The organism is Streptomyces longisporus, from assembly GCF_039532765.1.
GTDB classification, from domain to species: domain Bacteria; phylum Actinomycetota; class Actinomycetes; order Streptomycetales; family Streptomycetaceae; genus Streptomyces; species Streptomyces longisporus.
In genome coordinates this window covers 1-46217 of sequence record NZ_BAAASG010000026.1, presented here as the reverse complement: position 1 = coordinate 46217, position 46217 = coordinate 1, and the positions used below count along the sequence as shown (strand labels likewise).

The 46217-nt window shown below is 68.6% G+C and carries 39 protein-coding genes; 22 read left to right on the top strand and 17 right to left on the bottom strand.

Features of this window, described 5'->3' with window-relative positions; genetic code table 11:
• The 8 genes from ABD355_RS40415 to ABD355_RS40380 all read left to right on the top strand — a co-directional run.
• On the top strand, positions 1 to 3842 hold a 3842-nt coding region (locus ABD355_RS40415; RefSeq protein ID WP_344406184.1), incomplete at its 5' end, for a DUF6531 domain-containing protein.
• 307 nt (positions 3843 to 4149) lie between these two features.
• Entirely contained in the window at positions 4150 to 4674 is a 525-nt protein-coding gene (locus ABD355_RS40410) for a hypothetical protein (RefSeq protein ID WP_344406183.1), read from the top strand.
• Between the two features lie 489 nt (positions 4675 to 5163).
• Positions 5164 to 5595 (top strand): hypothetical protein, encoded by a 432-nt coding sequence (locus ABD355_RS40405; RefSeq protein ID WP_344406182.1) that lies wholly within the window; start codon positions 5164 to 5166, stop codon positions 5593 to 5595.
• A 384-nt stretch (positions 5596 to 5979) separates the two neighbouring features.
• Entirely contained in the window at positions 5980 to 6399 is a 420-nt protein-coding gene (locus ABD355_RS40400; RefSeq protein ID WP_344406181.1) for a WXG100 family type VII secretion target, read from the top strand.
• Positions 6400 to 6525: 126 nt separating this feature from the next.
• Positions 6526 to 8127, top strand: coding sequence for a peptidoglycan-binding protein (locus ABD355_RS40395; protein WP_344406180.1), 1602 nt, complete (start codon positions 6526 to 6528; stop codon positions 8125 to 8127).
• A 9-nt stretch (positions 8128 to 8136) separates the two neighbouring features.
• Positions 8137 to 8610, top strand: a complete 474-nt coding sequence (locus tag ABD355_RS40390) for a protease inhibitor I42 family protein (RefSeq protein ID WP_344406179.1) — start codon at positions 8137 to 8139, stop codon at positions 8608 to 8610.
• The gene (locus ABD355_RS40385; RefSeq protein ID WP_344406177.1) at positions 8607 to 9020 is read left to right on the top strand and encodes a hypothetical protein; all 414 of its coding nucleotides are present in this window, start codon (positions 8607 to 8609) and stop codon (positions 9018 to 9020) included. Before ABD355_RS40390 ends, ABD355_RS40385 begins: the two co-directional genes overlap by 4 nt.
• A gap of 225 nt (positions 9021 to 9245) precedes the next feature.
• Positions 9246 to 10010 carry a hypothetical protein gene (locus ABD355_RS40380; RefSeq protein WP_344406175.1) on the top strand — a complete coding sequence of 255 codons (765 nt, stop codon included), beginning with the start codon at positions 9246 to 9248 and terminating at the stop codon, positions 10008 to 10010.
• Between the two features lie 71 nt (positions 10011 to 10081).
• On the opposite strand, the gene ABD355_RS40375 is transcribed toward ABD355_RS40380, so the two are convergent.
• From ABD355_RS40375 to ABD355_RS40355, 5 genes are all read right to left on the bottom strand, one after another.
• Positions 10082 to 10342, bottom strand: a complete 261-nt coding sequence (locus ABD355_RS40375) for a hypothetical protein (protein ID WP_344406173.1) — start codon at positions 10340 to 10342, stop codon at positions 10082 to 10084.
• A complete protein-coding gene (locus ABD355_RS40370) occupies positions 10339 to 11466 on the bottom strand; it encodes a WXG100 family type VII secretion target (protein ID WP_344406172.1) in 1128 nt (375 codons plus the stop codon). Before ABD355_RS40370 ends, ABD355_RS40375 begins: the two co-directional genes overlap by 4 nt.
• Before the next feature lie 21 nt (positions 11467 to 11487).
• On the bottom strand, positions 11488 to 11964 hold the full coding sequence (locus tag ABD355_RS40365; protein ID WP_344406171.1) for a hypothetical protein: 477 nt from the start codon (positions 11962 to 11964) through the stop codon (positions 11488 to 11490).
• Positions 11965 to 12093: 129 nt separating this feature from the next.
• On the bottom strand, positions 12094 to 12681 hold the full coding sequence (locus tag ABD355_RS40360) for a hypothetical protein (protein WP_344406168.1): 588 nt from the start codon (positions 12679 to 12681) through the stop codon (positions 12094 to 12096).
• A 31-nt stretch (positions 12682 to 12712) separates the two neighbouring features.
• Entirely contained in the window at positions 12713 to 13294 is a 582-nt protein-coding gene (locus tag ABD355_RS40355) for a hypothetical protein (RefSeq protein WP_344406167.1), read from the bottom strand.
• Between the two features lie 124 nt (positions 13295 to 13418).
• Between ABD355_RS40355 and ABD355_RS40350 the strand changes: the two genes are divergently transcribed.
• The 3 genes from ABD355_RS40350 (at position 13419) to ABD355_RS40340 (ending at position 15372) form a co-directional block, all read left to right on the top strand.
• Complete coding sequence (locus tag ABD355_RS40350) at positions 13419 to 13745, top strand: hypothetical protein (protein WP_344406166.1); 327 nt, start codon at positions 13419 to 13421, stop codon at positions 13743 to 13745.
• A 20-nt stretch (positions 13746 to 13765) separates the two neighbouring features.
• On the top strand, positions 13766 to 14896 hold the full coding sequence (locus ABD355_RS40345; RefSeq protein WP_344406165.1) for a WXG100-like domain-containing protein: 1131 nt from the start codon (positions 13766 to 13768) through the stop codon (positions 14894 to 14896).
• 86 nt (positions 14897 to 14982) lie between these two features.
• Positions 14983 to 15372: a hypothetical protein gene (locus ABD355_RS40340; RefSeq protein WP_344406164.1), complete on the top strand. Its 390-nt coding sequence runs from the start codon at positions 14983 to 14985 to the stop codon at positions 15370 to 15372.
• A gap of 145 nt (positions 15373 to 15517) precedes the next feature.
• Here ABD355_RS40340 and ABD355_RS40335 read toward each other — a convergent pair whose 3' ends face one another.
• The 7 genes from ABD355_RS40335 to ABD355_RS40305 form a co-directional block, all read right to left on the bottom strand.
• Complete coding sequence (locus ABD355_RS40335) at positions 15518 to 15841, bottom strand: hypothetical protein (protein WP_344406163.1); 324 nt, start codon at positions 15839 to 15841, stop codon at positions 15518 to 15520.
• Positions 15842 to 15942: 101 nt separating this feature from the next.
• On the bottom strand, positions 15943 to 16515 hold the full coding sequence (locus ABD355_RS40330) for a hypothetical protein (RefSeq protein ID WP_344406161.1): 573 nt from the start codon (positions 16513 to 16515) through the stop codon (positions 15943 to 15945).
• 304 nt (positions 16516 to 16819) lie between these two features.
• A complete protein-coding gene (locus ABD355_RS40325; protein WP_344406160.1) occupies positions 16820 to 17575 on the bottom strand; it encodes an immunity 49 family protein in 756 nt (251 codons plus the stop codon).
• Positions 17576 to 17712: 137 nt separating this feature from the next.
• A complete protein-coding gene (locus tag ABD355_RS40320; RefSeq protein ID WP_344406159.1) occupies positions 17713 to 19611 on the bottom strand; it encodes an ATP-binding protein in 1899 nt (632 codons plus the stop codon).
• A gap of 40 nt (positions 19612 to 19651) precedes the next feature.
• On the bottom strand, positions 19652 to 19978 hold the full coding sequence (locus ABD355_RS40315) for a hypothetical protein (RefSeq protein WP_344406158.1): 327 nt from the start codon (positions 19976 to 19978) through the stop codon (positions 19652 to 19654).
• Between the two features lie 46 nt (positions 19979 to 20024).
• The gene (locus ABD355_RS40310; protein WP_344406157.1) at positions 20025 to 20843 is read right to left on the bottom strand and encodes an immunity 49 family protein; all 819 of its coding nucleotides are present in this window, start codon (positions 20841 to 20843) and stop codon (positions 20025 to 20027) included.
• 16 nt (positions 20844 to 20859) lie between these two features.
• On the bottom strand, positions 20860 to 26427 hold the full coding sequence (locus ABD355_RS40305; protein ID WP_344406156.1) for a toxin glutamine deamidase domain-containing protein: 5568 nt from the start codon (positions 26425 to 26427) through the stop codon (positions 20860 to 20862).
• Positions 26428 to 26667: 240 nt separating this feature from the next.
• Between ABD355_RS40305 and ABD355_RS40300 the strand changes: the two genes are divergently transcribed.
• Complete coding sequence (locus ABD355_RS40300) at positions 26668 to 27102, top strand: hypothetical protein (RefSeq protein ID WP_344406154.1); 435 nt, start codon at positions 26668 to 26670, stop codon at positions 27100 to 27102.
• Between the two features lie 88 nt (positions 27103 to 27190).
• Here ABD355_RS40300 and ABD355_RS40295 read toward each other — a convergent pair whose 3' ends face one another.
• From ABD355_RS40295 to eccCa, 3 genes are all read right to left on the bottom strand, one after another.
• Complete coding sequence (locus tag ABD355_RS40295; RefSeq protein WP_344406153.1) at positions 27191 to 27514, bottom strand: DUF397 domain-containing protein; 324 nt, start codon at positions 27512 to 27514, stop codon at positions 27191 to 27193.
• 97 nt (positions 27515 to 27611) lie between these two features.
• On the bottom strand, positions 27612 to 27998 hold the full coding sequence (locus ABD355_RS40290; RefSeq protein WP_344406151.1) for a hypothetical protein: 387 nt from the start codon (positions 27996 to 27998) through the stop codon (positions 27612 to 27614).
• 137 nt (positions 27999 to 28135) lie between these two features.
• Positions 28136 to 32080: a type VII secretion protein EccCa gene (eccCa, locus tag ABD355_RS40285; RefSeq protein WP_344406150.1), complete on the bottom strand. Its 3945-nt coding sequence runs from the start codon at positions 32078 to 32080 to the stop codon at positions 28136 to 28138.
• A 269-nt stretch (positions 32081 to 32349) separates the two neighbouring features.
• On the opposite strand from eccCa, the gene eccD reads away from it, so the two are divergent.
• The 7 genes from eccD (at position 32350) to ABD355_RS40250 (ending at position 41078) form a co-directional block, all read left to right on the top strand.
• A complete protein-coding gene (eccD, locus tag ABD355_RS40280; protein WP_344406149.1) occupies positions 32350 to 33813 on the top strand; it encodes a type VII secretion integral membrane protein EccD in 1464 nt (487 codons plus the stop codon).
• Positions 33814 to 33940: 127 nt separating this feature from the next.
• Positions 33941 to 35458: an outer membrane protein assembly factor BamB family protein gene (locus tag ABD355_RS40275; RefSeq protein ID WP_344406148.1), complete on the top strand. Its 1518-nt coding sequence runs from the start codon at positions 33941 to 33943 to the stop codon at positions 35456 to 35458.
• A 185-nt stretch (positions 35459 to 35643) separates the two neighbouring features.
• The gene (rpsO, locus tag ABD355_RS40270; protein ID WP_028802543.1) at positions 35644 to 35931 is read left to right on the top strand and encodes a 30S ribosomal protein S15; all 288 of its coding nucleotides are present in this window, start codon (positions 35644 to 35646) and stop codon (positions 35929 to 35931) included.
• 313 nt (positions 35932 to 36244) lie between these two features.
• Complete coding sequence (locus ABD355_RS40265; protein WP_344406147.1) at positions 36245 to 38464, top strand: polyribonucleotide nucleotidyltransferase; 2220 nt, start codon at positions 36245 to 36247, stop codon at positions 38462 to 38464.
• A complete protein-coding gene (locus tag ABD355_RS40260; RefSeq protein ID WP_344406146.1) occupies positions 38461 to 39840 on the top strand; it encodes a M16 family metallopeptidase in 1380 nt (459 codons plus the stop codon). The genes ABD355_RS40265 and ABD355_RS40260 overlap by 4 nt, the downstream gene beginning before the upstream one ends.
• A gap of 25 nt (positions 39841 to 39865) precedes the next feature.
• Positions 39866 to 40618, top strand: coding sequence for a 4-hydroxy-tetrahydrodipicolinate reductase (gene dapB / locus ABD355_RS40255; protein ID WP_344406144.1), 753 nt, complete (start codon positions 39866 to 39868; stop codon positions 40616 to 40618).
• A gap of 7 nt (positions 40619 to 40625) precedes the next feature.
• Positions 40626 to 41078, top strand: a complete 453-nt coding sequence (locus ABD355_RS40250; RefSeq protein WP_099931721.1) for a tetratricopeptide repeat protein — start codon at positions 40626 to 40628, stop codon at positions 41076 to 41078.
• A gap of 81 nt (positions 41079 to 41159) precedes the next feature.
• On the opposite strand, the gene ABD355_RS40245 is transcribed toward ABD355_RS40250, so the two are convergent.
• Together ABD355_RS40245 and ABD355_RS40240 are read right to left on the bottom strand one after the other, a co-directional pair.
• Positions 41160 to 41711: a PH domain-containing protein gene (locus ABD355_RS40245; protein WP_344406143.1), complete on the bottom strand. Its 552-nt coding sequence runs from the start codon at positions 41709 to 41711 to the stop codon at positions 41160 to 41162.
• Positions 41712 to 41801: 90 nt separating this feature from the next.
• A complete protein-coding gene (locus tag ABD355_RS40240; protein ID WP_266961358.1) occupies positions 41802 to 42038 on the bottom strand; it encodes a hypothetical protein in 237 nt (78 codons plus the stop codon).
• A gap of 202 nt (positions 42039 to 42240) precedes the next feature.
• On the opposite strand from ABD355_RS40240, the gene thyX reads away from it, so the two are divergent.
• From thyX to ABD355_RS40225, 3 genes are all read left to right on the top strand, one after another.
• Positions 42241 to 42981: an FAD-dependent thymidylate synthase gene (gene thyX / locus ABD355_RS40235; protein ID WP_030945118.1), complete on the top strand. Its 741-nt coding sequence runs from the start codon at positions 42241 to 42243 to the stop codon at positions 42979 to 42981.
• A 210-nt stretch (positions 42982 to 43191) separates the two neighbouring features.
• The gene (gene dapA, locus ABD355_RS40230) at positions 43192 to 44091 is read left to right on the top strand and encodes a 4-hydroxy-tetrahydrodipicolinate synthase (RefSeq protein WP_344406140.1); all 900 of its coding nucleotides are present in this window, start codon (positions 43192 to 43194) and stop codon (positions 44089 to 44091) included.
• 141 nt (positions 44092 to 44232) lie between these two features.
• Complete coding sequence (locus ABD355_RS40225; RefSeq protein WP_099931725.1) at positions 44233 to 45918, top strand: RNase J family beta-CASP ribonuclease; 1686 nt, start codon at positions 44233 to 44235, stop codon at positions 45916 to 45918.
• Positions 45919 to 46217 lie beyond the last annotated feature (299 nt).

Genomic DNA, 46217 nt, shown 5'->3' with positions numbered 1-46217 from the left:
TGGAACACGGTGCCGAGAAGCTGGGAAAGACCATCGGCGAGGACGCCGGCAAGGCGGTCAAGGGCCTCTACCACGACACCGGCACCCGGCTGAAGAAGGTCGCCGAGAACCACGTCGAGAACGACGCGAAACACGCCGCCGAACTGGAGAAGATCCTCAAGGGCGGCAAAGACGGGGAAGGGATGGGGCCTGGGTTCCCATCGAAAGGCCCGGGTGGCAACGGCGGCTCGGCCGGCAGCAAACCAGATCTGTTGAACAAGGCGCTTGACGACCCTCGCCACCACAGCGTGGAACCGAAGAACCGTGCGTGCAAGGAAGACCCGATCGACGTCGCCAGCGGCCAGATGCTGTTGGAACAGACCGACCTCACGCTGCCCGGCGTGCTGCCCCTCGTGCTCAAGCGCACGCATCTGTCGGACTACACCTTCGGCACCTGGTTCGGCCCGTCCTGGGCCTCGACCATGGACGAGCGGATCGAGGTGGACATCCGCAACAAGGCCGTCTGGGCTCGTGAAGACGGCACCCTGCTGGTCTACGACCAGTTGCCCACCCCGCAGCAGCCCGAGGTGCTGCCGCTGGAGGGCCCTCGGATACCACTGCGCCGCACCAGTGAGGTCGGTTCGGCGCACATGGAGTTCGCCACCACCGACCCGCGCACCGGCTGGACGAAGTACTTCGCGCGCCCAGGCAGCGAGGGCTGGCAACTGTGGCTGGCCACGATCGAGGACCGCAACGGCAACCAGATCGACATCCATCGCGACGGCACCGGCCTGCCGTTGTCGATCACCCACAGCGGCGGCTACGACGTTCACCTCACCGCCGACGGCGACCTGGGCCGCATCACCGGGCTGTCCCTGCGCACCGGCCCCGACGCCGACGACACCGTGCAGGTCATGGCCTACGGATACGACCGCGCCTCAGGAGATCTCACGGAGGTTGTCAATTCCTCGGGGCAACCGCTGCGCTTCGACTACGACGCCGAGAGGCGGATCACTTCCTGGACCAATCGCAATGGTTCCAGCTACCGGTACGTCCATGATCATTACGGACGGGTCATACAGACCATCGGTCCCGAGGGGTATCTCTCCGGCACGTTCGTCTACGACTCCGAGAATCGCACCACTCGCTGGACGGATGCGCTGGGTCACGTCACGCTCTACCAGCTCAATGAACGTGGCCAGATCATTGCGGAGACCGACCCACTCGGTCGTACGACCCGGCAGACAGTCAATGCCCATGGTCACGTGCTGACTCGCACGGATCCACTGGGCCGGACCACGGAGTACACCTGGGACGATCAGGGCAACATGCTCGCCGTGCGGCGCCCGGATAGCTCATGGACGGCCATGCGCTACAACGAACTCGGGCTCCTTGTGTCAGTACAGCGCGATGACGGTTCTCACGCTGTTCAGGAGTTCGACGACTTCGGCAATCGGATGTCTGTCACGAATGCCGCCGGTGCGACGACGCGCTTTGTCTACGACGACCGAGGCTATCTGACTGCAGTCATCGACCCTCTCGGCGCAACGACACGCGTGCGCTGCGACGAAGCCGGGTTGCCGGTGGAGACCATTGATCCGCAGGGTGCGGCCACCCTCTGCGAACGTGACGCATTTGGCCGCCAAACGGCGGTTACCGACCCGCTGGGCGCGACGGTGCGACTTGAGTGGACCATGGAAGGCAAACTTGCTCGTCGCACTGGCCCGGACGGCGCTGCCGAGTCCTGGACATTTGATGGCGACGGCAACTGCCTGACCCACACTGACGCGATGGGCGCCGTCTCCGGGTTCGAGTACACGCACTTCAATCTGCAGTCTGCGAGCATCTCGTCGGAAGGCACGCGGTACGAGTTCGAGTACGACGCGGAGCTGCGGCTGCGAAAGGTGATCAACCCCCAGGGCCTGAGCTGGACTTACCAGTACGACCCGGCAGGACAATTGGTCGAGGAGACGGACTTCGACGACCGGATCGTCAGCTACACCTATGACGCTGCCGGGCAACTGGTCACTCGCACCACGCCTTCCGGGGCAGTGATCAGCTTCGAACGCGACCTACTGGGCCGTACCGTGGCACGAGACGCAGCCGGCTTCGTCACCACCTATGCCTACGACGCGACCGGCGGTCTGATCGAGGCGAGGACCCCCGATGCTGTCCTGACGTTGGAGCGGGACGCAGTAGGGCGTCTGGTCGCCGAGACGGTGAACGGCCGCACACAGCGATACACCTACGACGGGCTGGGGCGACGCGTCAGCCGTACCACCCCGACTGGTGCTACCAGCACCTGGCAGTACGATGCCGCGGGTCGTCGCACCGAGCTGAACAGTTCTGGTCGTATCATCAAATTTGACCGCGATGCGGCAGGTCAGGAGCTGACGCGACGCATCGGGGACAGCCTCATCCTGACCCACACCTACGATCCCCACGGCCTGCTGCTGAGTCAGGATCTGACCGGCCCGGACTCCCGACGTCTGCAACATCGTGCCTACACCTACCGCGCAGACGGTCATGTGATCGCCATCGATGACCGCCTCAACGGCTCCCGTCGGTACGACCTTGACCCAGCAGGTCGAATCACGAGTGTGCGCTCGGCTGGGTGGACGGAGACCTACGCCTACGATCAGGCAGGCAACCAGACAGAAGCATCCTGGCCTGCATCGATGCCTGACCAGGAGGCGACCGGGGCGCGTACCTACACTGGTACGCGCATCCACTCCGCCGGCGGCGTTCGCTATGAATACGACGCTGCCGGGCGCGTAAGCCTCCGCCAGAAGGCTCGCCTGTCTTCCAAGCCCGACACGTGGCGTTACGACTGGGACGCCGAGGATCGCCTCACGTCCGTCACGACGCCTGATGGAACTCGCTGGCGCTACCACTACGACCCGCTTGGTCGACGCAGCGCCAAACAGCGGTTGGCGGCGGACGGCAGCACGGTCGTCGAACAGGTGGACTTCACCTGGGACGGCACCACATTGTGCGAGCAGACGACCCGCTTCACGGGCAATGACCGCGCGGTGAGCCTCACATGGGACCATTACGGCACTGCACCGCTCACTCAGCGGGAACGGATCCACGGCATCGACGCTCCTCAGGAGGAGATCGACGCTCGTTTCTTCGCAGTCGTCACCGACATCGTCGGGACTCCCACCGAACTGGTCGACGAACAAGGGACCATCGCTTGGCGCTCTCGGTCCACTTTGTGGGGCGGCACCGCCTGGAACCGTGACGCAACGGCGTACACCCCGCTGCGATTCCCCGGTCAGTACTACGACCCTGAAACGGGCCTTCACTACAATTACTTTCGGCACTACGACCCTGTCAGTGCCCGCTACCTCACTCCGGACCCCTTGGGTCTCACTCCCGCTCCGAACCCTGTCGCCTACGTCACCAATCCCCTTCACGGAATCGACCCCCTCGGCCTGGCCGAGCTCCCGCTGGGCGAAAAGGGAAACCCGTTCCCGGATCGCGCGAGCGCGGAGCGAGCAGCGTTCGACATGGCGGGAGTGAACTACGATAGAGTGCCGGACTTTGAGTGGGAAATCGGGGACGACGTCAGGCGAAAGGGGCAGGATTTCTATGTCTACGACCCGGAGCCCACGCACTGGGGCAATATGCGCCAGTTCGAGACGCCGCAGGGCTCGCGCGTGGTTGTCGAGCACACCCACGATCCGGCTGGCTCCCACTTTCACGTGGGGGAGCCAAAGCATGGCTCAGATCGCACAGGGGTGAACTTCGGCTGGGCCAGCAAGTATCCGTCCGACGAAAACTTCGAGCGGTACGGAAAAGTCAACAAGCCTGGTGGTGACCACCACCTGTTCTACAAAGGCGGAGAGGTCTGCCCCTGATATGAGCGAGCCAGCTTCCACTGAACTCCTTCGCCGATGTGGCCTGGAAATCCTTGACGAGTCCCCAGCCGATTCCCTGCCCGCGCCTCGGCGAGCAGTGGGCATCACCATCGGAGGGACGGCCCCGGCCGCGAAGGTTCCCCTCGTGGGATCTGAACTGAGTTCACGTGTCGACACGGCGTGGCTCCAACTCGCGCGTGAGCACCATGTTGTGGACGCGGAGGGCCGTTTCTTGATCACAACCTCGATGAACGGCCCGTGGGTACCAGTGCGCATCCACGGTAGAACACATATGGCGGAGCACTTGGTGGGACACAACGCGCCGCCTGGACACGCGGAATTTGTCACCATGGCTCTTGATGGCAGCGTCATGTGCGGCGTGACCACAGAAGAGTACGACGTATGGCTGGTGGTGGACCGTGAGAGGATCAAGACGCCGCCCCCACCGCCTCCGGATATCGAGGCGTTCCGTGCCGCCATGCGCAGGAAGCAAGAGCTCGAGAAGCGGTACGCGCCCGAACGCCTCGAACAACCACTCGGCGACGGGTGGGTTCTCCTCGCATTCCATCGTCACACCAAGAATCTCCGGCGTCTCCACGAGATCCCTGACGAATTGAGCCGAACTCTCTTCCCCGGGTTTCTTGGTGGCAGGCAGCCTCGAACGGATGCGCCTCCGCGGCAAATCACCGAAGGTCAGGCTCGGGAACTCGGAGAACGACTCGGAGTCCCTGTTGACACTCACAGTTTCGGATATTTCCTCGAGTTCCAGTCAGCTGAGACCAAAAGCCGGCAGTCGCAGGCGCGTGCGATCGCTCCCAATCTTCTTTCCTGAGGACGGAAAGTAGACCGCTCGGTGGTCCTCGAAGCGCTGATTCGTTGAAGTCTTGAACCATCGGCCTGTGACGGTTCTTGATCTGCGGTACGACGTTGGGCTGTGCAGGCCATCGGTACCGGTGCATCCGTGATCGATGACACGCCCAGCGCATCACAGCTGACCTCCGGCTGCTGCACACGGGCGTCTGCGCCAATCCGGACAGGTTGACGAACGCGATCAATGACAAGGTCGACCGTGAAGATCGATCACATCGACACCTTTGGCACTGGCGTCGACCTCGGCGCCTTCCTGGACGCCGCTATGTCTGATGAGGAAGAGGGTCCGCCGCATATGGCCGACAAAAGCGCAGCCGACCGCCTGCCGGCCAAGCGGCGTTCGCCGCGGGGAAATGTCCCGCTTCGCGCGGTCGCAGCGGTTTCCGTCGTCCTGCTCCTGGCGGGCGGTTGCGCGCCCCAGGACGATGCCCCGAACACCCCGTTGCCCAGGATGGCCAAGGACGATGCCTTGAAGTGGGCCAAGGACTCCACCGCCCACATGGCCGAGCTCACGGACGTCGAACTGCTCCCCGACACGGCCAAGGTGCACTTCGAGGCCTGCGTCGGGGCGAACGACGAGGTGGCCGAGGACGGCCGGTACAGCCTCTTCTACTACGTCTACTCACCTGCGCCCGCCACGGACCACACTCGTATCGTGCGGAAGCTTCGCAGTGAACTCTCCAAGCGGGGCTACGAGGTGACCTCGTACCGCGAGTTCAGGAGTGCCTACGCCTCGGCGGTGTTCCGGGCTCGCGGCAAGAAGACGAGCTACAGCGTGGAGGCTGAGACGGTCGGCTCCGGCAAGAGGAAGCCTCAGCGTTTCTCCTTCGCCGTACGTACGCCCTGCATGCTCCCGCCCGGCGTCAAGCAGCAGCAGTTCTGAACACCTGAGTGCACCAACCTGAGCAGAACCGACCCGACAACGACGCCCGCGCTCGACGGTCCGTACATTCGTATCCAGGCGGTGACAACCTCAAGTCGTCCATGGGCGGCCGTTCGTGGAACGACCGAGCGAGTGTCCCAGAACTTCGAGCGGACCGGCACGGACACCTCGGCCCACAGTAATTGGGTAACTCCAAAGTGCGGCCAGATGGTGGTAAGCCGGGCCTGAAACGCCCGGGTGTGACTCCGAAGCCCGTCCCGTCCAGCCTCGACAGCCGCACGCGAAGCCGCCTGCTCATGACACCGGATCAGATATCATCACTGGTCAGAAGGCCTGGACCGCCACGGGGGTGTCCGGCCGTTCAGATCAGAGGGGCGGGGGAGCATGTCCGGTGCGGGCTCGGACGGCTACAGGATCGACGCGAGCGGCATGGACGGTGAGGCCGGAAAGCTCGACCAGGCAGGCGACGATGTCGGCGCCATACGCAAGGCCGTGGAAGACCACATGTGCTACGCACCGGACGCTCTCGGCGGCTCCGACTCCGGCCCCGCGTACGACAACTTCGCCGCCGCCTGGCAGTCCGAGGCGAAGACCTTGGAAGCCGCGCTGCACGAGCTCGCGGACAAGGTCGGCATCTCCCAGCGCAACTATGAGAACGCCGACCACGAAACCATCCTCGCGCTGCACTCCGCGGGTGCGGGCGACGGCCTGACAACCATGCCCGCACCGGCCGCTGCCCACCCGGGGACGACCACTGGCCTTACCCCGGGCACGCCTCCGCTGAGCCTCGCTGACTTCGACTGACGGGCCGGCACACGCCACACAGTCGACACACCCGGCGGCCGCGCACCCGGCCGACGTGTGTGCTTCCACCTGACCTGTGACACCTGACATCTGACATCTGAGCAAGGACAACGGGGCTCTCACCACATGGCCGACGCAGGCGAATCCACCACCGACCGCAAGGAAAAGATCGACCGTTACACGGGAGACCTCGCGACGGCCGACAGCAAGAACGAGGTCCTGGAGGCCATCGGCAACCTCCTCGGCGTCTCTGCGCCGGTCGGTTCCCCGAGCACCCTGGCGGCCATCGCCCAGCGCTACAAGAGCCAGGCCGACGATGCCGCGGACGTACAGCAGCGGGTCGAGAAGGTCGCCGCGTCAGGGCTTCCGTCGGTGTGGGTGGGCAGTACCGGTGCCAAGGCGGCCGAGGTGGTGGCGGCAGCCGGCCGTTCCGCCGAGCAGATGGCCGAGGCGTTCCGTAAGGCGTCCAAAGCCCTCTACGACCTCTCTGACGCGCTCACCTCCGCCCAGTCCAAGGACGACAACGGCCGCGAGCAGCTGCAAAAGGCCCGCACGTTGCTCGGCGGCGAGGACGGCTTCTTCGACGACATGGTCGAGACGGACGACGAGGAAGCCGACCGCAAGCGGGCCCAGGACGTAGCCGGAACAGGGGCCAACCTGCTCTACGCAGCCGCGCAGGAGGCTGACGACGCGGCGCGGGCGGCGGCACGGGAGCTGAACAAGTACGCGGCCGAGGCCCGTGCCGGGCACATGCACACCGACGACATCTCCGCCGCCGACCGCCTCGTCCTCGCCGATGTCGGCGTGTTCGGGGGCCCGCAGGAGCAGAACGAACTCCTCACCGCCGACGACCTCGAACGTTCCGGCCGTTTCATGGAGAAGATGAACGCGCAGGACGAGGCCCGATTCGAGCGGATGCTCGCGGATGCCCAGACGCCGCAGGAGCGGGCGTATCTGGTCAAGGCGCTGGCTGCGGGCTACGACGTGGACCAGGTCGGCCAGTTCCGTGACAAGATCCACGGCAAGAACCCGTACTGGCTTCAGCAGCACCTCAGCCCGATCGTCACGGCCGGCGACAGCAAGGTGGACGAGGGGCTCAATCCTGACGGGTCGAACCGGAACACCGACTACCAGTGGTTCGGCGACGAGAAGTGGTCCCAGGAGGGCAACACCTGTGTGCCGTCGAGCACGGTGACCGCCCGCGCCATGGTCGATCCCCTCTACGCGCTGGAGTTGACCGGCGGACCGTCCGGGCAGGAGAACGACCCCGATGCGTTCCGCCACCGTCTCCACGACGAACAGCTGCGCCTGCACGAGGAAGGCGACGGCGACTACCTGCACTGGTGGTCCGACGTTCCGGATGGAATGGACAGCGACGGGCAGAACGCGATCGCCAACGACGAGATCAGCCCGCACACCGGCAGTAAGTACGAGTACCAGCAGGTCCGCGGTGCGGACGACCGCCGTGACGTGCTTCCGGACATCGAGAAGTCCGTTGCCGAGGGCAAACCCGTCCCCTTCGAAGTGGAGGGGCACGAGAAGGACGGCAGTCGGGTCGGACACCAGATGATGGTGATCGGCCAGGAGGGCGACATGCTGCAGATCTACAACCCCTGGGGCCAGACGACCTGGGTCAGTGAGGACGACTTCGTCAACGGCCATATGGACAAGGCCTCCGACTCCCGCATGCCCGACGCGTACGCCGTCCACCTGCCCGCCGACCGATAAGTGAGCGTCATGACCAGCGCCCCGCGCCGACTGGCCCTTCCCGCCCTGCTGATGACCGCGCTCGCGGGCTGCGGTACCACCGGGCCGGACACCTATGAACTGGGTGAGAAGCACATACAGGTGGATGCGGGGGAGGAGTTCAGGCTGTCCGTTCCCGTCGACACCGCGATGGGGGAGTGGTGGTACCTGACATCGCCGCAGCCTGACCGCGACGTCGTCCGGAGGACGGACAAGCGGGAGGAGGTCGAGGCCGATGACGGCGCCGTCGGCAGCGGGAACGGAACGGACTTCTTCGGCTTCAAGGCCGTCGGTCCGGGCACGACGAAGATCCGGTTGATCCAGTGCCCGCGTGGTGCCTGCGCCGGCGGCGGCGATGCCGGCGGCCCCGTCACGCCGTCTCCTGTCCGGAGCGGCAGCCCCACCCCCCAAGAGAAGTACCGGGCCACCATCCACACCTACACCGTCACCGTGAGGAAGCCATGACCTCCGAGCCGCGGACCTCGCGCCCGGGTCGGACCGACGACGAGTTGGCGCAGTCGGACATCCCGGCGATGCTGCGTTACGGCCTCTCCTTCGCCGGACCGCACCGCACCGCCCTCTTCGGAGACGGCGCCGTGGGTGCCGCCGTCCTGCTGGACCGGCTCGGCATCCAGGCGCGGGCGGTGGCCTTCCTCGCCAAGGTGGTACGGAGTGGGGGCGTCCGGTACGCGGCCGAGCTGCAGGAGCCGGTGCCGGGCGAGCAAGCGGTGTCGATGGTGCGTGCGTGGCTGGAGGCTGCGGCCACTGCCGCCGACGGGATCGACGGCGACGAGGAGGCCGCCCGCTGGCTGGAGGCCGTGGCCGAACTGCTCAGCCTCCGGCGCGTTCACCGCTCTCGGGCATCCGGGGAGTGAGCGGCAGATCTCCGGATCATGGGAGCACCCGGGCGAGTGCGTCGGGGTGGAGGAGTGCACCCGTGCAGCCGGCGCAGCACGCCCCCGAATGAGGTCAAGGCGTGAAGGCCCGGAGGGGATTCTGCCGACAAAACCGCCGATACAACGCTTGGTTCGAGTTCTCGGACGGGCCCTTGCTTAGATGATCAAGCACGTTTGCACGCAATCAATCATCACGGGGTATTCATGCACACGCGTGTCCTGACCGTCCGACGCGCCGCCACCGGGCTCGCCTGCGCCGCAGCGATGGTGTCGCTCGCGGCCTGCAACAACGGCGACACCGGCGCCGCGGGGTCCGCAGGTGGGTCCACGCCGTCGAAGAGCACGGAGGCCAGTCCCGCCGCCAAGCCGAACGGTGTCGAGAAGCTCTCCGCCAAGGAGATCTACGACTCGGGCCACAAGGCCAACGCCGCCGCCGGCTCCTTCCGGGAGCAGATGACGCGCGGGGGCACCAAGACCGACATGCTGCTGTCCGCCACGGAATGCGTCGGCACCGTCAAGATGTCGCAGGGCACCTTCCAGGTCATCCGCAAGGGCGACGACGTCTGGGCCAAGCCGGACTCGGCGATCGTCAAGGAGTTCAACTCCGAACTCGGCGCCAACACGCTCTCCGCCGACAAGTGGCTCCACGGCACGCCGAGCAACCCGCTGATGAAGGGCTTCGCCAGCTGGTGCCACCAGGAGCAGTTCACCGCACCGGACACGCTCGACGCCGGCAACAAGGTGACCAAGGGGAAGGTCACCACGGTGGGCGGACAGCAGGCGGTGCCGGTCGTCATGACGGCGAAGGGCGACTCGGTCACCTGGTACGTGGCGACCACGGGCAAGCCGTACTACTTCAAGCAGGCCAGCAGCCGTAAGGACATGCAGAACCTGGTGTACTCCGACTTCGGCAAGCCGGTGGGCGCGCAGGCGCCCTCCGGCCCGGTCGAAGAGGCACCGAAGAAGTAGTCCGGTAGCCCCTGGTCACGCGGTTGTCGGCCCGGCGGGCAGTTGCCCGTCGGGCCGCATCCTGTGCGGGCTCAGGGCCCGCAGGTCCCCGACTCGGCTGCGCACTGCCAACCCGAGAACCCGTCCCCGGGATGGTCGACGGCATGGTTGAACCGGATGAACCCGTAGACCACGACGACGGTGAACGCGACGGCGGCCAGCGCCGCCAGCCACAGTGCGATCCGTCGTACGACCCGCGGTACGCCCCGCCGAGGCGTCCGGCGGCGGGCAGGCTCCCGAACCCGGGGCGGTCGTGGGCCGGTGTTGCGCGGGGTGTGTCGGCCGGCGGTCATGCGCAGGACGTTATTTCGTCGGAGGTGCCGACCACGTCGAAGTCGCGACCCAGGCCCACGGTGTTGAGGTGGGCGATGTCGGCCTGCTCCAGGTTCATGCTGGCCGGGCCCCAGCCTCCGGTGGCGTTGGCCCGGTGTTCGCTGGGGATGCCCCAGTCGTAGCGCTTCTGGACCTCGACCCGGTAGGTGACCTCGCCGTCGTGGACGTAGCCGGTCAGCCGGTACTGGAAGTGGTTGAGCGCGTAGTACCACTCCGAACTGCTGTCTCCGTCCGCGGGGTTGGGCGCGGTGGACTTCCAGTCGGTGGTGAACGGGCCGTCCGGGCGGCCGTGGACGTCCTTGCGCAGGGTCTCGTCGACGCCCGACCGGAAGGCCGGGATCTGGTCCATCATGGTCTGCGGCTCGACCTCCACCGTCTTGCCGCTGCCGTCCAGGTAGTGCTGGACCAGGCCGGCCGCCGTGGGCCAGTCCTTGACCGTGGCGAAGTACGCGGCGACGTTGTTCAGCTGGTTGCGGACCTTGTAGTCCTTGTCGTCCGGCTTGTCGATGTTGAACTTCCGGTTCTCGCTCTCGAAGTTGTGGGCCGTGCCGAAGACCACCTTCAGGCTCTTGGTGAGCCACGCGTCTTCTTCGGCCGCCTTGTCGAGGACCTGATTCAGGCGTTCCTGGAGGCCGTCGGCGGTGCGCTGGTGCTGCTCGTAGTTCGCGTGCACCTCGGGGTCGTCGGGATTGTCGACCACGCACATCTCGATCCGGCCGTCCGCGCTGATCGTCATGCCGTTCTCCAGCGCCTCCTGCTGAAGCTGCCGCGCCCTGCGCTGGAGCTCCTCCAGGCCCTTGGTCCCGCCGGTGCCCTTCGCGCCGTCGGCCTCCTGGTCGAGGAAGTCACGCAACCCCCTGACCTCCTGGTGCAGCGCGTCGATGTCCAGCTGCACGCGGTCGCAGTAGGCCTGTGCGCGCTCGCCCGCCTCGCCCTGCCAGTGGTCCTGGTGCAGCTTCTTGACCACGGCGTCGTGGAACTCCGTACGGGCGTCCTTGATCTTGCGGTGGATGGCGTTCCAGCTGTCGGCGAACGTCTCCAGCGCGTGGACGTCCAGCTCGATGAGCTGGTGGAAGGTGACCATGGTGCTGCTGCTTCCTCCGGCTCAGCGGGACGGGTTGGGGGCGTGCGGGTCGGCGAACTGCGAGGCGGTCGCGACCTCGTTGCCGTCGTACGCGTCCGCGCTGTCGCGGAAGTTCCGCGCGGCCGTGTCCAGGCGGTCCGTGACGACCTTGAGCAGGTCCTCCCAGCGGTGCTGCATGTCGTCGATGCTGTCGACGAACGACCAGCCGGGCGCCGCCTTCGCCAGATCGCGGAAGGAGTCCTCGGCCGGCCCGTCGGTCTTGCGGAGCAACCCGGAGGTGGTGTCGCAGTCGTCGGCCCTGGCCCGAAGGAACGACGAGCTGACTCCTACGTCCGGGTCTCCGCCCCAGACCGGCGGCGCGGGTGGGGGAGGCGTGGGCGGAGGGCCCGGTGAGGGCGACGGCTCGGGTTGCGCGACCGTGGTCATGGCTGGTGCAGCGGTGGTCGCTGGTGCCGAGACCTGGGCATACGCCAGCCTCGGATCGACTGCATGGCTCATCGCCGTCTCCTCCAGAGCCGGTTGCCGGCTCTCACCCCGTACAGAAGGAACGTTCTTGATCAGCGTAGGGCAGCCGTTACTTGATGTGCCACCGTCATCTCCGTGCGCCCGCCTGGGCCGGGCCCTCCGTCACGTGAAGAACACCACCAGCAGGCTGACCACGAGGCCGAGTACGCCCACCGCGACCGTCACCAGGGTGGTGCGGAACAGGCCCCGGCTCTCCCCCTGTCCGTAGGGGAAGCCGGTGACCGCGCAGAAGAGGCCGATGGCCAGGGCGATCAGGGCGCCGAAGCCCCAGGCGCAGCCGACGGCGACGGCGCGGGTCCAGCCGTGGTCCTGCATGTACGAGGTGTCGCTCGTCCGGCGGGCCTCGATGACGTGGCCGCGGGTGTACAGGGCGTCGCTCTTGAGCTCCGCGTTGAGGTCCTTGACCGTGCCGTCGGCGGAGGTGAAGGTGCCGTAGCACCACCTGGTCCTGGTCTTCTTCCGTGAGCTCGAAGTGCTCGACGAGCTGCGGTACTTGTACTCGACGGTGCAGGTCTGGACGGTGAGCTTGCCCGGGGTGGACGTGGCGTAGGTGTAGGGGCCGAGGTAGGCGCCGAGTGCCAGTGCGACGAGTCCTACGAGGATCAGGCCTGCGCCGATGAGGCGGCCGAGGCCCGTCCGATCTCCGGGTGCGGCGGCGTTCGTCGCGGCGTTCCCGTGTACTTGTGTCATGGGGGTTCCTCAGGAGGGATACGGGCGGGCGTTACAGGGCGAGTGCGCAGACGAGTGCCGCCAGGGCGCCGAGGGCGAATACGCCGCCCAGGACCGGCCCGGTGACGCGTGAGGCCGGCAGACGCCGCCAGGACTCCGAGAGGGCGGGGCCGTTGCGGGCACCGAAACCGGTGAGAAGGCAGAAAATGCCGAAAGCCACCAGGCAGAGGCAGAACGCGAGAATTCCGGCGTCTTTTCCTGGGGCCCGGTCCTCGGGTAGTTCGAAGGTGCCGTCCGCCTGTACGACGGGGATTTTCGCGCCGGTCTCGAAACGCGAAGACGTGTTCACCACGACGTCCTGGTAACTGGCCTTGCCGTCCTGCGCGGTCCAGTTTCCGGTGCAGCTGAACTCGAGTTGTGTCGTACGCCTGTGCGTGCCGTAGTGGGTCCTCGTGTGTGTTTCGCATGAAGAAACCGTGAGGGTTCCCTCGGTGCCGTCGCCGGCAAGTTCACTGCGCAGTTCCGGAATGGTCACCACGGCGATGACCACGGCCACGAGGAGCAGCCCCAGACCGACGAGTCTTCCCGCCCAAAGGCTGCCTGTACTGCCGTAACGCGGCTGTGTTGTCACCACTGTTGGTCGTCCCCCCTGGGAAACTTTACGATCTTGACCGACGGTTTGCCGGGCCGTGCGCGAGGAGTCTAAGGTATCCGTCTGTCGTCCTATATGAATGCGCCAAGCGGTACGGGGGAGAGTTATGGCGTTCGACGCCTTTGATGTGGACACCGACGTACTCCGCAAGCAGGGAGTGAACTTCGCCGAACTCGGAGGCGATTTCACGAAGGCCTCCAAGCGGCTCCAGGACACCCTTGAAGGGCTTGGGGAACCGTGGGCGGACGCCGATTTCGGGGAGATCTTCGGGCAGGTCTACACGCCGGTTCGTGACGGAATCTTCACATCGATGGACAGCCTGGGGAAGCGGCTGGAGAAGATCGGGCACAACCTGCAGGACATGGCACATAACTACGACGAATCGGAAGCGTCGAACTATGTTCTGATGGACGGGATCTCGGGCCGACTCTAATTAAATTCGGGGATATTGGCATGTCGCTCACACTGCCCAGCGAACTTGTCTGGGTGCTCGATCTTCTCGGCTACAGCTGGCCCGAGGCCGACGAACAAGCACTGCACGATGTCGCCGAGGCCTGGCGGGCCTTCGGCAAGGACCTCGAAACGATCCAGACGGACGGCGATGGATTCGCCCGCACCATCCTGGCCAGCAACGCCGGTACGGCCGTCGACGAATTCACCAAGGGCTGGGGCGCCTATACCGGCGCGGGCGGCCAGGACAGCTACATCCCGGACGCGAGGACCGCGTGCGAGGTGATCGCCCTCGCCTTCGACGCGGCCGCGATCGCTGTCCTCACGGCGAAGCTGGCCGTGATCGCGCAACTCGTCGCCCTGGCCGTGGAGATCATCGCGGCGCAGGCGGCGGCCCCCTTCACCTTCGGCCTGTCCGAGGTCGGCGCGCTGGGTGCGACCCAGGCCACGCGGGTGATCGTCCGTGAGCTGCTCAACAAGCTCCGGACGGAGGTCATGCAGGCCATCACCAAGGCCATGGAGCACGCCACCATGGACGCCCTGAAGAAGATCGCCAAGGAGCAGCTCGAGAAGATCACCAAGGAGAAGGTCAAGCAGTTCGCCAAGGACAGGATCAAGGAAGAGGCGAAGCAGTTCGTCCAGGAGAAGGTGGTGGACGCGGCCAAGGAGAAGGCCAAGGAAGCCGCCGTCGGAATGGCGCAGAACATCGCCCAGCAGAGCATCGAGACCCACTTCGACGAGCGGTCCGGAATCAACCTCGGAGAGACCACGGACATCGCCGAGAAGGCGGGCGGCGAATACCTGGACGGACTGAAGAACGAGGTCAAGGGCGGCGAGGGATCGACCCTCGCGGGCTACACGGACGTGCAGGGGCACGTGGGCAACGCCGTGGACCAGGCGACGGAGAAGGCCACCGGGGCGGTCGGGAATCGCGTACAGCACGGAGTCGACGCGCTGTCCGGACGCGGGGACGGCAGCGGAGAGTCTTCCGAGGGGTCTGCGGACAACTCCTCGGGGACAGGCTCCAGTTCGGCCGCCGGCAACAGGACCCCGGTCTCCGCGGCCACGGCGCGCTCGGGCTCCTCGCACGGCTCGGGGGGCGCGCAGGACTGGGCTCGAAGCGAGTTCGGATGACGCGCCCAAATGACAGCATGCCGAGCATGCCGAGCGCGCCGAGCGCGACAGACACGGCAGGCATGACAGGAAGGACGGCCGGACCCATGACCGCGGACCGGGAGATCCAGGACGAGGAACTCATGGGGATCGCCCAGGACCCCGAACAGGCCCTGCGGCTGCGCCGCTCCCTGCGCACCATCGCCGACGCGACCTCGCTCGACCCGGCCCTGCGCGAGATGGCGGGTGAGGTGCTGAGCGGACGCGTCGACGTCAAGGACGCCTTCCAGGACCCCCGTTACACCGAGGCCGTGTACCAGCGGCTCCACGAGATGCGCCGGGCGGCCGAGGACCAGACGTACGCCGAACGCCAGCAGTCCAAGGGCCGGTTCGCGGACTGGGACGCACGCCAGCAGGCCGAACTCGACCGCGAACGCGCCGAGCGAGACGCGCCCGTGCACGGTTTTGCCGGGGGAAAGCGACCGGGCCGGCGCTGAGGCGCGGCAGCCCGGTCCGGCACCGGCGTCGGCGGCATCCCCGAGCAGTCCTGCCCACCGGAAGGATCCGGCCAGGCTGCAGCCGTGGCCGCGTGCCTCAGTTCTGGTAGGTGCCGCCGTCGAGCGCGATGCGGGCTGTGAGTGCTCATCCGAACCAGTTCGGGGCGGCCCTTTGGAGCGCTGTCAGCACCGCAATGCTCCCGAGAGCACACGCATAGGCGAGTGCCAAGTGCTTGCCGCCACGGCTGCGGTAGCCGCGTATGGCCTGCCATATGCCGGCACCGCTGACGACAGCCAGAACTCCGCTCACCACACGCATGACGACGGGGACGCCTGGCAGGACGGTCGTCAAGACGGTGCTCACTACAGCAGTCATCGTGCCGAGGATGCCGGCGAGCGCTGCCGCATTGCGCCGGACGCGGGCCTCCAGTCGCTCCCGGCTGTCGTCACCCATGTCGTTCATCAGCATGGGAGGCAGGCTATGCGATCACGGGAGATCGCCATGGCGACGGCGAGTACGGGTGACGACCCTGCCTTCCGCTGAGGCAGGGCGGCACGGCGGCGGACAAGTCACGCCTGACGGCGCTTGTTGCCGACGAGGTAGGCGATGCCCCAGGCAGCGGCGGCGGCGAGCACGAGGGCGAGCGGGGAGGTCCAGTCGACTCCACCGTGGGTCCCGTCGGTCCACCAGGCCTTGGCCGGGAAGAAAGGGTCGTATTCCAGCATGTCCCTGATCCCGAAGAAGCCCCTTTCCTTGGCGATGTACATCGGGAGGAAGTTGGCCCCGCCGAAGAAGGCGCCGAGCGCGGCGATGACGGCTGCGCAGATCCGGGCGCCGTTGCTGCGGTGACCCACCTTGCCGATCAGGGCGCCGACGATCGCCCCACTGAGGAGCGCGTACGCGAGGTAAAGGGTGGTGGACGTGGCGGAGGTCAGGTGCTCGACAATGACCACCAGGAGACCGCTGTAGAGCAGCGAGACGACGAAAGAGACCAGGAGACCGAGGAACACCGCGCCGACGGGGTTACCGCCCCGGTTCGGCTGCTGTCCGAACGGGGGCGCCTGGAACGGCGGTCCGGGCTGAGCCGGATACATCGGCTGCACCGGCGGCTGCCCCGGGACGGGCGACGGTCCGGCGTACATGGGGGGCTGCCCGAGAGGAGCCGGCGGTCCGAACCCCGGCTGCTGCTGTGGCGGGGCGGGTCGGCCGTACGGGTTGGGATGGTTCTGTGGAGGCTGTGGTGGCTGCGGCGGTGGTTGGAACGGCGGCTGGCTCATGATTCCCCGTGGAGTCAATGGAGTTAGCGGGCAGAAGCAGCAAGTTATCAGTGAGATCAGGAGGGGTACGGCGGAGCTGGAGCGGGCTGCGTGAAGGGTGTCGGCTCGTCGAGTGCCGAGCTGGAGCGGCCCGCACCGGTCGACCGGTTCGAGGAGCACCCGGCTCTCGTCAGGTCGGAAAGTCGCCGACCCGGCCGCGTGCCAGCAGGTACTTGGGAATGTAGCCGGACTCCACGTCGACGGGGACCCCCGCGTCGTGGGCCAGGCAGGCCATGGCCAGCGGTCCCAGTGCGACAAGGCCGCTGACCTGCGCGGCCGTGGCTTCGTCCGCGGTCCAGTACTCCTTGTGCCACTCCAGAGCCTTGACCAGTTCGACATCGAAGCGCTCGCTGTCGCCTGTGACCAGGCGGTGGAACAGGTTGAGCGGGGGGTACAGGATGCGCAGCATCAGGCTGCGGTCGGTGACCTGCAGAGCCTCCGGATCGGTGCCGTTGATTGCGGCCATCAGCTTGTCGCCGATGCCGGGGCCCTGTTTCCAGTACGTCTGAAGCGTGTCGACCCAGTCGTAGATGTACGCGTCGAAGACCGCTCCGGACTCGCGCAGCAGCGAGATGGGGACGTTGCTCAGCTCGGTGAGCCGTTCGCGTTCGCGGCAGACGAGCGCCAGGTAGAAGGCGGTGAGCCAGTTGCCCGCGTGGGCGGGTGGCTGTCGGCCGATGGAGCGGATCGTCCGCGGCACACCCGAGATCAGGCACTCCACGGTGGGTTCCGGTGAGGTGGCGGACCGGAACAGGGCGGAGCCGATCTGCATGGCCGCGACCCAGGCTTCCCAGGTCTCGATCCGGGCGGCGTGGGGATCAAGGGCGCAATGGCTCTTGGCGTTCGCGAGCGCCCTGTTCAGAGCGGTGTTGAACGTGCTGGGCATGGTCTCGAGCTTCCGGACCCGAGCCTCGGTGTCGTCAACGAGTGCTTGCGCACCGAGAACACGGTCGGCAGGCACTTCATGTCGTGTGACGTGCGTGGTCATTTCCGCCTGTTCGGATCCGAACCGAGTAGGAGAGATCATGCGGCCCGCCGCATGGCCCCCGCAGCCGCCGACCGGATGCGGAGGGCCTTCGCGCTGCGTTCGGTGGCTACGACGAGGATGCCGTCGGGGGACAGGTCCACGGCCGTGAAGGGAACGTCCGAGAGCAGCTCTGCCACGACCTTCCGAGTTGCCCGGTCCCAGACGCGCACGTAGTCGTCGCCGCGGCTCAGGCCCAGTGGGGCGGCGGCCCGCTCCTCCTCGGACGGGTGCAGGACCTGCCCGGGGCCGGGGCCGGGGCCGGAGTCGTCGGATCGGACGAGGGGGTGGACGAGCACCGCGGAATCGGCCGGTACGACGAGGACGGCCACCGGGACGGGCTGCCCCTCGGCCCCGGGCAGGCTGCCGGCGGAAACCGCGCTGATGCCGGGCGCGCGCAGGGTCCACAGGGTCTGCCAGGGCAGGTCGAGGCCGAGCCGCCCGTGGATGGCGTCGGCGTACTCGGGCAGGCCGTCCTCCACGAAGGCCGTCTCCAGCAGGGCGGCACGCTGCAGCGCAGGAACCTGGGTGCGGGTGAGCAGGGCCGCCGTACGCAGGTACGTCCGGGCCGGTGCACCCAGTTCCTCGGCCGGTACCGCCTCGACGGCGGCCCGCAGCGGCACCGGGTCGGCGTGCACGAACAGCCCTGGATCCGTGAGGAGTTGGGGCAGTAGGCCCGCCTCCAGGGTGTGGCCCGCGATGTGGTCCCGTACATACGGGTCGGCCCTGCTCCAGTCCTGGTCCGGCACCGCCTCCAGCAGCGCCATCGCGATCTGTGTCTGGGCGGCACGGACGTTCGGCAGGCCGGCGCGGATCTCGTCGCCGATGGCCGGATGCAGCAGCCGCAGCAGCGTACGCGCGCTGCCGTCCCCGTCCGGCCGATGCGACTCGACGAACGGTCCCGCGAGCGCTCCGCTGTCCGAGAGGGGGCCGCTCATGTCCCTGCCCGCAAGAGCGTTGACGAGCCGCGTCCAGAGGGCGACGGGCAGACCGTCGCCCTCCGCGAGGGCCAGCGGCGCCAGCAGCAGACGCAGGGTCTGCGGGTCCGCGCCCAGGCGGCAGGCGTGCAGGTCAAGTGCCTGGCCGACCGACGTGGGCAGGAGGGTCTCGTCGTACGGGGCGGCCGCGCCCGAACTCGTCAGGAGGCTCCGGACGGCGAGCTGCACGGTGAGCGGGCTGGTGCCGGCCCGGCGCCCGATCGCCTCGGCCAGGGTCCGCCTCGCCGCAGCATCCGAGGCGAAGGGCGGCTCCGGGGCGCCGGACTCCGGTCTGAGCAGCGCGTACGCCTGCAGCACCAGACCGCGCGGATCGGCCCACTGCGGGTCGTCGAGGTCGATGATCTGTGCCGTGCCGGGCGCGAGTCCACCTTCGAGTTCGGTGGCGAGCTCGCGCGGTACGTCCGCGAGCAGCCGCACGTTCGCGGTGGCGGCGAGCGGCCTCAGCACCTCCCGTACGACGCGGGCCGGCTCGCCCGTCGTACGCACAGGACCGGCCCGGTCGACCTCGGGCACGACGACGGACTCGGTCCGGCCCAGGGCGCCCAGTGCGGCGTAGACCTCTTCGAGGCGGCCGGCCCGGAGGCCGTAGTGGTCCGCGATGAGCCAGCCGAGCTGTGTTGCGGTGAGCCCCGCCGCGTTCGGTACCGCCGGGGCGGGGAGGTCGGGCGGCACCGTCGACGGGTCGAGGTCCGCCAGTGGCAGCCGTCCGCGGAACTCCGGATCGCACAGCATCAGGAAGCCGGTGAGCAGGTGGGAACGGCCGCTGCCCGGACTGCCGGTGAGGATGATCACCCGGGGTGCACCTGGCCGGCCCGACCGCCAGGCGGCGAGCGCACGCAGCACGGCGGTGCGTCCGCCCAGGTAGGGATGGGGTGCGTAGCCGTTGGTCGGGGCGGTCATCGGTGGGAGACCTCGCGGGTGCCGGAGTGGTGGACGAAGGCTAGGAGTTGCGACCGAGGTTCTGCCGGTACAGCGCGATCGCCTGCTCGGTCGGGAAGTTGGGGACGGTCACGCTCTCGCCGGTCTCCTTCGACACCACGATCTTGGCTCCGCCGGGCGGGGCGGGCCGGGGCCGGCCGGCCGCGTCCGTGGTGGGCGGGAACACCGCGTACACCAGGTAGCCGATGTCGAACTCGTGGACCCGCAGTTCGGCGGGGGTGCCGTCGGGCAGCTTGGGATCGGCGTAACGCGCACGGACGATCTCGAGGGCCTGGTCCGGGGTGGTGGGCGGGGTCTGTGGTGCCGGGGGCGGGGTGTCCGAGGTCATGGGCTTCCTTCGTCTGTCGCCTTGGTCGGGGGCTGGGCGGCTGCGATCAGGTGGGAAACTCGTTGACCCAGGCACCTTCGAGGAGATGCTTCGGCAGGTACTCGGACTCGACGGTGATGGTGAATCCGGCCTGGACGGCGAGGCAGGACACGGCCAGCGGGCCCAGCGCCACGAGGCCCTCGGTGGTCAGCTCGCGGTCCTCGTCACGCGTCCAGTACTCCTTGTGCCACTCCACGGCCTTGGCCAGCTCGGCGTTGAACCTCTCTTGGTCACCGCGCGCCAGCTGGGTCAGGAGGTTCATCGGCGGATACATGATCTGCAGTACGCCGTCGCGCGGCGCGTGCCGCAGCGCGGCGGGATCCGTCCCCTCCACCGCGGCCACCAGTTTGTCGCCGAACTCCGGGCGCTTGAGCCAATAGGCCTGGAGCGCTTCCACCCAGTCGTAGATGTACTCGTCGAGAACCCCGTCGGCCTGCCGAAGACGCGAGACGGGGAACTGGCACAGCTCGGTCATCCGCTTCTTCTCACGGCAGACACAGGCGAGCCAGAAGGCATTGAGCCAGTTGCCGGCGTGGGCGCGGGGCAGGGCCCCGGCGCGGACGGTCCGCATCTCATGACCGATGCGGTACTCGAAGGTGGTGCCGGCCGGTGCCTGTGCCGACACGAAGAGGGCGGAGCCGACCTGCATCGCGGTGACGCAGGCCTCCCAGGTCTCGAGCTTGTCGGACTCCGGGTCCAGGACGCAGTGCCGACCGAGTAGCCCGATGGCGTCTGCCAGAACGTTCGAGAACCACGAGGGCTGGTTCTGCAGCCCGTCGACGTCCTCCCAGAAGTCGTCGGTGAGAGTCGGGAGGATCCTCGCCATGTTTCGCGTCGGGAAATCATGTCGCGGAATCTGCATCGCGTGCCTTCTCTTCTTCCGTTCTGATGTCGAACTGCTTCATCTCGTAACCCTGGTGCTCTCCCCCGGAGGAGTTGCCCTTGACGAGTATGTACTTCACCCGCGACGGGTCCGCTTCCAGCGCCTTTCTGAGGTCGCGTGCCAGTTGCCGCTCCGCTCGGGCGGCATCCAAATCGGCGTCGGTCCGGGCCGTGTCCAGGTTCCGGCGGGCGCGCGCATCCATCTCATGCAGGATCGTCTCAAAGTACGCGCGAGTGCCCTGCCGGACCCTCGGCACACCGGGACCCGGAGCGTCCTGGCTGTCCTGGCCGTCGTCGTTCCGCGCGCCGTCGCCCTGGTCCTGGCCTGGATCGTCCGGTGAAACAGGCTGGTCGGAGCCGGTCTCCGGCGTGAGCCCTCGCCGTTCGCCGAGATCGGCGGTCAGGGAGCCCTTGGCCTCCACGACGACGAAGTGGGGCGGGTCGGTGTTCGGGTCCCGGTAGATCTGGTCGAACCGGTTGTTTCCCATGGCCCGGTCGTCGACGCGGTCGTAGTCCGGGAAGTGCCGGGGCATCACGTGGTGCTCGGCGACGGCCTCGCCGTAGTCCTCACTGGCCCGCGTCATCTTTCCGTGCAGAGGACTGTGCCTCGCGTCGGCTTCCTCGAATTTCCTCAGGTTCTCCGGGGTCTTGTTCGCCTCGTAGGCGTCCTTGGCCGCCTTGCGGTCCTTGTGCGGCTGGTTGTCGGCGTCGATCGCATCCTGGCGTTCCTTGGCGGCCCGGTCGAGCCGCTTCAGGTTGTCGTCGGAGATCTCCGTGTGCCGCTCACCCGAATCCGCGCCCTCGTCGATATAGGACTCCGGATCGGCCTCCGGTGCGTCCTTGGCAAGCATCCAGGGAGCGTTCGGATCGTTCGTGGGATGCAGCTGCGGGACGGGACGGCCGTCCTCGGCGGGTGCGGTCACGCTGCGGCGGTAGCCGCTCCTCGGGTGGTAGTACTTCTCGAACCAGGCCCTGTCCTTCGGGTCGTTCGAATTGGCCCGCGCGAGCATGTCCAGATCACGCTGCCTGCGCTGGTCCGGGTCGCTGTAACCGTCGCCCGCGGGCTCCGCCGGACCGGACGGGTGTTCCGGGTGCGCGGGCCCGGGCGGCTGCGCCGACTGCTCGGCGGCGATGTCGCCGTACAGCGGCTTCTTCCCGTTGACGGAATCCTTGACGTAGTGGGCAGCATCGGCGTTCCTGCCGTCCGGCGGGATCTCGCGCGGGGGAACCACGGAGTCCTTGGTCATGTTGCCGGGGCGGTCGTGGTGGTCGTCGGCCGGGGACTGGGCCGGGCTCCCGGGACGAGTGTGGTCCGAGCTGTCGGGCCGGTCCGCGTCCGGTGCCGCCGGCCGCGGGTCTTCGGCGTGATCGGGGTGTTCCCGGTCCGGCGTCGGCTCGTCGTCCGGGCGCCGTCCGTGGGACTGCTCGTCGGACCGCTCGTCGGTATCCGGGCTCTTCCGTGGCGGGGTATCCGTCCGCGGGTCCCAGGTGCGCGGGTCCTGGACGCGTGGATCGGACGTACGGGGATCGGACGTACGGGGATCGGGCGTACGTGGATCCTCCGCGCGGGGGTGCGGGCTGTGAGGGTCGGTCGCCCGCGGGTCCTGGGTGCGGGGATCCGGGGTGCGCGGGTCGGTGCTGCGCGGATCGGTGGTGCGCGGGTCCGACGGCGCGGTGTGCTGGTGAGGTGTGTGCCGGTCCGTGGTGGGGTCGGTCGGGGTGTCCGTCTTGGTCCGGGCGGGGGTGGTGGTCTTGTCCGGCGTGCCGTTGTCGGTGGCGTCGGACGTGGTGTGCGCGGGTGGCCCCTGTTCCTCAGCGGAGTCGGGCCGGCGCGGAGCTTCGGTCGTTGCGGTCGGCTGCTCTTCGTCCTTGCGGGGAGTGTGGTCCCGCTCGTCGGGATGCGCCGCCTCGCTCGGGTGCGCCTGCTGGTCCGGGGTGCTCGGTGTCTCGCTCCGGGGGCGGCCGTTCTCGTCACCGGGCTCGCTGTTCGCCGGGTCCGGCGACGAGGTGTTCGGGTCGGCCTTCGACGGCTGGGCGGGGTCGGCGTCGGCCGAGACCTCGTTCTGCGGGTCCTGGCCGTTTTCCGGCTGCCCGTTGTTCTGGGCGTTGACCGGCTGGGAGCCGTCGCCGTTCTCGTGCTGTGACTCGCCGCTCTGGCTCTCCGAGCCGTTCGTCTGCGGCTGGCTGGTGTCGATCGGGTTGCGGTCGGCGTCCAGCGGGATGTGCCACACGTGCGCCGCCTGATCGATGTGCAGGGGCTGGCTGCTGACCTGGCCGCTCTGGGTGTCGACCCAGACGATGTTGCCGTTGTGGTTGACCACGTTGAAGGCGTGGCCGCCTCCGCCGGGCCAGTCGACCTGGACGATGGCTGCCGAGCCGGGGCCGGCCTGCTGGAGGGTGTGGGCGATGTTGTCGGCGGTCTCGGGGTCGCCGCCGGGACCGGCGTAGGTGTGGGCGGCGCCGGTCCAGCGGATCTGGTTGTCGTTCGCGTTGTCCTCGGGCGACCAGTGGTCCGGCTTGCCGTTCGCGTCGGTGTCGAGGGTACGCGGCGCCGAGACCTGCGGGTTTCCGTACCAGGTCTCCAGGAACGAACGGGAGCAGTCGGCGCAGTTGTTGCTGCGGCCGGGGACGGTGACGCCGCCGTCGTTCTGGAGCTGGGACCAGTTGCCCTCGAAGGGGTCGGGGAAGCGCTGCGGGGTGCCGTCCTCGTTGCGCGGGACGGCGTCGTCCAGAGCCTGCTGGTCGGCGGGGTCGGGATCGGTCAGGCCGCCCGGGTAGTGGTCCAGGTCGGAACGGATGTCCTGGAGGCTGTCCTGCTGCGGGTGCTGCTGGTGGTTCGGGTTTCCCGGGATTGCCTGCGGCGAACCCGGCGCCTGGGGCGAGGCGGAGCCCACCGCGTGCGACGGCGATGCGGCGGCACCCGGGGTCCGGATGACGGTGTGGACCGGGACCGGGGTCACTTGCTGCTGGTGCTGTTGCTGCGGGTTGCCGGGCGGGGTGTTCTGCGTCGGTGCGTGGGACTGCGCGGCCGGCTGCTGCGGACCGTTGGGCGTGCCGCCCGACGGCTCCTGGGGCGGTCTGCCGGGGGGAGTCGTGCCGGTGCTGCCGGGCGTGCCCTGCGCGGCGGCGCCGGGCCGGTCGGAGTTCGAGGAGTTGGGGGTACGGCTGCCCGACGCCGAGGGGTTCGAGCCGGTGCCGGTGCCGGTGCCGGTGCCCGTGCCGGTGCCGGAGTCGGAACCGGATCCGGAACCCGTGCCGGTCGAGGCGGAGGGTGCCGTCGTGGAGGTGCCGGTGGACGTCGACGAAGCCCTGGGGGACGACGACGGTGATGAGCTCGGGTTCGAGGCGGTCGTGCCCGGCGTCTGCCCTGGGGCGTTGGTACGAGTGCTGCCGGTCGGGTCCGTGGTGCCGCGGGGCACGGTGCCGTCGCCCGGTGTCGTGCTGCGCGGAGTGGCGCCGTCGCCCGGGGTGCTGTCCCGAGGTGTGGTGCCGTCGCCCGGCCTCGTACCGGGCGTCTGGCGGGGCGTCGTACCGTCACCGGGTTTGCGGGACGTGGTGCCGTCGCCCGGCCTCGTACCGTCACCCGGCGTCGTACTCCCGGGCGGGCGCCGGCCCGGTGTCCGCCCGTCCGGTGTTCCGGAGTTACGACCGTCCGGGGTTCCGGACGCACGCCCGTCCCCGGCACCCGAGACTCCGACACTCGCCGTGCCGGAGAGGCGGTCGTTCTCCGGGCCCGAAAGCCCGACACCCGCCGTACCGGCCCCCCGACCGTCCGCCGAAGCCGTGGGCGTAGGTGCGGGCGTGGACTCCGGAGCGCTCCGAGGCGCCGTCGACGGAGTGGGACTCGGCGTGGATGCGGGCCCCGACCCCGTGGGTGAGGCAGTGCCGGCCGAACTGCTCCTCACTGCACCGGAGTTGGGCGCCGGGCTGCTCGGGCTCGCCCCGGACGGGCCTGCGCCGCCGGACGACGACGTACCCCCGCCCTGCGAACCACCCGCACCGCCCCCCGCAGAAGTCGCCACGGGCGGGGTCGGTATGCCCGCCGGTCCACCGTCCGCACGGCCGCCACCGGCGCCCCCCGACGAGGTATCGCCCGTCGAAGGCGCAGAAGTGGGCGCCGCGTTGGTGTGCGTGGGCGCGGTCGCGGCCAAGCTGTCGATCGACGTTCCGATCGAGCCGTGGCCGCCCGTCGACGCCGACGTCCCCCCGGACGTAGCGGAGGCCGACACGGTGTGCACCGACGGCGACGACAGGCCGGACACGGAGGAGCCGCCGCCGGAGTGGGACGGGCCGCCCGTGGAACCCGGACCGTCGGACGACCCTCCGGAGTCGGAGCCACCGGAGTGCGCCCCGCTGGGCGACGGGTCGTCGAAGTCGGACAGGGTCGGACCCGAGTGGGAGAGCGTCGGGCCCGCGCCCCCGGGGCCGGCCCCCGCATCGGACCCGGACCCGGAGTCCGATCCCGGGTCGGAGCCCGGGCCGGCACCCACATCCAGCCCGCCGATGTTGTTGCCGCCGGTGTCCGCGGATATCCCGCCACCTATGTTCGAGCCCACATCGCTGCTCGAATGCGTCGACGTGGAGGAGCCCGCCACCGACGAGTCGGAGCCGTCGGAGTGCGAGCCGGAGTCGGAACCCGAACCGGAATCGGAGCCGGCAGACGAGTGCGAATCCCCATCACTGCCGGAAGCGTCTGAAGTGTCTGAACCGCCCGAGCTGTCCGACGAGTTGGCGCCCCCGCCCTCCTCCCCGTGCCCGCCGTCGCCCCCCGACGACCCATGCCCGTCGATCCGGCTGTCGATCGCATGGTGGGCCCGGTGCCCGGCCTTCTCACCCAGGCTGTCGCGGACGCCATCGGCAAGAGTCTGCGGGGTCTGCTTGATGGCGTCCCAGCCGGCGTTGGCGCCCTGCTTGGCGGTGGTGGCGAGGTCGTAGCCCTCCTGGGCGCCGAAGCCGACGTTCACCGTCTGGCGGATCAGGTCGGAGATGATCGCCTCGATCATCGAGATCGCGGGCTCCTTCATCGCCTCGACGACCGCGTTGAGCAGCGCCTCCTTGAGTTCGTCGAGGAGGCGGCGCACGATCAGCCGGGTGACCTGGGTCGCCCCCAGCGCGCCGACTTCGGAGAGGCCGAAGGTGAAGGGCGCCGCGGCCTGGGCGGCGGCGATCTCGATGGCCAGGGCGATCAACTGGGCGATCACCGCCCACTTCGCGAGCTCGACGATGTAGGCGCAGGCCTCCAGCACGTTCGCGATGAGGTAGGCGGCCTGGGCGGCGTTGGTGAGGTAGCCGTCGCCCTGTCCGCCGTCGAACTTCTTGTAGGTCTTGGTGAATGCGTCGATCGATTCGCCGGCGTTGTGCGCGACCACCTGGCCGGCACTCAGGTTCGCCGTGGTGTGCAGTTCGGTGACGTCGTCGCCGAACTTCCGCCACAGCTTGGCCGAGTCCTTGAGCTTGTCCTCGTCCGCCGTCGGCCAGCGGTAGCCGAGCATCTCGAGAACCCACTCGAGCTCGTCCGGCAGCATCATCGACACAGCAGAAAGCACCCCCGTCAAACGACACGGCCGTACAACTCCCTCATGGGTCAAGGGATGTCACACAGAAGTACAGCCGTTCGCAAAGTTTACGGATCACCCGTCCGCAACTTCAGTCTGTTGCTGTCACAAAACCGTTGCAGGTCCCCCGTCGGAGGGCGGCCCGGACCGGGCCTTGACCTGGCGGGAGATACTTCGGGTGTCCGAGAGACGAGGGCAGCGAGAAGGAGCGGCATGACCAGGGGATCCGAGAACTCACCGAACCCGCAGGGTGTTTCGCAGGAGCGCGGGGTGCTGGACGAGGCACTCGAACCGGAGCAGATCCGTTCCCTGAACTCCGCCCTGCGGGGACTGTCCCAGAGCGACGGCGTCGGCAAGGACCTGCAGGACGCCACGAAGAAGCTGCTCTCCGGCCGCCTCGCCCTCCGCGACGCCCTGGACGATCCGGGGGTTGCGCGCGCCCTGGGCGGCGGCATGGCGTCCCTGCGCGGCCAGTGGGAGTCGCTCTCCGAGGAGGAGCGCGACCAGGTCAGGCACGGAGAGCCGCTGACCGGCGGTGACCCTTCCTCGCTTTCGGGACAGCCCGAGGAGAGGACGTCCGAGGACCGGTCCGCGCAGTCCGGGACGAAGAGCCAGGGGCGGCACAGCGGCGGATTCTCGCTGTACTGAGCACCGGCTCAGCATGGGCGCATCAGCGGCTGATCACCGGCGCTGCCTGCGGTGCGGAGCGGTGGCAGTGCCGGTCGGCCGCCCGGTCCTAGTCCGCCTGCTCGGCCGGCACCCCGCCGTTGTGCGGCGCGGGCTCCAGGTCGAACTCCCCGTCCCGCGCCCCGAGTACGAACGCCCGCCACTCCGCCTCGGTGTACCGCAGCACGGTGTCGGGGTCGAGGGAGGAGCGCATGGCCACCGCGCCCTCGGGCAGGTATGCGATCTCGACGCGTTCCTCGTCCTGCTCGGTGCCGGGTGCGCAGTGCCACTCGACCCCCGAGATGTCGAGCGCGTACAGCTCGTCCCGCTCCCGCTCCTTGCGCGCCTTGATCTCGGCCGGAGTCTCGATCCCGTTGTTCCGTACCTCGGTCATGCTGCGGGGCCTCTTCCTGACATGTGACGACGAACTCGACTCACCCTACTTGCGAGGGTGCCGCCGCTGCCGCCGACTGCCGCAGATCGGATGCGGATCAGGTGTTCTGCACCTTGGTGAACGTGCCCTGTGCTACGCCGGGCGGGACCTTCACCTGACCGTCGTACTCGGCGGTCGTCGCCTTCCAGGTCGCCAGCTGGTCGGCCTCGTTCTGCTCGTGCGCCACGCCCATCTTGGTGAAGGCGATGCCCATCCCCGCGAGCCGCTCCGCCAGGCTGCCCATCGACTGGTACATGCCGTCGCGCAGACCCGTGTAGGCGACGCCGAACTTCTCGCCGATGTCGTCGTCACCCCACGGCGGGGTGCCGGTGCCCTCCAGCGCGGTCAGTCCGTCCTGCAGGGCCTTCACGGCCTTCGAGAAGTCCTGGCCGACCGTGTACATGTTGAAGCCCTCGGTCTTGAGGACCTTGGGATCGGAGTTCATGAAGTCCGACGACACAACTGCCCCCCGTGGCCTGCCTTTTCTCGTCTCTTCTCTTGCAACGCCACCATAGCGGCCCCCACTGACACAGGGGGGCGGCACCCGTGCGGGTACCGCCCCCTGTTCCCGGCAGCCGCCGCTCAGAACCGGGCCGGCAGCCAGCCCGTCTGAATCAGCTGTCCACCACGTCGCCGCGTGTGGAAGTACCCGCGCCCGGGCGGCAGTTGGGAGGCCGTGATGTTGCCGAGCAGCGCACCCTCCGACCGGTCGCCGGAGAGCACCAGGCCCTGGGCGCCGAGCTCGCGCATCCGCTGCATCACGGGCTCGTACAGCGACCTGCTGGCACCGCCCGAGGAGCGCGCGATGATGATGCGCAGACCGACGTCACGGGCGAACGGCAGGTACTCCAGGAGCGGGGCCAGCGGGTTGACGCCGGTCGCCACCAGGTCGTAGTCGTCGACGATGACGAACGCGTCCGGGCTGCTGTACCAGGAGCGGTTGCGCAGCTGCTCGGGCGTGACGTCCGGGCCGGGCATACGCCGGTGCATCGAGCCGGCCAGGCCCTCCAGCGTCTCGGTCAGGGCGGGCGCCGACGCGCAGTACCGCGACAGATGCGAATCGGGCACCCCCTCCAGGTGCGCACGCCGGTAGTCGCCCATGACGATCTTCGCCTGGTCCGGCGTGTAGCGCTCGGTGATCTGCTTGATGAGCAGCCGCAGCATCGCGGACTTACCGGATTCGCTCTCACCGAACACGATGAACAGCGGGTCGGTCTCGAAGTCGACGAAGACCGGCGCGAGCGAGGACTCGTCGATGCCGATGGCGACACCGCGGTCCGGGTGCTCGAACCCCTTGGGCAGCCGGTCCGACGGCAGCATGGTCGGCAGCAGCCGCACGGCCGGAGCGTGGTTGCCCTGCCAGTTGTCGTTGATGCCGCGGATGAGGATCGACGTCGCCTCGGAGAGGTCCTCGGTCGACGAGGAGCCGTCGACCCGGGGCAGCGCGGTCATGAAGTGCAGCTTTTCCTGCGTCAGACCTCGGCCCGGCACCGCAGCCGGGACGTTCTGCGCGATCTTTCGGTCGACCTCGGACTCCGTCGGGTCACCGAGCCTGAGCTCGATGCGGTTCTGCAGCATGTCCTTGAGCGCGGGCCGCACCTCGGTGTAGCGGCTCGCCGTCAGGATCACGTGCACACCGAAGCCGAGACCGCGCGTCGCGATCTCCGTGACGGTGGACTCCAGCAGCTCGTAGTCCGTCTTGAAGGTGGCCCAGCCGTCGATGACGAGGAAGACGTCACCCCAGATCTGGTCGGGCAGATGGCCCGCCGCCCTGCGCTGCCGATAGGTCTGGATCGAGTCGACGTTGTTCGTGCGGAAGTACTCCTCGCGCGCGTTGAGGATGCCCTCGACCTCGCTGACCGTACGGCGCACCTTCTCCGCGTCGAGACGGTTCGCGACCCCGCCCACGTGCGCCAGGTCCTCCATCGCGATCAGCGTGCCACCGCCGAAGTCCAAGCAGTAGAACTGCACTTCGGACGGAGTGTGGGTGAGCGCGAACGAGGAGATCAGCGAACGCAGCAGCGTCGACTTGCCGGACTGCGGGCCGCCGACGAAAAGACCGTGACCGGCGCCGCCGGAGAAGTCCCGGTAGAGCACGTCGCGCCGCTGCTCGAACGGCTTGTCCACCAGACCGACCGGCACATTGAGCCGGCCCAGCGCCGTGTAGTCGGGCGCGGTCAGACCCCGCTCCGGGTGGACGGCGAGCTGGGGGAGGAGCTGCTCCAATGAGGGCGCCTCCTCCAGCGGCGGCAGCCACACCTGGTGGGCGGGCGGTCCCTGGTTGACCATCCGGCTGACGAGGACGTCCAGGACGGTGTCGGCGAGCGCGTCGTCCACCCGGTTGTCGGGCTCCGGCTCCTCGATCACCGGCTGCGGGGGCAGCGCCACATGCTCCGCCGTGAACAGCGCGGGCCGCAGCTGCGTCGAGCGGTGCACCCGGGAGGGGCCTTCGCCGTGGTACGGCCCCGACACGTACGCCGCCTTGAAGCGGACCATGGTGTCGGTGTCGTAGCGCAGATAACCGGAACCGGGGATCGACGGCAGGTGGTAGGCGTCCGGGACACCGATCGCCGTACGCGACTCGGCGGCGGAGAAGGTCCGCAGACCGATCCGGTACGACAGGTAGGTGTCCAGGCCGCGCAGCTTGCCCTCTTCGAGGCGCTGCGAGGCAAGCAGCAGGTGGATGCCCAGCGAACGGCCGATACGGCCGATCTGGATGAACATGTCGATGAAGTCGGGCTTGGCCGTGAGGAGTTCGGAGAACTCGTCGAGCACGATCACCAGCGACGCCATCGGTTCGAGCGCGGCTCCGGCGGCCCGGGCCTTCTCGTAGTCGTGCAGGTTGGCGTAGTTGCCCGCCGAGCGCAGCAGTTCCTGGCGGCGCTGCGTCTCACCCATGATCGAGTCGCGCATGCGGTCGACGAGGGTGAGGTCGTCGGCGAGGTTGGTGATGACGGCCGCGGTGTGCGGCATGTCCGCCATACCGGCGAAGGTCGCGCCGCCCTTGAAGTCCGCGAGGATGAAGTTCAGCGTCTCCGAGGAGTGCGTCACCGCGAGACCCAGCACCAGCGTGCGCAGCACCTCGGACTTGCCGGAACCGGTGGCGCCGACACACAGGCCGTGCGGGCCCATGCCCTCCTGCGAGGCCTCCTTGAGGTCCAGCATGACCGGCTCGCCGTTCTCGCCGACACCGATCGGCACCCGCAGCCGCTCGTGCAGCGTGCGCGGCCGCCAGGTGCGGGAGACCTCGACGGTGCCCGCGTCGCCGATGCCCATCAGGTCGGTGAAGTCCAGGTTGGAGAGCAGGGGTTCGCCCTCCTCCGCGGAACCGACCCGGAAGGGCGCCAGCTGCCGGGCCAGGGACTCGGCCTGCTCCGGGTTGAGCACATCGGCCTTGCCGGTGTACGCCGACTCGTGGCCGACGAACAGCTGCATCCGCTCGGGCTTCACATACGCCGTCAGACCGGCGCGCAGCTCCTCCTCCAGCTCACCCGGGGCGATCTCCAGGAAGGTGACGCCCTGGAGCCCTTCGGAACTGGCGAGTTCGGAGTCCGGCGGCACGGTGCCGCCGTCGAGGACCACGATCAGATGCGGCTGGTCGTAGACGGGGGTCGCCTCACGGTTCCAGCGGGGCCGGTCGTCCAACTGGCCTGCCAGCGCCTCCTCCAGCTCCCCGAGGTCGTCGAAGAGGAGCCGGGCCGAGCCCGCTCCGTCCTTGGCCTTCGGGTGCTGGCTGTGCGGCAGCCACTTGATCCAGTCCCAGTCCGCCGCCGCGGACGGGTGTGCCACCACGGCGACCATCAGGTCTTCCGGCGAGTGCAGCGTCGCCAACTGGGAAATGACCGCGCGGGCGTTGCCGTAGACCGTGTCCGTGTCGCCGCAGATCGTCACGTGGTAGAAGGCGCGCAGCGAGATGGAGACCGGCAGGTCGTGCAGGCTGCCGTGGGCGTCGAGGAACGCCTTCATGGCCGCCGCGGTCAGCGGCTCCAGCTCCTCCTTGGGCGCCGTGTCCGGGGCGACCAGCGGCGTGTTCAGCTGCTGGACGCCGCGGCCGATCCGTACCGAGGCGAAGTCCGCGTCGGTCGGGCGCCGCTCCCACAGCCGCTTGCCGTCGGCCGCCACCGCCCACAGCTGCTCCGGGTCCGGGTGCTGGAAGAGCTGGCTGCGCCGCTGCAGTTCGGCCGTCTTGTGCACGTCCTTGCGGACCTGCTCCAGATAGCGGAAGTAGTCACGACGGTCCTGCGCCATGCCCGCGCCGCCGCCCTGCCGGGACTTGGCGAACTGCGCGATGGCCATGGCCAGCGTCGAGGCGAGCATCAGCCCGCCGACCACCCTCATGTAAGGGGGCAGGTTGGGCATGAAGAAGAAGCCGACGGAACCCAGCATGCCCATCATGGGCAGCAGGTTCATCAGCATGCTCTCGTCGCCCTCACGAGGGATCTCGGGGGGCGTCTCCAGTTTGACCTCACCGTCCGGCACCACTGGGGGTGGTATCCGCGGTGGCCGTTTGATGATGACGACGCTCACCGATGCACTCATCCTTCGTGATTGAAACGTCCTGGCATCGACGCCCCCGTGTACCGCGACGTGTTCCCGTTCGCGTAGGCGTCGTTCGCGTTGGCGTCGATCCTACTGATGCCCCCGGTCACCAGGAGAGCCAGGAGGATGGAGATGCGGAGGGGGTACGAGGAGAATTGAGGGAGGCAGCCCCAACACCCCTCAGGGCAAGGGATAGGGTGGCGCTTCGCGTCGTACGAACTGCATGAAGCAGCCTTGTCCAACAGGGGGAACACCAGGTGAGCACGGGGACTTCGACAGGTTTCTGCCGAATCACCATCGCAGCGCCGGACAGCCGAGTCGATGTCGCGCTGCCGGAGGACCTGCCGATCCAGGATCTCTTTCCTGAGATCATCAGGCTCTCGGGCCTGGTCCAGTCGGACACCAGTCCTGCCGGTTATCACCTGGTGACCCGCGAGGGTCAGGTGCTCGACGCGAGCCGTTCGTTGCTGGAGCACCGGGTCAGGGACGGCGAGGTGCTGCTGCTGCGGACCTTTGCCGACTCCCTGCCGCCGGCCGTCCACGACGACGTCGTGGACGCCATCGCCGCCGCGGTCAAGCAGGACATCCGCAGCTGGAACGACAACCTCATGCGGGTCGCCGGTCTCGTCGCCGGTTCGCTGCTGCTGGTCATGCTCGGCTTCGTCTTCTGGTTCGCGGACCCGATCCGGCACGACATGCACGGCCTGCAGGGCATCCTCGCGGGCGTGACCGCGCTCGGCCTGACGGCACTCGCCGGTGTACGGGCCCGGGTGTACGACGACCGGGGCTCCGCCGTCGCGCTCGGCATCTCGGCGCTGCCGCACGCGCTCATCGCGGGCTCCGGCGTCCTCGCGCAGGGCGCGCACGAAGGTCCCGGAAGGCTTCAGTTCCTCGTCGGCTGCGTCGCCGTACTGCTGTTCTCGGTCGTGCTGATCATGCTGCTGCCGCAGGGCGACGCCCCGTTCGTGGCCGCCGCGCTGGCCTCCGCGATCGGCACGCTCGCCGTGTTCTGCGGTGTGCTCACGGATGCGGCACCGCGGGAGATCGCCGCGGGCACCTCGGTGGTCGCCCTGGCGGTCGTCGGCTTCCTGCCCGGCTGGTCGGCCCGGTTCGCCAAGCTGCCGATCGGCTTCCGCAACCCCGAGGACCTCGCCCGGGCCCGCCGTGAGGGCCGCGAGGGCGACCTCGAGGCCGTCGACGTCCAGCGCATCGTCGCCCAGACCAGCCGCGGCCACGAACTGCTGCTCGGCCTGGTGGGCGGCTGCGCCGCCGTCATCGTCGGTGCGGGCGGCGCGGTGCTCGGCTTCAGCGACAGCGGCTGGGCCCAGCTGCTGGCCCTGTGCACCGGCCTCGCGGCGATGCTGCGGGCGCGTCTGTTCCGCTACACCGCCCAGGTCACCTGCCTGTTCGTGGCCGGTGTCATCACGCTGGGCCTGCTGGTCCTCGGCCTCGCGATCTCGCCTCCGGCCGACATCATCATCCAGCTGCTCCAGAACAACCACGGCCCGGTCGACGTACGGACCCTGTGGCTCGGCGCCTCGGTCGCGGCCGGTGTGCTGCTCCTGATCGCGATCGCCCTGATCGTGCCGCAGAAGGGTCTCTCGCCGTTCTGGGGCCGCATGCTCGACCTCGCGGACTCGCTGGTCCTGCTCTCCCTGGTCCCCGTCTGCCTGGCGGTCCTCGACGTCTACGGCAAGGTCCGCGGCGGCATCGGGAACTGAGACCCGCCCGGCGACCGACCTCGACGCCCCACACCCTGCACGCAGGGCGTGGGGCGTCGGCGTGAGCACGGCAAGGCCGATCCGCACCTCCGGTCACAGGAAAACTCCACAGGGAAAGGACCCCCGCGTGAGCTTCGGCCCGCCCCCTCCCATGTACGCCCAGCCCGCCCCGCCCGCGCAGCCGCCACGGCAGAAGCACCGCCCCAAGTGGCCCCTGGCGCTTCTCGCACTCGTGCTGGCCGCGGCGCTCGGCACCGGCGGCCGGCTCCTGTGGGGCGCCGGCGACGGCACGAAGACGACGAACGGCGCGGCCACCCGCCAGGGCCCCCTCGACATCCGGGAGACCGTCGAGAAGAAGCCCGCGAGCCCCACCGGAAAGATGGCCTTCCGCTTCTCCGTGGACGACCTGAGCCCGGGCGAGCACTACCAGATGCCCGGTATGTGGGCCACGGACAAGATCATCGCCAAGGGCATCAACAAGACCGTCGTCGGCCTGCGCATAGGCACCGACGCCGCCCCTGGCGACGAGAGGTGGAAGCTGCCCCTCGACGGCCCGATCTGCGGCTACACCCGCCACGTGACCAATGACCACCGCACGGCCGTCCTGTTCCGCGCCAACGACCGGGGCAACGCCTTCTGCAACCACGTGGCCTTCTTCGACCTCGACGACGGCCGTGAGATTTGGGACGCCGACTTCCCCGACTCCGAACTGGGCGACGGCCATGGCATGGCGACGGGCGGCGACACCCAGGACACCCCGAGCGTGACCCTGGTGCACGGCACGGTCGTCGTCACCTGGGGCGGCGGCACGGACGCGTACCGCATGAAGGACGGCACGCGCGCGTGGGAGACGACGTCCGCCGGCTCCTGCCAGGACATGGGCGCGGCGGGCGGAGGCGCCCTTCTCGTGCGCCAGCAGTGCTGGAACGACAAGGCCCCCGCCGACTCGACGGACGCCACCACCTACAAGGCACGCAAGGTGGACCCGGCAACCGGCAAGGTCCTGTGGACGTACTCCGCCGCGAAGGGCATCCGCGACCTGAACATCCCCTCCGCCGAACCGCCCGTCCTCGCCGTCCAGGCCGGCGGGATCGGGATCTCCGAGATGCTCTCCCTCGACACCTCGGGCAAGCCCCGCGCCGTCGTCCGCCTCCAGAACGGCACCTACGTCGGCGAGTGCTCGTACGACGACTTCCTCACCGCCGACGACTGCCCGACCATCGCCGTCGGCGACGGCCAGGTCTTCCTGCGCAGCAAGGACTCGGGCGAGCTGATCAACTCCAACTGGATCATCGGCTTCGACCTCGCGACCGGCAAGACCACCAAGAAGTACGACTCCGGCCCCGGTTCCCTGCTGTACCCGGTCCGGATGAGCGGCGGCAGGCTCCTCGCCGTACGCGTGACCGACCAGCACGTCATGCCCTCGGGGCTGGTCAGCCTGGACCCGCGGACCGGCACGGAGACCCCGTACCTCTACTTCGACCTCCCGCAGGAGGCGGATCTGATGACGATGACGGACTACAACGACATCGTCGTCCAGGACGGCCGCGTCTTCTTCGGCGTCAAGAAGGTCGACGGCCCCGCCAAGGGGCAGCCCAGGTGGGTGTATCTCGTCCTGGGCATCGAGAGCATGGCCGTGAAGTAGCGGCCCCGCCGGCTGGTACCCTGTGTGACGGCCGTTTGTGTACGCACCCCCGGAGCCCCCGCAGGTTCACCTGCAGGACCTGGAGGCCGCGCCCAGCGGATCCCCGCCTCCCGAGTAACGGAAGCTCCCCCGAGACAAAGACCGGGGGCACTCGGTGGCATCCATGAAGACTACGAGGAGTACGAGTGTCGCTCGACGCCGCTACGAAGAAGCAGATCATCAGCGAGTTCGGCCAGAAGGAGGGCGACACCGGCTCCCCCGAGGTCCAGGTCGCCATGCTCTCGCGCCGGATCTCGGACCTGACCGAGCACCTCAAGACCCACAAGCACGACCACCACTCCCGCCGTGGTCTGCTGATCCTGGTCGGTCAGCGCCGTCGCCTGCTGCAGTACCTCGCCAAGAAGGACATCCAGCGCTTCCGTACGCTGGTCGACCGCCTCGGCATCCGCCGTGGTGCGGCGGGCGCCAAGTAAGACGCCGTGCAGGGGGAGCGGTTCCCGAAGGGTCGGGACCGCTCCCTTTGCCGTACGTGCGGAAACCTCCGTACGTGCGGAAACATGCGGAGTGTCACTGCCCCTTTGTAGTGTGGTAGCACAACGCAATACGTACGACACAGCGAGAAGCGCACCTCGCCGCCGCCGGTCCTCGGTAGTGGCCCCCGGGGGAAGCGACCCCGGGTGCTTCGATCGAAGACCGGCCCGCACCAGTGGAGCGCTTCTCCGTGACGGTCCTCCTGCCACACGGGCAGACAAGGACAAAAGACGAAAAGTATCGGAGAAAACGCTAGTGGAGAACGAGACCCACTACGCCGAGGCCGTCATCGACAACGGCTCCTTCGGCACCCGCACCATCCGCTTCGAGACGGGCCGCCTGGCCAAGCAGGCCGCCGGCTCCGCCGTGGCGTACCTGGACGACGACACCATGGTGCTGTCGGCCACCACCGCCTCCAAGAACCCCAAGGACCAGCTCGACTTCTTCCCCCTGACGGTGGACGTCGAGGAGCGGATGTACGCCGCCGGCAAGATCCCCGGCAGCTTCTTCCGCCGTGAGGGCCGCCCCTCCGAGGACGCGATCCTCACCTGCCGCCTCATCGACCGCCCGCTGCGCCCGTCCTTCAAGAAGGGCCTGCGCAACGAGATCCAGGTCGTCGCCACGATCATGGCGCTCAACCCCGACCACCTGTACGACGTCGTGGCGATCAACGCCGCGTCCGCGTCCACGCAGCTGGCCGGTCTGCCCTTCTCCGGCCCGATCGGCGGCGTCCGCGTCGCGCTGATCAACAACCAGTGGGTGGCGTTCCCGACGCACTCCGAGCTCGAGGACGCCGTCTTCGACATGGTCGTCGCCGGTCGCGTCCTGGAGGACGGCGACGTCGCGATCATGATGGTCGAGGCCGAGGCCACCGAGAAGACCATCCAGCTGGTCAAGGGCGGCGCCGAGGCTCCGACCGAGGAGGTCGTCGCCGCCGGTCTGGACGCCGCGAAGCCCTTCATCAAGGTGCTCTGCAAGGCCCAGGCCGACCTCGCCGCGAAGGCCGCCAAGCCGACCGCCGAGTTCCCGATCTTCCTGGACTACCAGGACGACGTCCTCGAGGCCCTCACCGCCGCCGTCAAGCCGGAGCTCGCCTCCGCGCTGACCATCGCCGGCAAGCAGGAGCGCGAGGCCGAGCTGGACCGCGTCAAGGCGCTCGCCGCCGAGAAGCTCCTGCCGGAGTTCGAGGGCCGCGAGAAGGAGATCTCCGCCGCGTACCGCTCGCTGACCAAGACCCTGGTCCGTGAGCGCGTCATCAAGGAGAAGAAGCGCATCGACGGCCGCGGTGTCACCGACATCCGCACCCTTGCCGCCGAGGTCGAGGCCATCCCGCGCGTGCACGGCTCGGCGCTGTTCGAGCGTGGCGAGACCCAGATCCTGGGCGTCACCACCCTGAACATGCTCCGCATGGAGCAGCAGCTGGACACCCTCTCCCCGGTGACCCGCAAGCGCTACATGCACAACTACAACTTCCCGCCGTACTCCACCGGTGAGACCGGCCGCGTCGGCTCCCCCAAGCGCCGCGAGATCGGCCACGGTGCCCTCGCCGAGCGCGCCCTCGTGCCGGTCCTGCCGACCCGCGAGGAGTTCCCGTACGCGATCCGTCAGGTGTCCGAGGCCCTCGGCTCCAACGGCTCGACGTCGATGGGCTCGGTCTGCGCCTCCACCATGTCGCTGCTGAACGCCGGTGTGCCGCTGAAGGCCCCCGTCGCCGGTATCGCCATGGGTCTCATCTCCCAGGAGATCGAGGGCGAGACGCACTACGTCACCCTCACCGACATCCTCGGTGCGGAGGACGCCTTCGGCGACATGGACTTCAAGGTCGCCGGTACCAAGGAGTTCGTGACCGCGCTCCAGCTGGACACCAAGCTGGACGGCATCCCGGCCTCCGTCCTGGCCGCCGCCCTCAAGCAGGCCCGTGACGCCCGCCTCCACATCCTCGACGTGATGATGGAAGCGATCGACACCCCGGACGAGATGTCCCCGAACGCCCCGCGGATCATCACCGTCAAGATCCCCGTGGACAAGATCGGTGAGGTCATCGGCCCCAAGGGCAAGATGATCAACCAGATCCAGGAGGACACCGGCGCCGAGATCACGATCGAGGACGACGGCACCATCTACATCGGTGCCGCCGACGGCCCGGCCGCCGAGGCCGCCCGCGCCACGATCAACGGCATCGCCAACCCGACCATGCCGGAGGTCGGCGAGCGCTACCTGGGCACCGTCGTGAAGACGACGACCTTCGGTGCGTTCGTGTCGCTGCTCCCGGGCAAGGACGGACTGCTGCACATCTCGCAGATCCGCAAGCTCGCGGGCGGCAAGCGCGTGGAGAACGTCGAGGACATCGTCGGCGTGGGCCAGAAGGTCCAGGTCGAGATCGCCGAGATCGACTCCCGCGGCAAGCTCTCCCTGATCCCGGTCATCGAGGGCGAAGAAGGCGACGACGACAAGAAGGACGACGGCGACAAGTGACGCCCCGTGGCTTCAAGGCGACGGCCCGCACCTCCTCGGAGGCGCGGGCCGTCGCCCGTACCCAAACCCTGATCAAGGGCGAGAACGGCATCGGCACGGTCCGCAAGACCACCCTCCCGGGCGGCCTGCGCATCGTCACCGAGACCCTGCCCTCGGTCCGCTCCGCGACCTTCGGCATCTGGGCGCACGTCGGCTCCCGCGACGAGACCCCGGCCCTGAACGGCGCCACGCACTACCTGGAGCACCTGCTCTTCAAGGGCACCTCCCGCCGCAGTGCGCTGGACATCTCCTCCGCCATCGACGCGGTCGGCGGCGAGATGAACGCGTTCACGGCGAAGGAGTACACGTGCTACTACGCGCGCGTGCTCGACACCGACCTGCCGCTCGCCATCGACGTCGTCTGCGACATGCTCACCGGCTCGCTGATACTCGAGGAGGACGTCAACGTCGAGCGCGGCGCGATCCTCGAAGAGATCGCGATGACCGAGGACGACCCGGGCGACTGTGTGCACGACCTGTTCGCGCACACGATGTTCGGCGACAACCCCCTCGGCCGCCCGGTCCTCGGCACCGTCGACACCGTCAACGCCCTCACCGCGGACCGCATCCGCCGCTTCTACAAGAAGCACTACGACCCGACCCACCTGGTCGTGGCGGCCGCCGGCAACATCGACCACAACAAGGTCGTACGACAGGTCCGTGCGGCCTTCGAGAAGGCGGGCGCCTTCAAGAGCGACGCGGCGGCCCCCATCGCCCCGCGCGAGGGCCGCCGCACGATCCGCACCGCGGGCCGCGTCGAACTGCTCGGCCGCAAGACCGAACAGGCACACGTCGTCCTCGGCATGCCGGGCCTCGCCCGCACCGACGAGCGGCGCTGGGCCCTCGGCGTGCTGAACACGGCGCTCGGCGGCGGCATGTCGTCCCGTCTGTTCCAGGAGGTCCGCGAGAAGCGCGGCCTGGCCTACAGCGTGTACTCGTACACCTCGGGCTTCGCCGACTGCGGCCTGTTCGGCGTGTACGCCGGCTGCCGGCCCTCGCAGGTCCACGACGTGCTGAAGATCTGCCGCGACGAACTCGACCACGTCGCCGAGCACGGCCTGTCCGACGAAGAGATCGGCCGCGCCATCGGCCAGCTCCGGGGCTCGACGGTCCTGGGCCTGGAGGACACGGGCGCGCTGATGAACCGTATCGGCAAGAGCGAGCTGTGCTGGGGCGAGCAGATGTCCGTGGACGACATGCTGGCGCGGATAGCCTCGGTCACCCCGGACGACGTCCGCTCGGTCGCGCGCGACATCCTGGGACAGCGGCCTTCGCTGTCGGTCATCGGCCCGCTGAAGGACAAGCAGGCGTCCCGCCTGAACGAAGCGGTCGCGTAAGTCCTCTCCTGAAGGAAGCAAGAAGATGAGCAAGCTGCGCGTGGCGGTCCTCGGTGCCAAGGGCCGGATCGGCTCGGAGGCGGTACGGGCCGTCGAGGCGGCCGAGGACATGGAGCTGGTGGCCGCCCTCGGCCGCGGCGACAAGCTGGAGACGCTGGCGGAGACCGGCGCCCAGGTCGCCGTCGAACTGACCACGCCGGCCTCGGTGATGGACAACCTCGAGTACTGCGTGAGCCACGGCATCCACGCGGTCGTCGGTACGACGGGCTGGACCGAGGAGCGCCTCACGCAGCTGGGCGGCTGGCTGGCCGCCTCCCCGGAGACGGGCGTGCTGATCGCGCCCAACTTCTCCATCGGCGCCGTACTGACGATGAAGTTCGCGCAGATCGCCGCGCCCTACTTCGAGTCCGTCGAGGTCATCGAGCTGCACCACCCGAAGAAGGTGGACGCCCCCTCCGGGACCGCCACGCGCACGGCCCAGCTCATCGCCGAGGCGCGCCGCGCCGCCGGTACGGCACCGGCGCCGGACGCCACGGAGACGGCACTGGACGGCGCCCGCGGTGCGACGGTCGACGGGATCCCCGTGCACGCCGTCCGCCTGCGCGGCCTGCTGGCCCACCAGGAGGTCCTGCTCGGCGGCGAGGGCGAGACGCTGACCGTCCGGCACGACTCGCTCCACCACAGCAGCTTCATGCCGGGCATCCTGCTCGGCGCCCGCCGTGTGGTGACCACCCCGGGCCTGACCTTCGGCCTGGAACACTTCCTGGACCTGGGCTGACACCGTCATGCGAGCCAAGCTGTCCTACGCCATAACGGCCGCCGTCCTGGTCTTCTACTTCGTCCTGGTCGGCAGCCGCGGTGTCATGCTCATCCAGTCCGGCACGGTCCTCACCGTCACCTTCGGTGTGGCGGTGCTGATCCTGCCGGTGATCGGCCTGTGGTTCCTGTGGAAGAACACCCAGTTCGTCCGCAAGGCCAACGCCCTCGCCGCCGAACTCGACGCCGAGGGCGGCCTGCCCGTCGACGAGCTGAAGCGCACACCCGGCGGCCGTATCGACCGTGACTCGGCCGACGAGGTCTTCGCCAAGCGCAAGGCCGAGACGGAGGCGGCCCCCGACGACTGGCGCAGCTGGTTCCGCCTCGCCGTCGCCTACCACGACGCCCGCGACACCCCACGCGCCCGCAAGGCGATGCAACGCGCCATCGCCCTGCACGAGGGAAGAACGGTCGAGGCCTGAGGCCCACGACCACCCTCAGCCGTACGCCGAGGGGGCCGGCCCGGGCTCACCGCGGACCGGCCCCTTCGTACGAGCGCAGGGTCAGCCGCGCCTGTTCTCCGCCGCCCACGCCTCGATCGTGTCCGCGGCCCGGTCGAAGGACCCGGCCCGCGCCAGGAAGTCGACGCCGTGCGTGGTGAGCAGCACCAGGCCGTCCTGCGCCGGACGGTCACTGCGCACGAGGACCAGCGCCTGCCCCTGCACCGTGCGCGGCAGCCCGAGCCAGCGCACCGGCTGCTGCACCGTCCGCAGGGCGGCGACCCGCTCCCACGGCGTCGTACGCGTACCGAAGAAGCCCACCTGGCGCAGCCCGCGCGCACTCACCCAGACACCCACGCGCAGCAGCCTGAGGGAACCCGCGATGACGGCCAGCGCGACACCGAAGACCACACCGGCCTCGGAAGCCGAAGCGGTGAACGCGATGATGACCGCGGCGAACAGCACGAAGGAGGCGAGCAGCAGCCAGAGGGCCGCCATGCCCACACGCCACGGCCCGGGGCGGTAGGGCCGCCGCCAGCGGTCGCGGTCGTCGAAGGGCAGCGCGTCGTCCGCTGGCTCATAGGCACGGTCGGCCGTCAGGAAGGGCAGGGGCACGGCTGGTCCTCACTCAATCCATGCATGGGCTGTGCCCGGTGAGGTTATCCGTCTGTGTTCCTGCCCACCACTCGTGGGGTCCGGATGGAGTCAGTGCCCCTGGGAGGCCTGTGACTGCTGAGCCGGCGTGGAAGCGGGACTGGACAGCGCGGGCATACCGAGAACCAGCGAGCCCACCAGTCCGGCGACGATGGTGAGTCCCAGCAGCCAGCGCCCGGCTATCTGACCGGCGGACGCCCGCTGACGGGGCGGGGGAGCGACATTGCTGCGGAACCTGTCGGCTTCGGCGACGAAGGCGAACGGGACGGGTTCACGCCGACGGAACATGAGGGGAGCTGCTCCTCTCGGGATCGAACGAGTGACTGTCATCTACACAGACGGTCGAGTGCCCCAAAAGGTGCCCGGTTTCGCCGAATTCACAGAAATTCGCCGGCGTATGTCGCGACCCGGCACCGAACGCCCCGTTGTCAGTGCCGGGTCGTAGAGTGGGCGCCGCCCGAGAGAAGTGATGGAAGGGACCCTCCGAGTCGTGACCGACACCCCCGCCGACGACCTCAAGCCCAGCTTCCGCAGCGACGTCACCGTCGAGCTGGTCAAGCACACCGCGTCCGACGCCGACGTGCTCTTCGCCGCCCGCGTCTCGACCATCGGCGAGCAGTCCCTGGACGAGCTGGGCAAGGACCCCGAGCGCTCCAAGGGCCTGATCAACTACCTGATGCGCGACCGGCACGGCAGCCCGTTCGAGCACAACTCGATGACGTTCTTCATCAGCGCCCCGATCTTCGTCTTCCGCGAGTTCATGCGGCACCGCGTCGGCTGGTCCTACAACGAGGAATCGGGCCGGTACCGGCAGCTCCAGCCCGCCTTCTACGTGCCCGACGAGTCCCGCAAGCTCGTCCAGGAGGGCCGCCCCGGCAAGTACGTCTTCGTGGAGGGCACCCAGGCCCAGCAGGAGCTGGTGGGCCGCGTCATGGAGGACTCGTACCGCCAGGCGTACGAGGCGTACCAGGAGATGCTCGCCGCCGGAGTCGCCCGCGAGGTCGCCCGTGCGGTCCTCCCGGTCGGTCTGTTCTCCTCGATGTACGCCACCTGCAACGCCCGCTCGCTGATGCACTTCCTCGGCCTGCGCACCCAGCACGAACTGGCGAAGGTCCCCTCCTTCCCGCAGCGGGAGATCGAGATGGTCGGCGAGAAGATGGAGGCCGAGTGGGCCAGGCTCATGCCCCTCACCTACGCCGCCTTCAACGCGAACGGCCGTGTGGCGCCGTAGCGCACCGCCGTTCACCGGTCGGGCAGGGCTGTACGGTCAGCCTGGCGAGGTGTCCGTATTGCGGCATTTGGAGAAGTTCATCTAGCCTGATCAAACGGACCCGGTACTGCTTGAACCCCCGAGCAGGCAGTACCGGGCTCCGCATTTGTCCGGACTTATCCCGCACCCCAAGGGCAGACCACGCATTGAGCACCGAGTAGCGTGTTACCCATGGCTCCGACCTCGACTCCGCAGACCCCCTTCGGGCGGGTCCTCACCGCCATGGTCACGCCCTTCACGGCGGACGGCGCACTCGACCTCGACGGCGCGCAGCGGCTCGCCGCCCACCTGGTGGACGCAGGCAACGACGGCCTGATCGTCAACGGCACCACCGGCGAGTCCCCCACCACCAGCGACGCGGAGAAATCGGAGCTCGTACGGGCCGTACTGGAGGCGGTCGGCGACCGCGCCCACGTCGTGGCCGGCGTCGGCACCAACGACACCCACCACAGCATCGAGCTGGCTCGGGCCGCCCAGAAGGTGGGCGCACACGGCCTCCTGATCGTGACGCCGTACTACAACAAGCCCCCGCAGGAGGGCCTGTACCGCCACTTCACGGCCGTCGCCGACGCCGCCGAGCTGCCGGTCATGCTCTACGACATCCCCGGGCGCAGCGGCGTACCGATCAACACCGAGACGCTGGTCCGGCTCGCGGAGCACCCGCGCATCGTCGCCAACAAGGACGCCAAGGGCGACCTCGGCCGCGCGAGCTGGGCCATCGCCCGCTCCGGGCTCGCCTGGTACTCCGGCGACGACATGCTGAACCTGCCACTGCTCTCGGTGGGCGCGGTCGGCTTCGTGTCGGTCGTGGGCCACGTGGTCACTCCGGACCTGCGCGCCCTCGTCGAGGCGTTCGTCTCCGGCGACGTCCAGAAGGCCACCGAGATCCACCAGAAGCTGCTCCCGGTCTACACGGGCATGTTCCGCACCCAGGGCGTCATGACCACCAAGGCCGCCCTCACGCTCCAGGGCCTGCCCGCGGGCCCCCTGCGCGCACCCATGGTGGAGTGCACGCCCGAAGAGATCGCCCAGCTCAAGATCGATCTTGCTGCAGGCGGGGTACAGCTCTGACACCAGACTTGGCACCACAGGCTTCACAACTGAATAGGCGGGCCACCGGAGCCCGCACCCCACAACGACAACTGCTCATGCACGAACGTCATGCGCGCCACGTGCCCACCGGTACGTGGCGCGTGTGGTGAGGAGAGTCTTTTGAGTCATCCGCATCCTGAACTCGGCCCGCCCCCGACGCTCCCCGAAGGCGGCCTCCGGGTCACCCCGCTCGGCGGTCTCGGCGAGATCGGCCGAAACATGACGGTCTTCGAGTACGGCGGCCGTCTTCTGATTGTCGACTGCGGCGTGCTCTTCCCCGAGGAGGAGCAGCCCGGGATCGACCTGATCCTGCCGGACTTCTCGTCCGTACGGGACCGCCTCGACGACATCGAGGGCATCGTGCTCACGCACGGCCACGAGGACCACATCGGCGGCGTCCCCTACCTCCTGCGCGAGAAGCCGGACATCCCGCTGATCGGCTCCAAGCTGACCCTCGCCCTCATCGAGGCGAAGCTCCAGGAGCACCGCATCCGCCCGTACACCCTCGAGGTGGCGGAGGGGAACCGCGAACGTGTCGGCCCCTTCGACTGCGAGTTCGTCGCGGTCAACCACTCCATCCCGGACGCCCTCGCCGTGGCCATCCGCACCCCCGCGGGCATGGTGGTCCACACCGGCGACTTCAAGATGGACCAGCTCCCGCTGGACGGCCGCCTGACAGACCTCCACGCTTTCGCCCGACTGAGCGAGGAGGGCATCGATCTCCTCCTCGCCGACTCGACGAACGCGGAGGTCCCCGGCTTCGTCCCGCCCGAGCGCGACATCTCCAACGTCCTGCGCCAGGTCTTCGCGAGCGCCCGCAAGCGGATCATCGTGGCGAGCTTCGCCAGCCACGTCCACCGCATCCAGCAGATCCTGGACGCGGCCCACGAGTACGGCCGCCGGGTCGCCTTCGTCGGCCGCTCGATGGTCCGCAACATGGGCATCGCCCGGGACCTCGGCTACCTGAAGGTCCCACCGGGTCTGGTCGTCGACGTCAAGACACTCGACGACCTCCCCGACAGCGAGGTCGTGCTCGTCTGCACGGGCTCCCAGGGCGAGCCGATGGCGGCCCTGTCCCGCATGGCCAACCGCGACCACCAGATCCGCATCGTCGACGGCGACACGGTGATCCTGGCGTCCTCGCTGATCCCCGGCAACGAGAACGCGGTCTACCGCGTGATCAACGGCCTGACCCGCTGGGGCGCGAACGTGGTCCACAAGGGCAACGCGAAGGTCCATGTCTCGGGCCATGCGTCCGCGGGCGAGCTCCTGTACTTCTACAACATCTGCCGTCCGAAGAACCTGATGCCGGTCCACGGCGAATGGCGCCATCTGCGCGCCAACGCCGAACTGGGCGCCATGACCGGCGTCCCGCACGACCGCATCGTCATCGCCGAGGACGGCGTGGTCGTCGACCTCGTCGAGGGCAAGGCCAAGATCTCGGGCAAGGTCCAGGCGGGTTACGTCTACGTCGACGGGCTCTCGGTCGGCGATGTGGGCGAGCCGGCGCTCAAGGACCGCAAGATCCTCGGCGACGAGGGCATCATCTCGGTCTTCCTCGTGGTGGACTCGTCCACCGGCAAGATCACGGGCGGCCCGCACATCCAGGCCCGCGGCTCGGGTATCGAGGACACGGCCTTCGGCGACGTGATCCCGAAGATCACCGAGGTGCTCGAACGCTCGGCCCAGGACGGCGTGGTGGAGCCGCACCAACTGCAGCAACTCATCCGCCGCACGCTCGGCAAGTGGGTCTCCGACACGTATCGGCGCAGGCCAATGATCCTCCCGGTCGTGGTGGAGGTCTGACGGGCGTACGACCCCTCGTACGTGTGAACCCGGAGCGGGGCGCCTCGATTTGCATCGGGGCGCCCCGCTCCAGTACGTTTACGGCTCCGCCAGAACGGGAACCCGGCCGCCTCGTGCGCCGGAACCAGTCCCCGATCGGGGCGGGAAATCCGACTCAGAATCTCTGATAAAGTCGGAGCCGCCGGAAAGGGAAACGCGAAAGCGGGAACCTGGAAAGCACCGAGGAAATCGGATCGGGAAACGGTCTGATAGAGTCGGAAACGCAAGACCGAAGGGAAGCGCCCGGAGGAAAGCCCGAG

Coding starts and splice junctions, on each gene's coding strand:
- ABD355_RS40405 (WP_344406182.1), top strand. CDS start 5,164: ATGGCCAAGGACGATGCCTTGAAGTGGGCCAAGGACTCCACCGCCCAC.
- ABD355_RS40400 (WP_344406181.1), top strand. CDS start 5,980: ATGTCCGGTGCGGGCTCGGACGGCTACAGGATCGACGCGAGCGGCATG.
- ABD355_RS40395 (WP_344406180.1), top strand. CDS start 6,526: ATGGCCGACGCAGGCGAATCCACCACCGACCGCAAGGAAAAGATCGAC.
- ABD355_RS40390 (WP_344406179.1), top strand. CDS start 8,137: ATGACCAGCGCCCCGCGCCGACTGGCCCTTCCCGCCCTGCTGATGACC.
- ABD355_RS40385 (WP_344406177.1), top strand. CDS start 8,607: ATGACCTCCGAGCCGCGGACCTCGCGCCCGGGTCGGACCGACGACGAG.
- ABD355_RS40380 (WP_344406175.1), top strand. CDS start 9,246: ATGCACACGCGTGTCCTGACCGTCCGACGCGCCGCCACCGGGCTCGCC.
- ABD355_RS40375 (WP_344406173.1), bottom strand. CDS start 10,342: ATGACCGCCGGCCGACACACCCCGCGCAACACCGGCCCACGACCGCCC.
- ABD355_RS40370 (WP_344406172.1), bottom strand. CDS start 11,466: ATGGTCACCTTCCACCAGCTCATCGAGCTGGACGTCCACGCGCTGGAG.
- ABD355_RS40365 (WP_344406171.1), bottom strand. CDS start 11,964: ATGAGCCATGCAGTCGATCCGAGGCTGGCGTATGCCCAGGTCTCGGCA.
- ABD355_RS40360 (WP_344406168.1), bottom strand. CDS start 12,681: ATGACACAAGTACACGGGAACGCCGCGACGAACGCCGCCGCACCCGGA.
- ABD355_RS40350 (WP_344406166.1), top strand. CDS start 13,419: ATGGCGTTCGACGCCTTTGATGTGGACACCGACGTACTCCGCAAGCAG.
- ABD355_RS40345 (WP_344406165.1), top strand. CDS start 13,766: ATGTCGCTCACACTGCCCAGCGAACTTGTCTGGGTGCTCGATCTTCTC.
- ABD355_RS40340 (WP_344406164.1), top strand. CDS start 14,983: ATGACCGCGGACCGGGAGATCCAGGACGAGGAACTCATGGGGATCGCC.
- ABD355_RS40335 (WP_344406163.1), bottom strand. CDS start 15,841: ATGCTGATGAACGACATGGGTGACGACAGCCGGGAGCGACTGGAGGCC.
- ABD355_RS40330 (WP_344406161.1), bottom strand. CDS start 16,515: ATGTACGCCGGACCGTCGCCCGTCCCGGGGCAGCCGCCGGTGCAGCCG.
- ABD355_RS40325 (WP_344406160.1), bottom strand. CDS start 17,575: ATGCCCAGCACGTTCAACACCGCTCTGAACAGGGCGCTCGCGAACGCC.
- ABD355_RS40320 (WP_344406159.1), bottom strand. CDS start 19,611: ATGACCGCCCCGACCAACGGCTACGCACCCCATCCCTACCTGGGCGGA.
- ABD355_RS40315 (WP_344406158.1), bottom strand. CDS start 19,978: ATGACCTCGGACACCCCGCCCCCGGCACCACAGACCCCGCCCACCACC.
- ABD355_RS40310 (WP_344406157.1), bottom strand. CDS start 20,843: ATGGCGAGGATCCTCCCGACTCTCACCGACGACTTCTGGGAGGACGTC.
- ABD355_RS40305 (WP_344406156.1), bottom strand. CDS start 26,427: ATGATGCTGCCGGACGAGCTCGAGTGGGTTCTCGAGATGCTCGGCTAC.
- ABD355_RS40300 (WP_344406154.1), top strand. CDS start 26,668: ATGACCAGGGGATCCGAGAACTCACCGAACCCGCAGGGTGTTTCGCAG.
- ABD355_RS40295 (WP_344406153.1), bottom strand. CDS start 27,514: ATGACCGAGGTACGGAACAACGGGATCGAGACTCCGGCCGAGATCAAG.
- ABD355_RS40290 (WP_344406151.1), bottom strand. CDS start 27,998: ATGAACTCCGATCCCAAGGTCCTCAAGACCGAGGGCTTCAACATGTAC.
- dapB (WP_344406144.1), top strand. CDS start 39,866: ATGAGCAAGCTGCGCGTGGCGGTCCTCGGTGCCAAGGGCCGGATCGGC.
- ABD355_RS40250 (WP_099931721.1), top strand. CDS start 40,626: ATGCGAGCCAAGCTGTCCTACGCCATAACGGCCGCCGTCCTGGTCTTC.
- ABD355_RS40240 (WP_266961358.1), bottom strand. CDS start 42,038: ATGTTCCGTCGGCGTGAACCCGTCCCGTTCGCCTTCGTCGCCGAAGCC.
- dapA (WP_344406140.1), top strand. CDS start 43,192: ATGGCTCCGACCTCGACTCCGCAGACCCCCTTCGGGCGGGTCCTCACC.